45 protein-coding genes and 1 riboswitch are annotated in these 47,106 nt (G+C 57.5%); of the genes, 31 read left to right on the forward strand and 14 right to left on the reverse strand.

The features are described 5' to 3' along the window. Positions 1-70: IS3 family transposase (locus W822_RS46800; protein WP_367379367.1), on the forward strand; the 70-nt coding region annotated here is incomplete at its 5' end. 71 nt (positions 71-141) lie between these two features. Here the strand turns inward: W822_RS46800 and W822_RS39625 are convergent. Then, positions 142-1,278 carry a DUF2817 domain-containing protein gene (locus tag W822_RS39625; RefSeq protein WP_051401823.1) on the reverse strand — a complete coding sequence of 379 codons (1,137 nt, stop codon included), beginning with the start codon at positions 1,276-1,278 and terminating at the stop codon, positions 142-144. A 185-nt stretch (positions 1,279-1,463) separates the two neighbouring features. Here W822_RS39625 and W822_RS39630 point away from each other — a divergent pair, with 185 nt between their 5' ends. The 4 genes from W822_RS39630 (at position 1,464) to W822_RS39645 (ending at position 4,556) form a co-directional block, all read left to right on the forward strand. Next, positions 1,464-2,240 (forward strand): lysine/arginine/ornithine ABC transporter substrate-binding protein, encoded by a 777-nt coding sequence (locus tag W822_RS39630; protein WP_024006282.1) that lies wholly within the window; start codon positions 1,464-1,466, stop codon positions 2,238-2,240. 144 nt (positions 2,241-2,384) lie between these two features. Beyond that, positions 2,385-3,071 (forward strand): ABC transporter permease, encoded by a 687-nt coding sequence (locus W822_RS39635; RefSeq protein ID WP_024006283.1) that lies wholly within the window; start codon positions 2,385-2,387, stop codon positions 3,069-3,071. Then, complete coding sequence (gene hisM / locus W822_RS39640) at positions 3,068-3,778, forward strand: histidine ABC transporter permease HisM (RefSeq protein ID WP_024006284.1); 711 nt, start codon at positions 3,068-3,070, stop codon at positions 3,776-3,778. Before W822_RS39635 ends, hisM begins: the two co-directional genes overlap by 4 nt. Before the next feature lies 1 nt (position 3,779). Then, positions 3,780-4,556, forward strand: coding sequence for an ABC transporter ATP-binding protein (locus W822_RS39645; RefSeq protein ID WP_031243171.1), 777 nt, complete (start codon positions 3,780-3,782; stop codon positions 4,554-4,556). 37 nt (positions 4,557-4,593) lie between these two features. On the opposite strand, the gene W822_RS39650 is transcribed toward W822_RS39645, so the two are convergent. After that, the gene (locus W822_RS39650) at positions 4,594-5,685 is read right to left on the reverse strand and encodes an aromatic ring-hydroxylating dioxygenase subunit alpha (RefSeq protein WP_024006286.1); all 1,092 of its coding nucleotides are present in this window, start codon (positions 5,683-5,685) and stop codon (positions 4,594-4,596) included. A 12-nt stretch (positions 5,686-5,697) separates the two neighbouring features. After that, positions 5,698-7,242: a glutamate--cysteine ligase gene (gene gshA / locus W822_RS39655; RefSeq protein ID WP_031243172.1), complete on the reverse strand. Its 1,545-nt coding sequence runs from the start codon at positions 7,240-7,242 to the stop codon at positions 5,698-5,700. A gap of 117 nt (positions 7,243-7,359) precedes the next feature. Between gshA and W822_RS45940 the strand changes: the two genes are divergently transcribed. The 6 genes from W822_RS45940 (at position 7,360) to W822_RS39675 (ending at position 13,229) form a co-directional block, all read left to right on the forward strand. Then, positions 7,360-7,863 carry a hypothetical protein gene (locus W822_RS45940; RefSeq protein ID WP_155848186.1) on the forward strand — a complete coding sequence of 168 codons (504 nt, stop codon included), beginning with the start codon at positions 7,360-7,362 and terminating at the stop codon, positions 7,861-7,863. 36 nt (positions 7,864-7,899) lie between these two features. Beyond that, positions 7,900-7,978: riboswitch (SAM riboswitch) on the forward strand. Beyond that, complete coding sequence (gene metX, locus W822_RS39660) at positions 7,968-9,164, forward strand: homoserine O-succinyltransferase MetX (RefSeq protein ID WP_024006289.1); 1,197 nt, start codon at positions 7,968-7,970, stop codon at positions 9,162-9,164. (Overlaps the previous riboswitch by 11 nt.) Continuing rightward, positions 9,161-9,781 (forward strand): methionine biosynthesis protein MetW, encoded by a 621-nt coding sequence (gene metW / locus W822_RS39665; protein WP_024006290.1) that lies wholly within the window; start codon positions 9,161-9,163, stop codon positions 9,779-9,781. The genes metX and metW overlap by 4 nt, the downstream gene beginning before the upstream one ends. Continuing rightward, positions 9,778-11,055, forward strand: a complete 1,278-nt coding sequence (locus W822_RS39670) for an AmpG family muropeptide MFS transporter (protein ID WP_024006291.1) — start codon at positions 9,778-9,780, stop codon at positions 11,053-11,055. The genes metW and W822_RS39670 overlap by 4 nt, the downstream gene beginning before the upstream one ends. Before the next feature lie 12 nt (positions 11,056-11,067). Next, positions 11,068-11,958: a c-type cytochrome gene (locus W822_RS0123885; protein ID WP_024006292.1), complete on the forward strand. Its 891-nt coding sequence runs from the start codon at positions 11,068-11,070 to the stop codon at positions 11,956-11,958. After that, positions 11,955-13,229 (forward strand): c-type cytochrome, encoded by a 1,275-nt coding sequence (locus W822_RS39675; RefSeq protein ID WP_024006293.1) that lies wholly within the window; start codon positions 11,955-11,957, stop codon positions 13,227-13,229. Before W822_RS0123885 ends, W822_RS39675 begins: the two co-directional genes overlap by 4 nt. A gap of 8 nt (positions 13,230-13,237) precedes the next feature. Here the strand turns inward: W822_RS39675 and W822_RS39680 are convergent, their stop codons facing one another. The 4 genes from W822_RS39680 to W822_RS39695 form a co-directional block, all read right to left on the reverse strand. Next, on the reverse strand, positions 13,238-14,041 hold the full coding sequence (locus tag W822_RS39680) for an exodeoxyribonuclease III (protein WP_024006294.1): 804 nt from the start codon (positions 14,039-14,041) through the stop codon (positions 13,238-13,240). A 65-nt stretch (positions 14,042-14,106) separates the two neighbouring features. Next, positions 14,107-14,967 (reverse strand): DMT family transporter, encoded by an 861-nt coding sequence (locus W822_RS39685; RefSeq protein WP_024006295.1) that lies wholly within the window; start codon positions 14,965-14,967, stop codon positions 14,107-14,109. A gap of 184 nt (positions 14,968-15,151) precedes the next feature. Beyond that, complete coding sequence (locus W822_RS39690) at positions 15,152-15,958, reverse strand: DODA-type extradiol aromatic ring-opening family dioxygenase (RefSeq protein ID WP_024006296.1); 807 nt, start codon at positions 15,956-15,958, stop codon at positions 15,152-15,154. A 259-nt stretch (positions 15,959-16,217) separates the two neighbouring features. After that, a complete protein-coding gene (locus tag W822_RS39695) occupies positions 16,218-16,613 on the reverse strand; it encodes a DoxX family protein (protein WP_024006297.1) in 396 nt (131 codons plus the stop codon). 276 nt (positions 16,614-16,889) lie between these two features. On the opposite strand from W822_RS39695, the gene W822_RS39700 reads away from it, so the two are divergent. Together W822_RS39700 and pyrE are read left to right on the forward strand one after the other, a co-directional pair. Next, the gene (locus W822_RS39700) at positions 16,890-17,771 is read left to right on the forward strand and encodes a LysR family transcriptional regulator (protein WP_024006298.1); all 882 of its coding nucleotides are present in this window, start codon (positions 16,890-16,892) and stop codon (positions 17,769-17,771) included. Between the two features lie 58 nt (positions 17,772-17,829). After that, complete coding sequence (gene pyrE / locus W822_RS39705; protein WP_024006299.1) at positions 17,830-18,501, forward strand: orotate phosphoribosyltransferase; 672 nt, start codon at positions 17,830-17,832, stop codon at positions 18,499-18,501. Between the two features lie 141 nt (positions 18,502-18,642). Here pyrE and gatB read toward each other — a convergent pair whose 3' ends face one another. From gatB to gatC, 3 genes are read right to left on the reverse strand one after another with little or no spacing between them, the layout of a single operon-like run. Continuing rightward, a complete protein-coding gene (gatB, locus tag W822_RS39710; RefSeq protein ID WP_024006300.1) occupies positions 18,643-20,097 on the reverse strand; it encodes an Asp-tRNA(Asn)/Glu-tRNA(Gln) amidotransferase subunit GatB in 1,455 nt (484 codons plus the stop codon). Then, entirely contained in the window at positions 20,094-21,614 is a 1,521-nt protein-coding gene (gatA, locus tag W822_RS39715; RefSeq protein WP_024006301.1) for an Asp-tRNA(Asn)/Glu-tRNA(Gln) amidotransferase subunit GatA, read from the reverse strand. Before gatA ends, gatB begins: the two co-directional genes overlap by 4 nt. Positions 21,615-21,616: 2 nt before the next feature. Then, a complete protein-coding gene (gatC, locus tag W822_RS39720) occupies positions 21,617-21,925 on the reverse strand; it encodes an Asp-tRNA(Asn)/Glu-tRNA(Gln) amidotransferase subunit GatC (RefSeq protein ID WP_024006302.1) in 309 nt (102 codons plus the stop codon). A 221-nt stretch (positions 21,926-22,146) separates the two neighbouring features. Between gatC and W822_RS39725 the strand changes: the two genes are divergently transcribed. From W822_RS39725 to rodA, 5 genes are all read left to right on the forward strand, one after another. After that, on the forward strand, positions 22,147-23,190 hold the full coding sequence (locus W822_RS39725; RefSeq protein ID WP_031243175.1) for a rod shape-determining protein: 1,044 nt from the start codon (positions 22,147-22,149) through the stop codon (positions 23,188-23,190). A gap of 90 nt (positions 23,191-23,280) precedes the next feature. Further along, positions 23,281-24,192, forward strand: a complete 912-nt coding sequence (gene mreC, locus W822_RS39730) for a rod shape-determining protein MreC (protein ID WP_024006304.1) — start codon at positions 23,281-23,283, stop codon at positions 24,190-24,192. A gap of 1 nt (position 24,193) precedes the next feature. Continuing rightward, positions 24,194-24,730, forward strand: a complete 537-nt coding sequence (mreD, locus tag W822_RS39735; RefSeq protein WP_024006305.1) for a rod shape-determining protein MreD — start codon at positions 24,194-24,196, stop codon at positions 24,728-24,730. Positions 24,731-24,743: 13 nt separating this feature from the next. Next, positions 24,744-26,813 carry a penicillin-binding protein 2 gene (gene mrdA / locus W822_RS39740; RefSeq protein WP_024006306.1) on the forward strand — a complete coding sequence of 690 codons (2,070 nt, stop codon included), beginning with the start codon at positions 24,744-24,746 and terminating at the stop codon, positions 26,811-26,813. Then, positions 26,806-27,960, forward strand: a complete 1,155-nt coding sequence (gene rodA / locus W822_RS39745; RefSeq protein ID WP_024006307.1) for a rod shape-determining protein RodA — start codon at positions 26,806-26,808, stop codon at positions 27,958-27,960. The genes mrdA and rodA overlap by 8 nt, the downstream gene beginning before the upstream one ends. Positions 27,961-27,971: 11 nt before the next feature. On the opposite strand, the gene mutY is transcribed toward rodA, so the two are convergent. Genes mutY through W822_RS39760 form a run of 3 tightly spaced genes read right to left on the reverse strand, consistent with a single transcriptional unit; the run spans position 27,972 to position 30,640 of the window. Continuing rightward, positions 27,972-29,063 (reverse strand): A/G-specific adenine glycosylase, encoded by a 1,092-nt coding sequence (gene mutY, locus W822_RS39750; protein ID WP_024006308.1) that lies wholly within the window; start codon positions 29,061-29,063, stop codon positions 27,972-27,974. 3 nt (positions 29,064-29,066) lie between these two features. Continuing rightward, a complete protein-coding gene (locus W822_RS39755; protein WP_024006309.1) occupies positions 29,067-29,975 on the reverse strand; it encodes a cell division protein FtsX in 909 nt (302 codons plus the stop codon). Beyond that, complete coding sequence (locus tag W822_RS39760) at positions 29,972-30,640, reverse strand: cell division ATP-binding protein FtsE (RefSeq protein ID WP_024006310.1); 669 nt, start codon at positions 30,638-30,640, stop codon at positions 29,972-29,974. Before W822_RS39760 ends, W822_RS39755 begins: the two co-directional genes overlap by 4 nt. 232 nt (positions 30,641-30,872) lie before the next feature. Between W822_RS39760 and W822_RS39765 the strand changes: the two genes are divergently transcribed. The 7 genes from W822_RS39765 (at position 30,873) to W822_RS39795 (ending at position 36,368) form a co-directional block, all read left to right on the forward strand. After that, positions 30,873-32,045 carry an amino acid ABC transporter permease gene (locus tag W822_RS39765; protein WP_024006312.1) on the forward strand — a complete coding sequence of 391 codons (1,173 nt, stop codon included), beginning with the start codon at positions 30,873-30,875 and terminating at the stop codon, positions 32,043-32,045. Then, positions 32,042-33,157: an amino acid ABC transporter permease gene (locus tag W822_RS39770; protein ID WP_031243180.1), complete on the forward strand. Its 1,116-nt coding sequence runs from the start codon at positions 32,042-32,044 to the stop codon at positions 33,155-33,157. Before W822_RS39765 ends, W822_RS39770 begins: the two co-directional genes overlap by 4 nt. A gap of 22 nt (positions 33,158-33,179) precedes the next feature. Next, on the forward strand, positions 33,180-33,920 hold the full coding sequence (locus W822_RS39775; protein WP_024006314.1) for an amino acid ABC transporter ATP-binding protein: 741 nt from the start codon (positions 33,180-33,182) through the stop codon (positions 33,918-33,920). A 164-nt stretch (positions 33,921-34,084) separates the two neighbouring features. Next, positions 34,085-34,276 (forward strand): DUF3460 family protein, encoded by a 192-nt coding sequence (locus tag W822_RS39780; RefSeq protein WP_024006315.1) that lies wholly within the window; start codon positions 34,085-34,087, stop codon positions 34,274-34,276. Positions 34,277-34,284: 8 nt separating this feature from the next. Beyond that, positions 34,285-35,157 (forward strand): segregation and condensation protein A, encoded by an 873-nt coding sequence (locus W822_RS39785; protein ID WP_024006316.1) that lies wholly within the window; start codon positions 34,285-34,287, stop codon positions 35,155-35,157. Between the two features lie 17 nt (positions 35,158-35,174). Further along, positions 35,175-36,029, forward strand: coding sequence for a pantoate--beta-alanine ligase (gene panC / locus W822_RS39790; RefSeq protein WP_024006317.1), 855 nt, complete (start codon positions 35,175-35,177; stop codon positions 36,027-36,029). A gap of 81 nt (positions 36,030-36,110) precedes the next feature. Then, entirely contained in the window at positions 36,111-36,368 is a 258-nt protein-coding gene (locus tag W822_RS39795) for a response regulator transcription factor (protein WP_024006318.1), read from the forward strand. A gap of 104 nt (positions 36,369-36,472) precedes the next feature. Here W822_RS39795 and W822_RS39800 read toward each other — a convergent pair whose 3' ends face one another. Next, complete coding sequence (locus tag W822_RS39800; protein ID WP_024006319.1) at positions 36,473-37,144, reverse strand: hypothetical protein; 672 nt, start codon at positions 37,142-37,144, stop codon at positions 36,473-36,475. A 138-nt stretch (positions 37,145-37,282) separates the two neighbouring features. Between W822_RS39800 and W822_RS45945 the strand changes: the two genes are divergently transcribed. The 6 genes from W822_RS45945 to W822_RS39825 all read left to right on the forward strand — a co-directional run. After that, positions 37,283-37,948: a prepilin peptidase gene (locus W822_RS45945; RefSeq protein WP_024006320.1), complete on the forward strand. Its 666-nt coding sequence runs from the start codon at positions 37,283-37,285 to the stop codon at positions 37,946-37,948. Between the two features lie 69 nt (positions 37,949-38,017). Next, on the forward strand, positions 38,018-38,638 hold the full coding sequence (coaE, locus tag W822_RS39805; RefSeq protein WP_031243184.1) for a dephospho-CoA kinase: 621 nt from the start codon (positions 38,018-38,020) through the stop codon (positions 38,636-38,638). 158 nt (positions 38,639-38,796) lie between these two features. Continuing rightward, positions 38,797-39,552: a cell division protein ZapD gene (gene zapD / locus W822_RS39810; protein WP_031243186.1), complete on the forward strand. Its 756-nt coding sequence runs from the start codon at positions 38,797-38,799 to the stop codon at positions 39,550-39,552. 200 nt (positions 39,553-39,752) lie between these two features. Then, positions 39,753-40,934, forward strand: coding sequence for an MdtA/MuxA family multidrug efflux RND transporter periplasmic adaptor subunit (locus tag W822_RS39815; RefSeq protein ID WP_253272322.1), 1,182 nt, complete (start codon positions 39,753-39,755; stop codon positions 40,932-40,934). Continuing rightward, the gene (locus W822_RS39820) at positions 40,931-44,023 is read left to right on the forward strand and encodes a multidrug efflux RND transporter permease subunit (RefSeq protein ID WP_024006324.1); all 3,093 of its coding nucleotides are present in this window, start codon (positions 40,931-40,933) and stop codon (positions 44,021-44,023) included. Before W822_RS39815 ends, W822_RS39820 begins: the two co-directional genes overlap by 4 nt. Beyond that, the coding region (locus tag W822_RS39825) for an efflux RND transporter permease subunit (protein WP_024006325.1) at positions 44,020-47,106 on the forward strand (3,087 nt) is incomplete at its 3' end. The genes W822_RS39820 and W822_RS39825, both read left to right, overlap by 4 nt.

Consider the following 47,106-nt stretch of genomic DNA (forward strand, 5'->3'; position numbering starts at 1 on the left):
CCAGCGCATCAAAACAAAACTAAATGGCCTGAGCCCGGTGCAATACCGAACCCAGGCCTTCAAAACCTAGCTTTAATCGTCCAACTTTGTGGGGTCACTTCACTGGACGCCCGTTGTCTAATTCAGGTATGGATGAGCTGGTTAGCTGTTACGCAGCGCGCCGAGCGCACGCTCCAGAATCTGGCGGGTCCTGAACTGAACCAGCGCCTGCCAGTCTGGGTCGGCGGGAAAGAAAAAGTCCAGCAGGCGCTGCTTGATTGCCTGCCCCTCGGCGCTGGTCGGATCGCCGTACAGATGCAGAAAATGGTCGGCCAGCAGCGCGGGTTGCCCCACTTGCTGGCTGTTATAGGTGCCACATTCTACGACCAGTTGCGTGAATGTACGATCCTGGAAAAGCTTGACCATGGCGGCCGACGTGTAGCCGGTCGCGGCGGCAGAGATGCCGGTGTCGCTGGCATTGCCGGCGCCGGTGATGACTGTATACAGCCAGGGTCCATAAATGGACTGGGCGCGCGCGATCCCGGGATACATTTCAGGGGCGATAGCCATCAGCATGGGATGCCCGAAATCGCCGGCACCGGTGTGCAGATCGAAACTGATGATCTCGCGAGCATGGGCGGGCAGGTGATCCTGCAGAATGCGGTGCAGTGTCAGATTGGACCAGCTCGGCTTGTCGCCACCATAATACAGCCCATCGCGGTGCAGGTACTGGCCGGCTTCCACCACATTCATGAGTGCCGCATAGCCTTTTTCCTGGACCGCCTGGTGCCAGCGCTGATCCCGTGCCTCGCGGTTTTGCGGGTCACGGATATCGGTGGAAAACAGGTCATGTACCGCTTCATAGCCCGGATTGGCCGGCAAGGGCTGGCTGAAATCCAGGTAGTTGCGATTCAGGTCCATATTGTCTTCGTTGACGCGCCGTTTCCAGGATGTGCCGTAGGGATTGATCAGGTGGATCAGCAGAATACCGACGCCGGCGGCAGGGCTGACGTCCTGTTCCAGCAAGAAGCGCGTCTGGCAAATGGATCCGTAGTAGCCTTCCACGCCGTGCGTGCCCGATACCACGACGAGCCATTTTTCTGCATCGGGGTCGCCGGCGATGGCGACATCGGTACAAAGGTTCTCATTTTCCACGCCCTTCAGCGGATGCGGGTAGGCATGCAGCCGGGCACCCTGATGGTGGGCAGCCTTCAGGAACGACGCCCGCAGCTGAGAGTAGGTCAGCTGGCTTGGGGCCAGACGGAAAATAGGCAAATCGGCGGGATCGAAGGTAGTCATGGCGCAAATATCGGCAGGAAAGGGCAGGAAAAACAAGGGTTTCGGGCAAAATCGGCGAGCGGAAGGCAAATTTGTGTAAAAATCTCGTGTCCGCGCGTTGTAACCTGCTTGCAATCACAGATGTGAAGCAGGAACAAGGCGTTATACTACTTCAATTGTTTACGATATGTTTCCCGGGGTGAGGAATGAAAAAACTTTTTGTTGCGGCCATACTGGCGGCATGGGTGCCGACGATGGCATATGCAGCTCCAGCCAAACTGCGTTTTGGCATTGATCCCACTTTTGCGCCGTTTGAGTCGGTCAACCCGCAGGGTGAACTCGTTGGTATCGATGTTGACATGGGTAAATCCATCTGTAAGCGCATTGAAGCGGACTGTGAATGGATTCGCATGAATTTCGATGGCGTGATTCCTGCCCTGAAGGCAAAGAAAATCGACGCTATTCTCTCGGGCATGACCATTACCAAGGAACGCGAGAAACAGGTGCTGTTTTCAGATGTGATGTACGCCAGTTCCACGCGTCTGATGGTGCCGGCCAACAGCGAAGGGCTGGATACGACGGCCGAGTCCCTGAAAGGCAAAACGATCGGTGTTGTCCAGGGTACTACCCAGGCAGCCTATGCCGACAAGCACTGGAAAGGCAAGGGTATTGATCTGGTGTCCTACCAGAACGATGATCTGGCCAAGCAGGACCTGGCGCTGGGACGCGTTGATGCTACTCTTCAGGACGCTGCGGCAGCAACGATTTTCTTTGAAAGCGCCGATGGCAAAAATTTCAAGCTGGTGGGCACGCCCGTGTCTGACGCCGAGGTGTTTGGAAATGGTAACGGCATTGGACTGCGCAAGGACGATACCGAACTCAAGGGTAAAATCGATAAAGCGCTTGCCGATATGAAGCAGGACGGCGAGTACGCAAAAATTCTCGAAACCTACAAAAAATACGGTATCAAGGAACACGAATAAGCGCTTCCTTACTGTGCTGCGCGGTCCGGCACATTGCCGGTGGCCGCGCAGTTTGCATTTCAGGGTGCATATGACCGCGCACCTGGCCCGACCGGTCGCGTTATAGCCCGACCACTTCATAGATAACGATATTTAAGGAACCCGATGCTGTACGGATATGGATCCCAGATATGGGCCGGTACGCTCGCCACCTGTCTGCTGACTGTCCTGACGCTGCTCTTTTCGATCATCATCGGTATGATTGGGGCCTTGTGCAAGCTGTCGCCCAATCCGCTCTTGCGCTGGCCCTTTACTGCCTACACCACCCTTATCCGCAGTGTTCCTGATCTGGTGATCATGTTGCTGGTTTTCTATAACCTGCAGGAACTTATCAATTTTATCTGTGCCTGGGCGGGCTGGGCGCAATATCAGATGGATGCCTTTTCGGCAGGCGTGACCACGCTTTCATTCATCTACGGCGCCTATATGACGGAAACATTCCGCGGTGCCATTCAATCTGTTCCCAAAGGGCAACTGGAAGCGGGCTATGCGACGGGGATGAGTCCGTTGACGGTGTTCCGCCTGATCCTGCTGCCCCAGCTCATTCGGTTTGCGCTGCCTGGTCTGAACAATAATCTGCAGGTCATCATCAAAGCCACGGCGCTGGTGTCTATTATCGGCTTGCTTGATATCGTGACGGTTACCCAGCAGGCTGGCCGCAGCACCCAGCAACTGTTTTTCTTCAACCTGGTTGCCGCGGGCATTTATCTTTGCATGACGGCGGTCAGCCTGATCGTGTTGTCCTGGCTGGACCGCCGTTACTCTGCCGGGGTGCGGGAGGTTCGTCTGTGAGCGAGATCCTTGAGCGCTACTGGCAGGCTTATCTGGGGTTCGGCATTCCCATCACCGGCCTGGCCATGACCATCTGGATTCTGTTGCTGGCGGTGCTGTTTGGCACCGTGCTGGCCATTCCCATGGCGATCTGGCGCTGTTCGTCGAATCGATGGGTGAGTATGCCGGTGCGGATTTACACTTTTGTGTTTCGCGGAACCCCGCTTTATGTGCAGTTGCTGCTTGTTTACACGGGCCTGTTCAGTCTGAGCATCGTGCGCCAGACACCGTTGCTGGCTACGTTTTTCCGGGATGGTTTCAACTGTGTTATTCTGGCCTTCACCATCAATACCTGTGCTTACATGACCGAAGTGCTGGCGGGAGCGATTCGCGCAATCCCGCATGGTGAGATCGAAGCCGCGCAGGCTTTTGGCTTTTCCCGCTTCAGGCTGTACACAAAGATCATTTTGCCCTCTGCCTTTCGGCGTGCCTTGCCGTTTTACAGTAACGAAGTCATTCTGGTTTTGCATTCCACGTCCCTGGCATTCACGGCAACCGTGCCCGAATTGCTGAAAGTGGCGCGCGATGTCAACAGCGCGACATTCAACTCGCTGCCTGCCTTTGGTATCGCCGCTATTCTGTATGCAGCCCTGGCAATGGTGCTGGTGGCGCTGTTTCGCAAGGCCGAAAAAAAATGGCTGGGTTTTCTGAAACCCGCCGCGCACTGATATGACAATTGCCATGGAAAATTTACGCGTCCAGGATATTCACAAACGTTTCGGCAGCAATGAGGTGCTCAAGGGCGTATCGCTGTTGGCCAACAAGGGTGACGTGATCAGTATCATCGGCTCCAGCGGCTCCGGCAAGAGTACGCTGTTGCGTTGTATCAACTTTCTGGAAACACCTGATTCTGGACGCATTTTCGTACACGGTGAAGAGCTGCGTACAGTGCAACGCAATAACACGCTGGTGGCGGCGGATCGCCGACAACTGCAATATATGCGCACCCGCCTGTCCATGGTGTTCCAGCATTTCAACTTGTGGTCGCATATGACGGTGCTGGAAAATATTACCGCAGCGCCGGTCAATGTGCTGGGTATATCGCGCCCGGAAGCGCTGGCGCGTGCGGAAAGCAATCTGCTCAAGGTTGGCCTGAACCTGGATACGCTCAGGAAATATCCCATGCATTTGTCTGGCGGGCAACAGCAACGCGTGGCTATTGCGCGTGCGCTTGCCCTGGAACCCGAGGTGATGCTGTTTGACGAACCGACTTCTGCACTGGATCCGGAGCTGGTGGGTGAAGTGCTGCGGGTCATGCAGAAACTGGCTGAAGAAGGCCGCACCATGATCATCGTGACGCACGAAATGGCGTTTGCGCGTGAGGTGTCCAGTCAGGTCATGTTTTTGCATCAGGGCGTGGTGGAAGAGGAGGGCCCTCCCGGGGAAATTCTCCTGAAACCCCGAAGCGCCCGCCTGGCAACCTTTCTGGCCGGCAATCTGAAGTAGCATGGCGGCAGGCGCATGAGCGTGCCGCTGCTTGCTATCAGTCCGGCTGGGCGATGGCCGTTTCCTGAATGGGAATAATAGTCTGCCTGTTATTCGCAATGGCTTCAGGTTGTGACTGCTGCTCCAGCTCAATCAGGCGTTGGAGTCCCTTGCGGAACTTGATCGGGCCGCCGTCCAGCTTAAGGTTAATGAACGGCGTGCGGCGATTATCCATGCCTTTTTGAACCGCACCCAGCACGATCCTGTCCTCTTCAAACGCCTTGCGCACGCCTTCGGCGAACTGGGCAGAGATGGCCTGATCATTCGGACTGAAATTCCGTAGCTGGAACCAGAAGTAGCGAGTGGTTTTGTCGTCGACCGGCGTCAGGAAATTATAGGAGTCCATCAGGAACACGTCGGGATGCCGCGGCGCATCGTCACCGCCCGTTCCGGCCGGAGTGAAGACTGCCTTGATAATGGCGTGCGATGGATAGCGTACTTCGTAATGCTGCTTGCGATCGCAATTGCCCGAAAACCTGACAAATTTGGCGTAGAAGGGTGCGACCTCGGTGTCGTGCATCCAGCGTGACACGATGACGCCATTGTCCATGACAGTCGTGGTCAGCGGCTCGTTTTCACAGGCGCTGTTGCCAAAGGAACTGCGATGCACCCACGCGACGTGGGACGGGTCCAGCAGATTGTCGGTCATGTACAGGTAATTGCATTCCACAATCATGGCGTCACCCTGATTGGTGCCCCAGTCGGGGTCGCCGTACTCGGCAATGTGCGGAATGAGAGCAGGATCGGCCTGTTGCGCATCACCCATCCAGACCCAGACCAGCCCGTATTTTTCGGTCACGGCAAAGTGCCTGACCGTGGCGGCGCGTGGGATTTTTGCACCGGGCGCGAAAATACAGGTGCCCTGGCCGTTGAAGGTGAGGCCGTGATAGCCGCACTCGATCGCATCGTCGATCAGCCTTCCCATGGACAACGGCAGCTTGCGGTGCGGACAGGCGTCCTCAAGGGCGACAACCTGGCCATTTTTCTGACGATAGAACACCAGGTGTTCGTTAAGCAATTGCAATGGGAAAAGCTCATGGCTGATGTCTTGGCTCCACGCCGCGACATACCATGCATTCTTCAGAAACATGAAAATCTCCGTTTATTCCGGCCGTTTCAGGGCTGCCATATAGCGTTCGACATATTCGTCAAAGCTTTCGTTGTCGGATGCCTCTATTTTAGCCTGTTCCTCAAGCGATACTCTGACGCTTTGCCGCAATTTCTGCTCTGCTTCGGCAGACAGTTCGCCAAAGCGCAACTCATCGGTCAGGCGCTGACTTTGCACGCGTGTGTAGTCGGCAAAGCTCAGGCCGCTTTCCCGCAGTTCCTGCAGGATACGCGCCGATGGGGTGGCCGATACATCGTCCAGCTTGTGGCGCTGTTCCTGAATGGCGGCACTGTATTGGGTGGTGCTGAATACGATATCCAGTTCCTTGGCATACAGGGCGATCTGATCCAGCAACTGGTTGCCCCAGTCGGGAATCGAAATGTCTTCGCCGTTGCTGCTCAACCTCAATGAGGGATCGCGTCCGCGATTGACCACATCGGTGAAGTTGGCCTGGCTTTCTTCACAGAAACCGTCGTAAGGGAACAGGCGGCTGTCATGCACGGCACAGAACAGCAAAAACGCGTCCATAAAATGACAGGTTGCATTTGAAATGCCGACGGCACTGAAGGGGTCGACATCCAGGCAGCGGATTTCGACGTACTCGATGCCGCGTTCCATCAGAGCGGTGATGGGCCGTTCGCCCCGGCCCGTCGTACGTTTGGGGCGAATGGTCGAATAATATTCGTTTTCGATCTGCAGGACATTGGTGTTCAACTGGATCCACTGGCCATCGCGATGTGTGCCGATCGCCTGATATTCCGGCCAGGGCTGGGTGACGGCGTGGTACATTTTTCTGACGAAGGTGGACAGATCGTTGTAGCACATCTTCAGTCCGGACTGTGCGTCGTTCTGGTACCCCAGATCGCTCATGCGCAGGCTGGTGGCATAGGGAAGATACAGCGTGTCGTGATCCAGCTCGCGCAACGGGTGCGGGCGGTCTCCCAGAAACGAGCGGGGAACCGCGGGCGATGCGCCAAACAGGTACATGAGCAGCCAGTTATAGCGAGTGAAATTGCGGATCAGACCCATGTAGCCGATGGACTGGCGTTCTGTCTCGGTTTCGCCCTCAAGTCCGAGAACCTCCCAGAGTGAACCGGGCAGGGAGAAGTTGTAGTGAAGTCCGGCAATGCATTGCATGGCGCGTCCATAGCGTTCGGCCAGGCCGCGACGGTAGACATTACGCAGCGTGCCGCTGTTGGACGTGCCGTAGGTGGCGATAGGAATTTGCGCATCGGGCGGCAAATGGCCCGGCATGGATTGCATCCAGATGCTTTCTGACGGAAACTGGCGCGTTGCAAAGCGGTGTACATCGGTCAGCTCTTCAAGCAACGCATCTATCGAGGTATGCGTGCCTGTGATGAGTTCGATCAGCGATTCCGAATAATCGGTCGTGATATTCGGGTGGGTCAGCGCCGAGCCCAGAAGGGTGGAGTGCGGCGTCGTGGCCAGCGCGCCGTCGCGGTCAATCCGCAGCCCTTCGCGTTCGATTCCGCGTAGAATATGAGTTAGCGAGTCTCGATGCTGCTGTAGTGTGGTCATGCGCTGCACAAGTCGTCCTGAGGTATCTTGAAATCAATAATTGCTGATTTTAAGGGAGTTCCGCTGCTTTTCAGTTTTAAACGGTTTGTTTCGGATTAATTAATTTAGGTGATGCAGGTGATCAAACGTCTGGCTCTTGTTTTTTTCGTGGTCCTGTTGGCAGGATGTTCGCCAAAATACGATTGGCGTGAAGTGACGACGGCGGGTGGGCACCTGAAAGCCATCTTCCCGGACAAGCCCCGCAGCGAGTCGCGCACCACTGAAATTGAAGGGGTGAATTATCCGTTTACCATGGACATGGCGCTGGTGGACGACCAGGTCTTTGCCGTCGTCTACAGCGTGCTGCCGGAAGGAAAACAGGACGAGGCCAGTTCGCAAAAAGCGGGCGAGGCACTGTTGCGGTCGGTCTATATGAGTATGAATGAACCGGCACCCGAACCGCTGCCGGCGTTTGGCGAGAAGCTGACATTCAGAAAGGCGGTCGGCAACCAGAATGCCAGTGTGTATGTAAAGGTCTTTGCCGGCAAGGGCGTGATCGTGCAGGCCTATGCGGCAGGGCAGGACGACACGCTGAGCGAACCGGTGGCAGACGAGTTTTTGAACGGTATGGCGCTCCAGTAGCCGTCTGCCCGATGTTTTTTTAAATGATACAATGTCGTAAAGGTTGGCGCCGATTTGTCTGATCCGCTTGCGGGCGCCTCAAAAATCCCGCTAAATAGGTCCGTATGGTCTCACAAAATTCTACTTCACAGCAGTCTGTGGGCGTGGTGACGCCCCAGTTTCTTCAGTTCGATGAACCGCTTACGCTCAGCAGCGGCCAGATTCTGCCCTCGTATACCCTTGCCGTGGAAACCTATGGCAGGCTCAATGCGCAACGCAGCAATGCCGTGCTGGTCTGCCATGCCCTGAACGCCTCGCATCACGCCGCCGGCGTGTCAGCCACCGATGAAAAAGATATCGGCTGGTGGGACAATATGGTGGGACCGGGCAAACCGCTAGATACCAATATTTTCTTTGTGATATGCATCAATAACCTGGGTTCGTGCTTTGGTTCGACAGGCCCGGCCTCCATTGATCCTGCTACCGGCAAACCCTGGGGCGCTGCCTTTCCGGTCGTCACTGTTGAAGACTGGGTCAGCGCCCAGACGAGAGTGGCGGATCATTTCGGTATTGCGCGGTTCGCTGCGGTCATGGGCGGGTCGCTGGGCGGTATGCAGGCGCTGAGCTGGGCCATTGATCTGCCTGAACGCATTGCGCACTGCGTGGTCATTGCCAGTACGACGAGCCTGTCGGCACAGAATATCGCGTTTAACGAAGTGGCCCGCCGCGCTATTATCAGTGATCCGGATTTTCACGGCGGAAATTATTACGAATACGATACCGTGCCTGCCCGCGGCCTGTCGGTCGCACGCATGGTCGGGCATATTACCTATCTGTCCGATGATGATATGGCAGAAAAATTTGGCCGCACTCAGCGTAATCCTGCTGAAGATGGCCGCTTCCGGTTTGGCTATGATGTCGAATTCGAAGTGGAATCGTACCTGCGCTACCAGGGCGAGAAGTTTTCCCGTTATTTCGATGCCAATACTTATCTGCTGATTACGCGCGCGCTGGATTATTTTGACCCGGGCGGCCGGCACGGCGGTGATCTGACCGAGGCTTTGCGGCCGGCACAGGCCGAGTTCCTGACGGTATCTTTTACGACCGATTGGCGTTTTCCGCCAGAGCGCTCCCGCGAGCTGGTCAAGGCGCTGCTGAAAAATGGTCAACAGGTCACCTATGCCGAAATCGATGCACCGCATGGGCACGATGCATTCCTGCTGGATGACCCGCGCTATCATGCGGTGGTCAGGGCCTACTATCAACGTATCGCGGCCAGCCTGAACCTGGAATCGGCAGAACTTGTGCAGGACGCAGCATGACGACACACACTGAACAGAAAAAAGTACGGGCAGACCTGTTGCGTATTGCGGGCTGGGTTCGCGATGATTCCCGGGTACTTGACCTGGGTTGCGGCGATGGTGCGTTGCTTGCGCATTTGCAGAACCGGCGCGGCGTGACCGCCGTGGGCGTGGAAAAAGAAGATGCGCTGGTCATCGCCTGCGTCAACAAGGGTGTGCGAGTCATACAGCAAAACCTGGAAGACGGGCTGGCCATGTTCGATGACGGCCAGTTCGATACGGTTGTGCTGTCGCAGACGTTGCAGGCAGTGGTGAACACGGAACATATCCTGAAAGAGATGGGACGCGTTGCGCGCTATGGCGTCGTGTCGTTCCCCAACTTCGGTCACTGGACGCACGGCCTGTCCATTCTGAACGGACGCATGCCCGTTACGGGCCAGATGCCCTACGAATGGTATAACACGCCCAATATTCACTTGTGTACGCTGAAGGATTTCGAGGACCTGGCAACGCGTCTGGGTTTCCGAATTCTTGAACGGGCCACGTTCCGCGACGAGACCGAGATTTCACTGATGCCCAGTCTGCGAAGCACCCTGGCGGTCTATCATTTTGAAACTGACAGAAAGCCGGCATCATGATCAATCTGATCCGCCCTTACCTGAGTCCGCGTGTTTACCCGCTACTGCTGCTGGGTCTGGCCAGCGGATTGCCCCTGGCCCTGACGGGCGGTACGCTGCAGGCCTGGGCCACGGTTGAAGATGTACCGCTCAAGGAAATCGGCTTTCTGACGCTGGTGGGAGCGGCTTATACCTTCAAGTTTCTGTGGGCACCGCTGATTGACCGTTATATGCCGCCCTTTCTGGGACGGCGGCGCGGCTGGATGGCGTTGTCGCAGATTTTCCTGGGGTTGGCGATTTGCGGCATGGGCCTGTTGGACCCGTCCCGGTCTTTGTTCTGGCTCGCGGCGCTGGCGACACTGGTGGCCTTTCTGTCGGCGACACAGGATATTGCCTTTGATGCCTATAGTGCTGATGTGCTGCGTCATGAAGAGCGTGCTGCCGGTGCGGCGATCCGTACCCTGGGCTATCGTGTGGGAATGATTGCGTCGGGCGGCCTGGCGATTTGGCTGGCTGCAGTATGGACGGGCTGGGGCAGCATGTATATTCTCATGGGCCTGCTGATGTTCGGCGCGGCCGTCCTGACCTGGCTGGCGCCCGAGCCGGAGGTGACGGGTGCCAATGACGCACCGCGCACACTTTATGATGCTTTTACCGTGCCCTTTCAGGAGTTTTTTTCACGCAAGGGCGCACTCAGCATTCTGGCGTTGATTGTGCTTTACAAACTGGGTGATGCCTTTGCCGGTGCGCTCTCGACCACATTTCTGATTCGCGGGGCGGGCTTCTCACCCGAAGTGGTCGGCACGGTCAATAAAATACTTGCTGTGATCGCGACCATTGTGGGGGCACTGATCGGCGGTGGAATCATGGGTAAACTGGGGCTGTATCGGTCGCTGATGCTGTTTGGCCTGCTGCAGGCGCTGTCAAATCTGATGTATACGATGATCGCGTTGCACCCCCAGCACTTGCCGCTGATGGCGCTGGGCGTGGGTTTCGAAAACCTGTGCGGTGGTCTGGGCACGGCTGCGTTTGTGGCCTTGCTGATGGCGTTATGTCATGTGCAATTTACCGCCAGTCAGTTTGCGCTGTTGTCCGCCTTGTCTGCAGTGGGACGGGTGTTTGTGGCCGGACCGCTTACGCCGCCGATTGTAGAGGCCTATGGCTGGCCGCTGTTTTTTGTGTTTACTTTTTTTATTGCGCTGCCAGGACTGCTTGTCCTGTGGCTGATGCGCGCCGAAATCAAAGGGCTGGAAAAAGACCCTTCGCCGGCGGTTCGGACATCTGCAGCGGATTGAACGAGGTCAGTAATGAATGTGACGATCAAAAGAGCGGCTCAGGGAATGCTGGCTTTGTCCTGTACGCTGACCCTGTCGGCGATGGCGCAGACCCCCTCGCAGCCGGAACCCGCTGCGGGCGGGCAGCCGACTGAGTCGATCTCGACGACGCCGGCAGGGGCAGCCGATCCGGCCAGGATACCCGGCGCGGACGGCGCCACGGTTGAACCCAAGGTGACGCCTGCCATGCCGGCCAACCCGGATAACGGTGAAAACCGGGTTCCGGTGGGTGTGCCTGGATCCCTGCAGGCACGTGTCGCGGCTTGTACCATGTGCCACGGCGCGACTGGTGTGCAGGGCGCCGACGCCTTTTATCCGCGCATTGCCGGCAAGCCCGCAGAATATTTATATCAACAGTTACTGCGTTTTCGGGAAGGGCGGCGCGAGTATCTGCCCATGCAGCGGCTACTGGTGACCCTGTCCGATGCCTATCTGCATGAAATCGCGGTCTGGTTCAGCCAGCAGAAGCCTGAATATCCACCCTCTGCTCCTTTGAACGTGTCTCCGGACATTCTGAAGCAGGGTGAGCAGTTGGTACGCCATGGCGCTCATGATCGCAATATCCCTGCCTGTGTTGCCTGTCATGGCGAGAACCTGAAAGGCATGCAGCCGGCGATTCCGGGGCTGACCGGCCTGACCAATGAATATATTACGGCACAGATGGGCGCCTGGCAGTATGGTATTCGTCATTCCGTAGACCCCGATTGCATGGGAGAGATTGCCAGGAAAATGACCTCTGCCGAAGTACAGGCGGTGTCGGCCTGGCTGGCTGTGCAGGACCCGGGCACGCCAGACAAGATTAATGCCGCGGCCAGGACGCCGGTCGTCTGTGGTATTCAGAATGAATCGGGAGCACGGCAATGAAATGGTTTATACGCGCAGTGGCCGCGATCGTGGTGATTGGCATTCTGGTAGCCGGCGGCCTGTTCTGGCTGGGCTCGCGTGACGGCGTGCTTGTCGCCTCGACCCTGACCGGTGGCAAAGCCTCTTCCGAAGTGGTTGCACGCGGGAAGTATTTGACCCAGATTGGCAATTGCGTGGGCTGCCATACTGCGGTGAATACCCCCGAATTTTCCGGAGGCAGCGGGCTGAAAACCCAATTCGGCACGTTCTTTGCACCCAATATCACACCTGATCCGGAAAAGGGCATTGGCCGCTGGAGCGCCGATGACTTCTGGCAGGTACTGCATAACGGCAAGGCTCCCGATGGCTCGCTGCTATACCCGGCTTTTCCGTACCAGAGCTACTCGCATTTGAGTCGTGCCGATTCGGATGCGATTTTCAGCTATCTGAAAACGCTGCCTGCAAGTGATCGCCAGGCGCCGGCGCACGATCTGCGCACACCGTTCAATATGCGTTTTCTGCTGGCGTTCTGGCGTGCGCTGTATTTCCGGCCTGCCGATGCCGTGGCGCAAACACCGGCCTCCGACGACGCGCCCTTGCGGGGGCGCCACCTCGTGGACGGCATTGCCCATTGCGCAGAGTGTCACACTCCTCGTAATCGTCTGGGGGGAATGGATGTAAGCCGGTCGCTGCAGGGTGGAAAAATGTCCGACGGCATTTGGTATGCCCCTGCGCTGACAGGCGATACCGATGGTGGCCTGGGCCACTGGAGCGAGCAGGATATTGCGGATCTGTTGTTGACGGGCTTATCGGCGCATGGCGCCGTTGTGGGGCCCATGAGTGAGGCCTTGCGTGGGGTGCAGTATCTGAACGGGCAGGACGTGAGCGATATTGCTGTCTACCTGAAGTCGCTGCCGGCCGCGGGCTTGAAGAGCGGCTCGACGGGAGAAGTCAACGATACCCTGTATTCAATGGGTAAGAAAATCTACGGGCAATACTGCGCTGCCTGTCATCAGGCCGATGGCACCGGGCTGGATAACGCCTGGCCCTCGCTGGATGGCAACAGCCTGGTGCGCGGCCAGGATGTGACCGGCCTGCTGCGCGTCATTATGGATGGCGGCTTTACGCCGACCACCGAAAAAACGCCGCAGCCTTACGGTATGCCGCCCTTCAGGCACTTTCTGAACGATCTGGAAATTGCGGCGGCGGCTACATATATTCGCAATACCTGGAGCAACCAGTCAGGCGGCGTCAATCAGCGCAGCGTCAACCGCGTGCGCAATATCGATTGACGTTCGGGCTATTTGGCGACGAAGGGCGCCAACTTCCAGTCGTAATCGATGGTCAGCGGCGCGTGGTCCGAGAAGCGCTCATCTTTGTAGATGGACGTTGCCATGGCTTTGTCGGCGATGCCCGGCGTGGCGATCTGGTAATCAATACGCCAGCCTACGTTCTTTGCCCAGGCCTGTCCGCGGTTGCTCCACCAGGTGTACTGGTCGGGCTCGGCGTTCACCTTGCGAAATACGTCCACAAAGCCGCGCCGGTCAAACACATCTGAAATCCAGGCACGCTCTTCTGGCGTAAAGCCGGAGTTTTTCAGATTGCCTTTCCAGTTTTTCAGATCGATTTCCTTGTGCGCAATATTCCAGTCGCCACAAATAATATAGTTGTGGCCCGTTTTTTTGTAGTCTTCCATCATGGCGTCGACCCAGGGACCGAAGTGATCCAGGAAACGGAATTTGGCTGCCTGCCGTTCTTCTCCGCTGGACCCTGAAGGCAGGTAGGCGCTGATAATGGTCAGGTCCTTGAAGTCGGCGCGCAGGATCCGGCCTTCGCGGTCGAATTCCTCGCAGGCCATGCCGGCGTTGACCTGGGCATCGTGCCTGAGATACAGGCCCACGCCGCTATAGCCTTTTTTCTCGGCATGGCAGAAGTAGCCGGTGTAGTTCAGCGGATGGCGCAGTTCGTCAATCAGGTCGGCATCCTGGATTTTGATTTCCTGCAGGCAGACGACATCTGCATTATGTTTTTCAAGCCAGGGCGCCAGGCCCTTGCGAAATGCAGAACGCAAACCGTTAACGTTGAGTGAAGTGACACGAAGCACGGGGAATCCTTTTAATAGAGTCGGCGTATGGGCTATTGTACGCGCCTGGCGCCCGCGGCTTGCGGTCAGGCGGCATGTCCGGGCTGTTTTCTTGGGCACACGGCGGCGGCAATAATCAGTATCGCGCCCAGCGCCATGCGCAGTGTGGGCTGTTCGTTGAACAGGATCATGGCAAATGCAATGGCATACACCGGTTCGAGGGCAATGATCAGCCCGGCACTGCGGGCGGTGATGCTGCGCAGGCTATGGACGAACAGAAAATGCGATAGCGCAGTACACATGACGCCAAGTACGATCAGCCAGAGCAGGCTGTCACCGGACAGGACGAACATACCGCTCAGGCCCAGGGGCAGGCACAGCAGCATCACGACCAGATTCTGCCAGAAGGCGACCTGGATGGCGTTCAGCCCGCCAAGCGTACGATTGATCAGGGCCAGCGTTGCGAACGTGATAGCAGACAGAATGCCCCAGAACAGGCCGATCGTGCCTGCATTGTTCAGGTCAATCGCCGGGGTTACCAGGATCAGGCCGCTGATGACCAAGATTACCAGAAGCCAGTCGATGAGATTGACCTGGTCTTTGAGAACCAGTCTTTCAAGCAGTGTGATAAATGCGGGGAAGCTGGCAAACCCGAGGGTGGCAATCGCAATGCCGCCGGTTTTGACGGCAATGAAAAAAGTGACCCAGTGGATGGCAAGGGCGATCCCCGAACACAACAGCGAGACAATGCTGCGTCTTTGCAACCCCTTGATGAGAGGCGTCTTCAGGTAGAAGGCAACTGCCCACAGAGCGATAATGGCAAACAGTGCCCGTCCGAAGGTGATGGTCATGGCCGGGGCGACAATGATATGCCCCAGTACGCCGGTAAGTCCAAAAAAGACGGCGGCGATATGCGCGCTCGCCAGCCCATGCTGCCGCGGTGTCATGATGTTTCGTTCAAATAGGAAAAAACCGTATTGTGGAGGTCAGGCCTGTATTTGGCAAGCGAACCGGGGCGGGTGCTGTCACAATCCAGGTGAGCACTGTCATCAGGCGACCGTCAAATGCCGACGATCACGCTGGTGTCGCGATCGGAACGATACAGCCCGACACGGAGTGACCTGGCCTGTCTTATGCGTCTGGCTGAGCGAAGCGGAAGCTGGATGCGGTAATGGATCCAAAAGCGTGACGTTCATGGTAAGACAGCGCTGCGGGGTCGCCACCTGCGGCGCCGACCGCGACCATCAGGGGAATCAAATGGTCTTCGCGTGCATGGGCGAGTCGGGCCGATGGCGCCTGCTCCCAGTCTGCGAGGCCCTGCACACGCTCCTGGGGAGTGCTCTGGACAACGATGCGTTGCAGCCAGGCGTCAAATTGCGCCGAGGGCTGCGCGCCGCGTTCATCCAGCAGCCGCAAATTGTGATAGCTCAGGCCGCTGCCGATGATGAGCACGCCTTCGTCTCTGAGTGGTGCCAGCAGTGCGCCCAGTTGCAGATGAAACTGCGGGTCAAAGTCTGCGCGAATCGAAAGCTGCACCATGGGAATCGTAGCCTGGGGGAAGGCCACTGCCATGGGCACAAATGCACCATGATCGAAACCGCGCTGCGCGTCCTGCCTGACAGATACATTGCCCGCCTGCAGCAGCGCTTCTACGCGTGCTGCCAGGGCCGGATCGCCGGGTGCCGGATATTGTACCGAGTAGGTATGTTCCGGAAAGCCGTAATAGTCGTAAAGCATTCCGGGCTGCGCGCCCGTGCCGACGGTTATTTCGTCTGTGATCCAATGGGCGGAAACCATCAGCACGGCTTTGGGGGTGGCTGGCAGTTCTGACGGTAAGTGCTGGAGCGATTGGTTCAGCGCGGCATACATGGACTGCCACTCCTCGACCCAGGGCCAGGGACCGCCGCCGTGCGAAATAAAATAAACTGGCATTGTCATGATGACCTCCGTAACTTAAAAATGGGCAGACCGGCAATCGACCTGCTGTGACGGATTCTCCGTCAGTGAAAAGGCCGCTGGTGGGGCCGCAGGCCGTCGCACCCGCAAGGGGCGTAACACGTTAAAAAAGGGAGAGCATGTTGCTGCGCTATTTGCCGGCAGACAGCCGGGACAGGTATCGCCAGACTGATTTGTGCAGGAAGGGCGCACGCAACAGGCTGTTGCCTGCGCCCGATTGTTCGTTTACAACAATGGCCGATTACAGCTTGCGACGATTATTGTCGATGCTGAAGGCGCCAGAACCGGCTGCGGCAATGAACAGGAAAATGAAGGAGTACAGCACGACTGTTTCACCACCATTCATGAGCGGGAACAGGCCGTTGCCCTGCGGGGCATGGGCATAGAAATAAGCCACGGCAGTCATGCCGGAAGCAATAAAGGCAGCGGAGCGGGTAAACAGACCGAGAATGAGCAAAATGCCGGCAACCAGTTCGATCATGCCTGCAATGCCGGGCATGGAGAGCGCCTGCAGGTTGTCGAACATCTCAATATGGGGTACGTGGAAATATTTGGCCGTACCATGCAGCATGAGGGTGTAGCCTGAGACGATACGAAGAAGGGCAAGGGCGTAGGGAACGAGATGGTCTGTTTTCATGAGTAATCCTTTAGTGATCTGATAAGTACCGATACGGCGGACGCCTCATGTGACTGTATATGTAATTGCAGAAAATCACAATTGAACGATCAATTTGCAGCATTGGGCGGCATCGGATAATGTGTAAAACAGTTTAATCGTATTCGATAGGGAAATAAATACTGATATTATTGATGATATGTTTCCTGTAAGGAAATGATCGTTGCTGCTCATTTGCGACGTAAGCGCTGCCTGTCGGGCGCATGGGATGGTCTTTTTCTATTTCAGGAGTGATACGTGGATACTTTGCTAAGCATCAGAGTGTTTTGTGAGGTGGTCCGTGCAGGCAGTTTTGTGGCCGCGGCGCGAAGCCTGGGCCTGTCCAGCCCAATGGCCAGCAAGCATGTGATGCATCTGGAACAACGGCTGGGTGCGCGGTTGCTGCATCGAACCAGCCGCAAGCTGAGTCTGACCGAGGCCGGACAGCAATATTATGACAAGTGTATTTATGCCCTGGATATGCTGGATCAGGCCGAAGCGACCGTGGGTGATGGCGCAGATGAGCCCAAAGGGGTGTTGCGGGTGACGGCACCGGTCTGGTTTGCTAGTGATCGCATCGCAAATATGCTGATGGCGTACCAGAACCTGTATCCCGGCGTGGTGCCGGACCTGTATTTGACCAACAGCAAGGTAGAGCTGGCTGAAACCGGCATGGATCTGGCTATCCGGGTCACGCACGAACCCGAACCGCAATTGATTGTGCGTAAAATCGGGACAGTTCGCCTGGTGCTGGTATCAAGTCCGGCTTACGTTCGCCGGATGGGCTTGCCGCAGACAGTGGACGATCTGGACCGGTTTGGTGCGATCACGCCTAATTATCGCGACCGCAATGATTATGTTCTGCACGGACCGCAGGGCGAGGTGAAGTTCCTGCCGCATAGCCTGATGAAGCTGAGCGATACCACGCTCAGCCACAAATTGGTCTGCGCCGGGCTGGGCCTGGCCATGCTGCCCGAATGGCTGGTCGAGGAGGATCTCGTCCAGGGCCGCCTGGTGCGCCTGTTACCAGACTATGAAAGCCCGCCGCTGGATATCTACGCCAGTTATATCAGTCGCCAATACCAAACCGGCAAGGTGCGCAGCTTTATTGATTTTTTTTCGGCCGCCATGGCGTCATAGGCGATGCTTGCTTTATCATTGCGGGGTCAACCCAATACCGATATTCAGCAGGAACATTATGTCTTCTCAGAACCGTCTTGATTTTGTCCGTTTCGCCTCTCAGGAAGGGGTGCTGCGTTTTGGTGAGTTCAAGGTAAAGTCGGGCCGCATCAGCCCCTATTTCTTCAACGCAGGTCTTTTCAACTCAGGCAGGTCAGTTGGTACGCTGGGGCAGTTTTACGCCCAGGCTCTGCTCGATTCCAGCCATGACTTTGACATGCTTTTCGGGCCGGCCTACAAGGGCATTCCCCTGGCGGCGGCCACCACCATTGCCCTGGCAAACCACGATGCCGATGCCAGGGATGTTCCCTTTGCCTTCAATCGCAAGGAAGCCAAGGCGCACGGCGAAGGCGGCACGCTGGTCGGCGCGCCGCTGCAGGGGCGGGTGGTCATTATCGATGATGTAATTACTGCGGGGACGTCGGTGCGCGAGTCGGTGGAAATTATCCGGGCGGCGGGGGCCACACCTGCGGCCGTGCTGATCGCGCTGGACCGGATGGAACGCGCGGGTGCGGATGACGCCCTGTCGGCCCATTCAGCCGTGCAGGATGTACAGCAAAAATACGGCATGCCCGTCATCAGTATTGCGTCGCTTGACGACATTATGCAATTGCTGGATGAGGATGCAACCTTTGCGCAGTATCAGTCTGCGGTATCCGCGTACCGGGATCGCTACGGAATCAAAGGGTAACGCCTGCAAGTTATATGTGGGCGAGGGCGGGGTGTGCACGCACCCTCAATCTGCACCTCCTCCCTGTTGTCTTGCGGCCCCCGGATATGCAACAGCCGCCTTTCATGGCGGCTGTTGCATATGGCGGATTAACGCAGTAGGTCAGCCCAGCTTTTCCTTGAGCAACTGGTTGACCTGGGCAGGATTGACCTTGCCCTTGCCGGCTTTCATGACCTGACCGACAAGCGAGTTGAATGCTTTCTGCTTGCCCGCGCGATACTCTTCAATAATGGCCGGATGCGCAGCCAGCACTTCGTCGATCAGGGCGCCGATGGCGCCGGCGTCGCTGACCTGCTTCAGGCCGCGCGCTTCAATGATGGCATCGACATTCCCGTCGTTTTCACCGGCCCATAAGGCCGCAAATACGTCGCGACCGGTTTTGTTGGACAGGGTGCCATCGGCAATGCGCTGCACCAGCCGGGCCAGGATTTCGGGGCTGACGGGGCTGTCGACAATGTCGCGTTCCTCACGGTTGAGCGAGGCCGCCAGTTCGCCGGTGATCCAGTTTGAGGCCAGCTTGGCCTGCTCTGCAGGCAGATGGGCCATCGTAGCTTCGAAGAAATCCGAAATATCGCGCGTGACCGTCAGTTGGGCCGCATCGTAGGCGGACAGGCTCAATTGCGTTTCATAACGTTCGCGGCGCACGGCGGGCAGTTCGGGCATGTCGGCCTTGACCTGTTCGATCCACGTGGGGCTGATGATAAGCGGAGGCAGGTCGGGGTCCGGGAAGTACCGGTAATCGTGCGCGTCTTCTTTGGTGCGCATGCTGCGGGTTTCATCGTTCACGTCATCATACAGGCGGGTTTCCTGAATAATGGTGCCTCCGTCTTCCAGAACGTCGATCTGGCGGCGAGCCTCGAACAGGATGGCGCGCTCCAGAAAGCGGAAGGAGTTGACGTTCTTGATTTCGGTCCGTGTTCCAAATTCCTTTTGACCGACAGGACGCACCGAGACGTTGGCATCGCAGCGAAAAGACCCTTCCTGCATATTGCCATCGCAAATGCCGAGCCAGACAACCAGGCCGTGCAGTGCGCGGGCGTACTCGACGGCTTCGGCCGCAGAGCGCATTTCCGGTTCTGAGACGATTTCAAGCAAGGGGGTACCGGTCCGGTTCAGGTCGATACCGGTGGCCGGCTCGCCCTGGGGGCCCTTGAAGCTGTCGTGCAGCGATTTACCCGCGTCTTCTTCCAGATGCGCGCGGGTCAGGTTCACGGTTTTTTCCTGGTCGCCCACGAAGAAGCGGATTTTGCCGCCGACGACAACCGGGATTTCGAACTGCGTGATCTGGTAGTTCTTGGGCAGATCGGGGTAGAAATAGTTCTTGCGCGCGAAGATGGAGCGGGGCGATACCGTGCCGCCTACGGCCAGACCGAAGCGGATGGCGCGATCGACCGCGCCGCGGTTCATGACCGGCAGGCTGCCCGGCAGCGCCAGATCAACGCAGTTGGCCTGTGTGTTGGGCTCGGCGCCGAAGGCGGTGCTGCTGCCAGAAAAGATTTTGGATTGGGTGGACAACTGGGTATGGGTTTCCAGTCCGATAACAATTTCCCACTTCATGATTGGATATCCGGTGTGCGTGTGTGCCAGTCGGTGTGCTGCTGGAAGCAGTCGGCCACAGCCAGCAGACGACCTTCGTCAAAATAGTTGCCAATGATTTGCAGGCCGATGGGGCGGGTGCCGTTTCTGCCGAAGCCGCAAGGCACCGACATGGCGGGCAGACCGGCCAGGCTCACGCCCAGCGTATAGATGTCGGCCAGCCAGTCGGAGGTCGGGTCTTCGTTGTTGTCGCCGATATTTTTGGCAACATCCGGTGTGACCGGCCCCATGATGACATCGCACTGGGTGCTGAGCGCCTTGTGGAAATCGTCGACGATGAGGCGGCGGATTCGCTGGGCCTGCAGATAGTAGGCGTCGTAGTAGCCGTGGGACAGAACATATGATCCGATCAGGATGCGGCGCTGCACCTCGGGGCCGAACCCTTCGGCGCGCGAACGACTGATCATGTCGTCGATGTTGCGGTAGGCGGCAGCCCGGTGGCCGTAGCGAACGCCGTCGTAGCGCGACAGGTTGCTGGAGGCTTCGGCCGGGGCGATGACATAGTAGGCCGGGATTGCCAGTTCGGTATTGGGCAGGGAAATGTCGACCCGTACGGCGCCGAGTTTTTCCAGTTCGGCCAGTGCGGCCTCGACCGCGGCGGCCACTTCGCTATTGAGGCCGGCGCCGACGTATTCACGCGGCACGCCGATACGCAGTCCCTGCAGCGGTTTGTCGCCGCCTTCACGGTACCCGGCGCTGGCCTTGTCGAAAGCCTGTTGTACGCGACCCACTTTGTTGGGGGTGCCCAGGCAGTCCTGCAGACTGGTCGAGTCCATGGGATCAAAACCGCTGATGGTGTCCAGAACCGTGACCAGATCTCTGGCGTGGCGGGCCAGCGGACCGGCCTGGTCCAGGCTGGAGCCGAAAGCCACCATGCCGAAGCGCGAGACCGTACCATAAGTGGGCTTGATGCCGCTGACGCCGCAAAGTGCAGCGGGCTGACGTACCGAGCCGCCGGTGTCGGTGCCGGTGGTGATCGGGACAATACCGGCCGCAACGGCAACAGCCGAACCGCCAGAGGAGCCGCCTGGCACCGCCTGGGTGTCCCAGGGGTTGCGGCAGACGCCGAAAGCGGAGTTCTCGTTGCCTGAGCCCATGGCAAATTCGTCACAGTTCAGTTTGCCGATGTTGACGGCGCCGGCGTTGGCCAGGTGGCTGACAACCGTGGCGTCAAACGGACTGACATAGTCTTTGAGCATCAGGCTGCCGGCCGTGGTGCGCCAGTCGCGCGTCACGAAGACATCTTTGTGGGCGATCGGGATGCCGGTCAGGGCATGGACGTCGCCCCGCGCGATGCGTTCGTCGGCCGCGCGGGCCTGCGCACGGGTCATTTCGGGATCGATATGCAAAAACGCATTGAGGCTGGTGTACTGGCCGGCGCGATTGAGCGCGGCTTCGGCAAGTTCGACCGCACTGACTTCTTTGCTGTCCAGCGCCTTGCGCAGCCCGGACAGACAGAAACTGGAGATGTCGCTCATGGTTACTCGATTACTTTTGGAACTAGAAACAGGCCGTTTTCCTGTGCGGGGGCGTTGGCCATCAGGCGCGAACGGGTCGTTTCGGATGGGGTTTCGGTGACGATGTCTTCACGCAGACGCAGTTCAATATCCTGAATGGCCGACAGTGGGTGGGCCAGGGGTTCGATCCCCTTCGTGTCGACGGCCTGGAGTTTTTCAATCAGGCCAAGAATGCTGTTCAGATCGGTCAGTGCCTGCGCCTTTTCTGCCGGATCCAGTTCGAGCCGGGAGAGACGGGCAATGCGGGTCACGTCGTTTTCGGTAAGGGCCATAAACGCTTGTTTTCTGGAAATTAAATGGGATCGCCGAAGCGCTCGCGCGACGGTGTTTGAAATTGGTCGGGAGTTTGCAAAAAACAGTCTGCAAATTCGATAAATCACGCGATCAAAGAGTGATTATACGTTATGATTACGTGTTCACGCGTTCAAACCCCGTGTTGAGCCCTTATGCGCTCCGCGAAACCTCCCTCTGACCCTATTTCAACTGAGCGATTATGTTCGGATTTCTAAGAAGCTTTTTATCTACCGATATGGCCATCGACCTGGGTACGGCCAACACCCTGATTTACGTGCGCGGCAAGGGCATTGTGCTCGACGAACCTTCGGTCGTGGCCATTCGTACGGAAGGCGGTTCCAACGGCCGTCAGATCATCCAGGCCGTAGGCCATGCAGCCAAGCAGATGCTGGGACGTGTGCCCGGCAATATCGAGGCCATCCGTCCCATGAAAGACGGCGTGATCGCCGATTATTCCGTGACCGAACAAATGTTGCGCCAGTTCATTCGCATTGTGCATCCGCGCAGCCTGCTGACCATGAGCCCGCGCATTATCGTGTGTGTGCCTTGCGGCTCAACCCAGGTCGAACGCCGGGTTATCCGCGAATCAGCCCAGGGCGCCGGTGCGCGTCAGGTGTTCCTGGTCGAAGAACCCATGGCCGCGGCCATTGGCGCCGGCCTGAATGTGTCCGATGCCAGCGGCTCCATGGTCGTGGATATTGGCGGTGGAACGACCGAAGTGGCGGTTATTTCCCTGGGCGGCATGGTCTACAAGGGGTCGGTTCGGGTGGGGGGTGACAAGTTTGACGAAGCCATCATGAACTATATCCGGCGCAATTACGGCATGCTGATCGGCGAGCCGACCGCCGAGGCCATCAAGAAAAACATCGGTTCCGCTTTCCCTGGCACCGAAGTGCGTGAAATGGAAGTCAAGGGCCGCAACCTGTCGGAAGGGGTTCCGCGCAGCTTTACCGTGTCTTCCAATGAAATTCTGGAAGCGCTCACCGATCCGCTCAACCAGATCGTGTCTGCTGTCAAAATCGCACTGGAACAGACGCCGCCCGAACTGGGCGCCGATATTACCGACAAGGGTATTGCCCTGACCGGTGGCGGTGCGCTGCTTAAGGATCTGGATCGCCTGCTTCAGGAAGAAACCGGTATTCCGGTGGTGGTGGCCGACGATCCGCTCACGTGTGTGGTGCGCGGGTGTGGCGAAGCGCTGGAACACATTGACAAACTAGGCCAGATTTTCATCGACGATTAGAGACGTCGGGTGGATGCGGCCTGTTGAACGTCGCATCTCTCTCTTCTGCTGTTATTTCCAGATTCTTCCGTTCCAGTTTACGGTTGCCCTATGCAGCAAAACAGTTCATTACGTTTTTTCACTCACGGGCCGGCTGCAGAGGTCAGACTTTTTTTTCTGGCCATTTTTTGCGTGGGCCTGATGATTGCCGATTCGCAAACCCGCTATATCGAGCCGGTGCGAAAAGTCGTGTCCGTCATGCTTTATCCCTTCCAGCGAACCGCCATGTGGCCGCGCGATGCGGTCACGCAGGTGTACGACTGGTCTAATGCGGTGACCATCGCCAAGCAGGAAAGCGCTGCGGTGCAGCGCCAGCGTATCGAGCTGGCGCAGCTGTCTACGCATGCTGCCCAGATGGCGGCAGAAAATGCCCAGTTGCGCCGCCTGCTGGCGGTCAAAACCACGGTGCAAACGCCTTCTGTGGCGGTTGAAATCCTGTACACCTCGGTCGATCCCCTGAACCAGACGCTGGTATTGACCAAAGGCAGCAATGACGGTATTCGTCCGGGCATGCCGGTCATCGACGAGGGCGGGGTGGTCGGACAGATTCGTCGCGTCACGCCCATGACCTCGGAAGCGACCCTGATCACAGACAACAAGATTTCAGTGCCAGTCATGGTCCTGCGCAATGGTCTGCGGGTGATTGCTTTCGGTTCGGGACAGACCGGCAAACTGGATGTGCGGTATCTGGGGATGGGCGCGGATATTCAGGCCGGCGACGAGCTGGTGACCAGTGGCATTGGCGGCATTTACCCGCAAGGCCTGTCGGTCGGCAAAATTGCGACGGTCGAACGCAATTCGGCAGAGGGCTTTATGCGCGCCCACGCTTTGCCCTCGGCGCACCCGGAACGCTATCGCCACTTTCTGGTCCTGCTGGTTCCCACTGACACGTTGCCGGAAATTCCGGCCTCGCTGTCCGATGCGCGCAGCCAGGGCAGCGGCACGTCGCGGCGGGTGAATTGAAATGATCAAACGCAACCTGACCGCGCTTGAGCCTTTGCAGCGCACCGATTATTTCTACGGTTCCAGTCCGGTCTACGCCTGGATCACCATTGTGTTCACCTGGCTGGCGTCGTTGCTGCCGTGGCGTGACTGGGAAGGTTCACCCGATATTCTGATTCTGGTCCTGGCATTCTGGTGCGTTCAGCAGGTGCGTGGCGTCGGGCTGATCACGGCCGTGGTATTTGGTTTGTTAATGGATGTGCATGACGCCAATGTACTGGGCGCGCACGGGCTGGCGTATGTGCTGGTCATCTATGGGGCCAAGGTATTTCGTCGTCGCATGATGCAGTTTGGCGGCTTCAGCCAGATGTTGCAGATGTTGCCGGTATTTTTCCTGGCGCCGTTTCCCGGTCATTTGCTCAACGCCTGGTTGCAGGGTGCCTGGGGCGGCTGGACCTGGGTGCTGTCCGGATTGATCACCGGTGTCATGTGGGTCGTGGCCGATCTGATTCTGAAACTGCCGTTGCGACCGGTAGACGATAACGAAACACTGAACTGACGGGACGCGGGCTATGTTCGAATTCCGTAAGCGTTCTGCCATTCAGAGAAAAAAAATCCGCCTGCGCGTGGTCGTGGCCATCGTGTTCGTGCTGGGTTGTTTCGGGCTGCTGATTGACCGTTTATGGGTGCTTCAGGTCGAGCGCTATCAGGGCCTGGCCGAGCGCGCTGATCGCAACCGCATTGCCCTGGTGCCCATTTCGCCCCGGCGCGGCGACATTGTCGATCGCAACGGTACGGTGCTGGCGCGCAGCTATCGGGACTACACACTTGAAATTGTGCCGGCCCAGGTTAAAAACCTGGATGAACTCATCAACCAGATCAGCACGGTGATTACGCTGACGCCACTGGATGTGCGCCGCTTCAAGCGACGCATGGGACAGAATACGCGCTATGCATCGGTCATGTTGCGCGGCAATCTGACTGACGATGAAGCGGCCGTTTTCGCCGCCCATTCCTTTCGTTTTCCCGATGTCAATTTGCGTGCGCGCTGGGTGCGCGAGTATCCTCAGGGCGAATCGGCTGCCCATGTCGTGGGCTATGTCGGGCGCATTTCAGAGAGAGATCAGGAACGCCTGGAGCAGGAAGGGACCGAAGGCAATTATCGTGGCACGGATGTGATCGGCAAAAAAGGGATCGAAGCGAGCTACGAGACAGTGCTGCACGGCAAGACCGGATGGGAAGAGGTCGAAGTGGCCGCCTCGGGCAAACCGGTGCAGGTGCTCAAGCGCATCGACCCGGTACCCGGCGACACCTTGCATTTGTCCATTGATATGGGCCTGCAGAAGATGGTAGAGGACTTGTACAGCAAGGGGTTTGTCAAAGAGGGCGTTCCAGAAAAAGGCGCGCTGGTGGCGATCGATCCGCGCAACGGGCAGGTGCTCGCTTATGTCTCTGCGCCGTCTTATGATCCGAATTTGTTCATCGACGGCATTGATGTCGAAAACTGGCGTCGCCTGGCCGATTCTCCTGAGCATCCGCTGATTGACCGTCCTGTATCGGGCACGTTTCCGATCGGCTCGACGTATAAGCCGTTCGTGGCGCTGGCTGCCTTGAAGACCGGAGTGCGTGATCCCAATGCGCGTATTCCCGATCCCGGCTATTTCGAGTACGGCAATCAGCGTTTTCGCAATGCTGGGGGCGCAGCGTACGGCCCGACGAATATGCACCGGGCACTGGTGGTGTCTTCCGATACCTATTTTTTCAGCCTGGGTCCGCTGATCGGCGTGGACGCGTTGCATGACTTTTCCAAGATGTTCGGATTCGGCCGCAAGACGGGCATTGATCTGGAATATGAAAAAATCGGAATTCTGCCGTCACGCGAATGGAAGAAAAAAGCCTTCAAGGATCCGCGCCAGCAGCGCTGGATTCCCGGCGAGACGATTTCGGTTGCCGTCGGCCAGGGCTACAACTCGTTTACGATCATGCAACTGGCACAGGCTACATCTACGCTGGCGGCTGACGGCAAGTACATACGGCCCCACCTGGTGAGTGAAATGGAAAGCCCGATCAGCAAAGCGGTGACGCCGACGGTGAAGCAGCCGGATTATCAGATTCCGGTGAGTGAAACGTCGATCCGACTGGTCAAGGATGCGCTGGTCGATGTGACCAAGCGCGGAACGGCGAGGCGCAGCTTTGTGGGTGCTGCCTATGACTCGGCAGGCAAAACCGGTACGGCGCAGGTCTTCAGCCTGAAAGGATCAAAATATAACTCGCGCACACTTAAACGCAGCTTGTGGGACCACGCCTTATATATGGGCTTTGCGCCAGCGGAAGAGCCGAAAATTGCCGTCGCACTGATTGTGGAAAACGGCGGCTGGGGTGCCAGTATTGCGGCACCTATTGCCCGCAAGGTATTCGATTACTGGCTCTCGCCGACCCGTTCAGCGCAGGTCAATTCCGCTCCCGTGCTGGAGATCGGTAATGACGAGCCGGCAGAAGACACCTCGCCCGATGTCATGGTGCCGCAGAACGTGCCCGACAATCCGGAAGACCGGGCGCCGGAACATTTGCCGGATATTCTTGCCCCGGTAGGCAATGGCAATGGCCGCAATGGCGATGAGCGGAGGCAGGATAATGAATAAACTGATGGACTGGATCCTGCGCGCCTTCCGTGCCTTTGACTGGCCGCTGTTGCTGATTCTGGTTATTTTCTGCATTCTTGGCATGACGGTCATGCATTCCGCGGTCGGAGACACCGACTGGCGCTTTGCCAGCCAGGCTCGCAATTTTCTGCTGGCTTTTTTTGTGATGTGGGCGGTGGCCATGATTCCACCGTCTCGCATCATGAAGTTCGCCATTCCTTTTTATGTGATCGGTGTTGCCATGCTGGTCGCCGTGCTGCTGGTTGGCATTACCAACAAGGGTGCGACGCGCTGGCTCAATATCGGGATCACGGTGATTCAGCCGTCCGAGATGATGAAGATCATCGTTCCGCTGATGCTGGCCTGGTATTTCGACAAGCATCGCTCCGAATTGCGGATCCTGGATTTTCTGATCGCGGCAGTGCTGCTGCTGGTGCCCTTTTCGCTGATTATTCGTCAGCCCGATCTGGGTACGGGTCTGCTTGTGCTGAGCACCGGCTTTTTCATTATTTATTTTGCGGGTCTGTCATTCAAGCTGATTGCACCGGTGTTTGTGCTGGGCGTTGCGGCCATCCTGCTGATTCTGCATTATGAGCCGGTGCTGTGCAGCCCCGACTTCGATTGGGTGGTGCTGCACGAGTACCAGAAACACCGGGTATGTACTCTGCTCGATCCGGGCAGCGACCCGCTGGGCAAGGGGTTTCATACCATTCAGGGGATGATCGCCATCGGATCTGGCGGGTTGTACGGTAAAGGCTATATGCTGGGCACCCAGACGCATCTGGATTTCATTCCCGAGCGCACGACGGACTTTATCTTTGCGGTGTTCGCCGAGGAATTCGGGCTGTATGGCGGTGTGATGCTGTTACTGCTGTATACGCTGCTTCTGGCCCGCGGTTTTCTGATCACGGTACGTGCCCGCACCCAGTTCGGCCGCTTGCTGGCAGGGGCAATGACAATGATGCTGTTCATGTATGTTTTCGTGAATATGGGCATGGTCATGGGTATTCTGCCCGTTGTGGGGGTGCCACTGCCGTTTATGAGTTACGGCGGTACCGCTCTGGTTACATTGGGGTTCGCCTGCGGGCTGCTGATGAGCATTTCCAATTACGTTCCCACCCGAAAGTCGTCCGAGTCGGGTGAATAACGTGTCGATGATCAGAGCAGGCGGGGGTTTTGCGCGTCTGTTTCAAAATAGCCACTGAGCAGGGTGCGCAACGGCGCGGGCAGTGCGGCCTCAGCAAGCGAATTGATGTCGATCCACTGCCAGCGTTCCAGGTGGTCGGCATCGCCGCCTGGTGGCAAGAGGGTAGGTGCTGCATTGATATGTGCCAGCATCGGCTCGATATGCAGACGGAAATGCGTAAAGACATGCTCGAATGCGGCCAGGGGCAAGGGCTGGACGTCATTTCCCAGTGACTGCTGCAACCAGTCGGTACAGGCGCGCCGATCGGCAAACTCGGGCAGGGTGAGCAGGCCACCCCAAATGCCCTTGTCCGCCCGGCGGTACATCAACACTTTTTCATCATGCTCCAGCACCAGCATGCATACCTGGCGTTGCGGCACCACCTTGCGCGCGCGCGGCGTCGGCAACTGGAATTGACGGCCTTCGCGTCGCGCGACGCAGCCGTCGGCCAGCGGACAGGTCTCGCATGCCGGTTTGCTGCGCGTGCATACCGTGGCGCCCAGATCCATCAGGCCCTGCGTGTAGGCGCCCATATCGACCTGGGCAGGCGCATCTTCAAGATGCTGCCAGGCCAGGTCCCACAGGCGCTGTTCGGTCGCTTTTTTCTGCGGGTCCCCGTCAACGCCGTAATAGCGGCAAAAAACACGTTTGACATTGCCATCCAGAATGGGCTGACGGGCGTTGTAGCAAAACGCCGCGATGGCGTTGGCGGTAGACGGGCCGATGCCGGGCAGGCTGGCAATATCGGCCGCTTTTTCAGGAAAACGGCCCTGCCAGTCGCGCGCGACGGTCTGTGCGCAACGGTGCAGATTGCGTGCCCTTGCGTAATAGCCCAGGCCTGCCCAGTAGGGCATGACCTCTTCCTGGCTGGCGTCGGCCAATGAGGCCAATGTGGGGAAGCGGGACAGAAAACGCAGGTAGTACGGGATGACCGTGGCCACTTGGGTTTGCTGCAGCATGATTTCAGACAGCCATACCCGATAGGGGTCACGGCTGTTCTGCCATGGCAGGTCGTGCCGGCCACGTTCGCGTTGCCAGTCAATGACGGAAGTGACAAATGACATGGGTCAGAAGCGCGAGTTTCGGGTCATGGACCATTGGGCCGCCAGGGCGGCAACGATCATCACCAGCACAATTGCCGTGCCCAGCCAGATGGGATCGGGCAGGCGAATGACAAAATCGGTGCCATAACTTTCCGACAGCCGGGCGATGGCGCCATTGAGCGAGCCCAGTCCGAACGTGGTCAGTAAAATAGAGAGCACACCTGCCACCAGTCCGGTCAGCGCGCCCAGATACAGGAAGGGGCGCCGCACAAAGGATTCGGTGGCACCCACCAGTCGGGCAACGGCAATTTCTTCACGCTGCACGAGGGCCTGCATGCGCACGGTGTTAAAGACGGTCCCGATTACCACCACAGCCACGCCGATGGCCAGCAACAGCAGCACGCCGCGGGTGAAAGACAGGATGGCTTCCAGTTTCTGCACCCAGGCGCTGTCAAATTGGACAGTATCGACATTCTCAAGGTTGCTCCATTCCTGGGCCAGTTCCTGGGCCTTGTTGGCCCGGTTTTCGGTTTCCTTGATGGTCACAATAATGGAGTTGGGCAAGGGGTTGCGTGGCAGTACCTTGAGCGCATTGGACCAGGACTCGGACGCCCGCAGGCCGGCCAGCGCTTCCGTTTTGTCAATCACTTCCAGTTTGTCGATGATGGCGGTGTTCTCCTGCTGCAGTCGCTCACCCAGCTCACGGGTCTCTGCAAGCGGAACATCCCCTTTCATGAAGAGGGTGATCGCCGGATTGACAGAGACCGTGCGCGCTACCGGTTCCATGGACACCAGGATGGAGCTTGCCAAAAGCGGCAGGGCCAGGACCAGGGCAATAACCACGATATTGGTCAAAGAGGAAAAGGGCGTCGAAAGCAGTCGCCGGATGGCGATATGCATGGCGTAAAAATGGTGGCGTATCCAGGTTTTCATGTGTTTTTTCCCAGGTCTCTGAAGCGGCCCGGTTCGATCAGCAGGGTGCGGTTGGCATGACGACGCAGCAGTTCCAGGTCATGCGAGGCGATCAGTGTCGTGACGCCGACGCGGTTGAAATCGCGGAAAACCTCAAGAATCTTTTGTGCGCTGGCCTGGTCGAGGTTGGCTGTGGGCTCGTCGGCGATCAGGATAGACGGCTTGTTGACGATGGCGCGGGCGATGGCCAGGCGCTGTTGTTCGCCACCGGACAAGGCGATCGGGTTTAGTCTTTCCTTGCCGGACAGACCCACTTTTTCAATGGCGGCGCGGGCACGGGCGGCGGCCTTGTCTGAGCTCAGGCCGATGACGGCCAGCGGCAGCATGACATTTTCGAAGGCACTGCGATCATACAGCAGATGCATATTCTGCAAAATGACGCCGACGGCGCGACGCAGATAGGGGCGCGCGCGCTGGCTGATCTGGTCCATACGCTGGCCCTTGACGATCACCGAGCCACGCGTAGGGGCTTCCAGCCCACCGATCAATTTGAGCAGGGTGGATTTACCCGCGCCGGACGGCCCGGAGACGAAAACGAATTCGCCGGGCGTGATATCGAAGTTGATATCCGCCAGGATATTTGCGCCCTGTCCGTAGGATTTGAAGACATGCTGAAATTGAATCATGTGGATCCGGTTGTTCAAAATTCGGTTCTGTTAAACCGCATTTTAGAGTAATTGCAATCGTATTAGGGTGTTTGCGATTGTGTGAGTCCGAATGGATGTGGCGGGCCGGCCCCGATAGCGCATCTGTTTCAAAACAGGTACGATGGCGTATTTGCACGCGAATCCATATTGGCGGGCACTGCGACGGCGTTTTGCCGCCCTTTGATTTTGCCGCCATTTGATACAGTCACGCATGAAGAAATACAAATCCAAAGGCCTGGCCTTTTCCTGGAATGATCCGACCTTTCGCGCCATTGTCTATCAGATTGTGGTGCTGGGTCTGCTTGCGGGTGCGGTCTGGTATCTGGTATCCAACACCATGCACAATCTGGAGGTGCGCAATATCCGCAGCGGTTTCGGCTTTCTTGATCGTGAGGCCGGGTTTGCCATCGGCGAGTCGCTGATCGAATATTCCCCCACTGATACTTACCGTCGGGCCATTCTGGTGGGCTTGCTCAACACCCTGTCTGTGTCGGCGGCCGGCATTGTGCTGGCGACGCTGCTGGGGGTTGTGATCGGGATTGCCCGGTTATCCGGCAACTGGCTGATTTCCAGACTCGCGGCTGTATATGTCGAACTGCTGCGCAATGTGCCGTTGCTGATCCAGCTGTTTTTCTGGTATGCACTCATCGTAGAGATGTTGCCGGGTCCGCGCCAGGCTGCGCATCCCTTGCCCGGCGTTTTCCTGTCCAACCGGGGGTTGCGATTTCCTGTAATCGAAGGCGGCAGTGCGTTATGGCTGATGGTCGGCGTATTCGTGGCGCTCGCGCTGACCCTGATCGCGCACCGTCGCATGCAGACCAGACAGCGCAATACCGGTGTGCACAACGCCACCTGGCCGCTGGGGGTGGTGCTGTTTGTGGTGTTGCCGCTGGCAGGGTACTTTCTGGGCAGCGGACAGCCGGTGCTGAGCGTGCCCGAGCTGCGCGGGTTCAATTTTGCCGGTGGGGCCAATGTATCCCCTGAACTCACTGCGTTGCTTTGCGGTTTGGTCATTTACACCTCGGCGTTTGTGGCCGAAATTGTGCGCTCCGGGATTGCGGCGGTGCCCAAGGGCCAGTGGGAGGCTGCCGGTTCTATCGGGCTGGGTCGCAGCCGGGCGCTGCGGCTGGTGGTTCTGCCTCAGGCGCTGCGGATTATGATTCCGCCGCTCACCAGCACCTATCTGAACCTGATGAAAAATAGCTCGCTGGCTGTTGCCATTGGCTACCCGGATATCGTATCGATCATCAATACGACCCTGAATCAGACGGGGCAGGCGATCGAAGGTGTTTTGATCGTCATGGCCGCGTACCTGACGGTCAGCCTGTCCATTTCGCTTTTCATGAATTGGTATAACCGTCGGATTGCACTGGTGGAGCGATGAGCATGAATACACCGTCCCCGGATACCGGGTTGATCGCAGCGCAACCGGCTCCCGTGGGGAAAGCCGGCGTGATCGGCTGGGTGCGTACGCGTCTGTTTGCCTCGCCGCTCAATATTCTGATGACCGTGCTGGTTGTCTGGCTGCTGATGATGGGACTGCCGCCGCTGCTGGAGTGGGCGCTTCTGAAGGCCAACTTCACCGCCGGCAATGCCCAGGAGTGCCGCGCCGGTCCCGGCGGCGCCTGCTGGGCATTTATCCGTGAAAAATACCGGCTTATTCTGTTCGGCACCTATCCCTATGACGAGCAGTGGCGGCCGCTGCTGGCCACCCTCGTATTGCTTGCCGTGATCGTTTGCAGCGCGATTCGCCGTTTCTGGAACCTGTGGCTTGTGGCTATATGGGTGGTCGGGCTGGCCTGCGTGGCCTGTCTGATGTGGGGCGGACTTGCGGGCCTGACCTATGTTGAAAATACTCGCTGGGGTGGCTTGCCCCTGACCCTGATTTTGTCGACCTTCGGGATTGCATTTGCCTTTCCGGTCGGTGTGATTCTGGCGCTGGGGCGTCGCTCAAACATGCCGGTTATCAAGGCGCTGTGCGTGGTCTATATTGAAATCATCCGTGGCGTGCCGCTGATCAGTCTGTTGTTCATGTCGTCGGTCATGCTCCCCTTGTTTTTGCCCGAAGGGATGTCCATCGACAAACTGCTGCGCGCGCAGATCGCCATTATTATGTTCGCGGCTGCCTATGTCGCAGAGACCGTGCGCGGCGGCCTGCAGGCGATTGACCGGGGGCAGATCGAAGGCGCTCAGTCTATCGGCCTGACCTATTGGCAGACCATGCGCAAGATTGTCCTGCCCCAGGCGCTGCGTATCGTCATCCCGCCGCTGGTGAGCATTTTCATTGCACTGTTTAAAGATACCTCCCTGGTAGTGGTCATCGGTATTTACGATTTGACGCTGTCAGCCAAGGCTTCGCTGTCCGATCCGCTATGGCGCGGTTTCAGTATCGAGGCATATCTCTTTATTTCCCTGATTTATTTTATATTCTGCTTTGCGATGTCCCGTTATTCCAAACAGCTGGAGTCCCGGCTGGATACGGGATATTCGCATTAGCCGCCAGAGCCCGGAGCAATCTGTGACAGAACCCATTATCCGTATGGAAAACGTAAACAAATGGTATGGCCAGTTCCATGTCTTGCGCGACATCAATCTGGAAGTGGCGGCAGGAGAGCGGATTGTGATCTGCGGCCCCTCCGGTTCGGGTAAGTCCACCCTGATTCGCTGTATCAATGCACTGGAGTCTCATCAGGAAGGCACGATTATTGTTGACGGCACGCAGCTGACCGACAATCTGAAGAAGGTCGAGCAGGTACGCAAAAATGTCGGCATGGTGTTTCAGCACTTTAATTTATTCCCTCATCTGACCGTGCTTGAAAACCTGACGCTGGGGCCTGTCTGGGTCCTGAAGCAGTCGCAGGCCGAGGCGCAGGCCAGGGCCATGCAGACTCTGGAGCGGGTGCGCATACCGGATCAGGCCAATAAATTTCCCGGACAGATCTCGGGCGGGCAGCAGCAGCGCGTCGCCATCGCCCGCTCGCTATGCATGAATCCCAAAGTGCTGCTGTTCGATGAACCGACCTCGGCTCTGGACCCAGAGATGGTCAAGGAAGTGCTGGATGTCATGGTCAACCTTGCCAGCGAATCGGGCGTCACCATGCTGTGCGTGACCCATGAAATGGGTTTTGCCCGCAAGGTGGCCGATCGGGTTGTGTTCATGGATCAGGGCAGCATTGTCGAGCAAAATACGCCCGACGCGTTTTTTGACCATCCGCAGCATGAACGCACCCGTCATTTTCTGGATCAGATTCTGCACTAAGCGCACTCGTCACATTTGAAGCTGATTTTGCATTAAGTGTGTCCGTCACTGCACGGGTCAGATTCTGCACTAAGCCTGCCGCCGGTCTGCCCCGGGAAATTCCAGTGTAAAATGGCGGCAGCAAGCAGCCATTTACGGCCATTTACACCAACGGTTACAAGATCATGGCAGAAAATTTCGAATCCGATATCACCAAGTTTATTAAACAGTACAAAGACCAGCATCCGGGTACGGAAGAGCGCCAGCGGCAGGGCCGCGGGCTCCTGTGGGACAAAACACTGGACACCGACCTGCTTGAGGGGTTCAAAAAGGCCAAAGTGCCCCAGAAGCCCTACGTGTATTCAAACAATAGCTGACCGCACGCATGACGGTTCCTGCCGATCAGCTTACAGCGCTGGTCTCACCTGAAGTGGATTCCACACCCGACACCATCGACTCGGTCGCACTGGCGCGCCTGTATGGTGAGCCGTTGTTCGATATCCCGCAGGATTTGTACATTCCGCCAGACGCGCTTGAAGTGTTTCTGGAAGCCTTCGAAGGCCCCCTGGATCTGTTGCTCTACCTGATTCGCAAGCAGAACTTCAATGTGCTGGACATTCCCATGGCGGAAGTCACGCGTCAGTATTTGAACTATGTCGAGCAAATCCGCCAGCACAATCTGGAGCTGGCCGGCGAGTATTTGCTTATGGCGGCGCTCTTGATTGAAATCAAATCGCGCATGCTATTGCCGGTGAAGAAATCCGATACGGGTGAAGAGGTGGAAGATCCGCGTGCAGAATTGGTCCGTCGTCTGCTGGAGTACGAGCAGATGAAGCTGGCGGCCCAGAAGCTCAATACAATGCCCCAATTGGGGCGCGATTTCGAGCGTGCGCGTGCTTTCATGGACCTGAACACGGAAAGGGCGCTGCCCGACGTCAACGCCGAGGATCTGCGTCAGGCGTGGCTGGACATCATGAAGCGGGCCAAACTGAATGCGCATCATCACATCACACGCGAGCAGCTGTCGGTACGTGATCATATGACGCATATTCTGCGTCGCCTGTCGGATGTGCGGTTTATGGAATTTCGCGATCTGTTCATGGAACGGGTCGAAGACGGTGATCCTGCCGCAGTGGTTGTCGTGCATTTTCTTGCCATGCTGGAGCTGGCGCGCGAAACACTGCTGGAAATTACGCAGGCCGAGCCTTACGCTCCCATTTATATTCGTCTCTCATACAGTAGTCAGGCAGTGGCCTGACCGTCAAAGGAACAAGATTGAAAGTCGTCCATACCATTGAAGAACTCCGTGACCAGATGCGTGGCCAGTTGCGCGCTTCTTTTGTGCCAACCATGGGCAATCTTCATGAAGGACATCTGGCGTTGATGAAAATGGCCCGTCAGCATGGGGATCCGGTTGTTGCCAGTATTTTTGTCAATCCGTTGCAGTTCGGGCCGAATGAAGATTTCGACAAGTATCCGCGCACCCTTGAAGAGGATATTCGCAAGCTTGAAGAGCGGCGCGATGTCTATGTCTTGTTTGCGCCGGCGGTCAAGGAAATGTATCCCGAGCCGCAAAGTTTCAAGATCCAGCCCCCCGATGATCTGGGCAATATCCTGGAAGGCGAGTTTCGCCCCGGTTTTTTCACCGGCGTGTCAACAGTGGTGCTCAAACTGTTTTCCTGTGTGCAGCCCAAAGTGGCTGTATTCGGGAAAAAGGATTATCAGCAGTTGATGATCGTGCGCAAAATGTGCCGTCAATTCCAGTTGCCGGTCACCATTTATGCCCATGAAACCGTACGCGAAGACAGCGGCCTGGCTCTGTCATCCCGCAATCGTTTTCTTTCCGATAGCGAGCGCAAGGAAGCGCCTGTACTGTTTCAGACACTGCAGGCCGTTCGTGAGCGGCTGCAGGCGGGTGATGCGTCGGTCGAATCCCTGGAGGCTTTCGGCCATCAGTGCCTGGCTGACCGGGGCTGGCAGGTTGACTATGTCTCGGTGCGCCGACAGCACGATCTGAATCCGCCTACGCAGCAGGAGATGCTTGCCAACGAGCCCCTCATTGTTCTGGCCGCTGCGAAACTGGGCGCGACCCGTCTGATCGACAATCTCGAATTCGCATATAAACCATAAACTATTACCGCTAATAGTTTTTGGGTGTTGGCAGGATTACTATAATCAGTTCCCTCTCTTTAGAACATGTGAGGTATTGAGATGGGAACAGGAGAAAACATCCCGGGACTGGAGCCACTGATCCAGTGCCTGACGCCGCGCGAAAAAGAAGTCTTCTTTTTTGTCTCTCGCGGGCTGCCGAACAAGGTAGCGGCCGCGGAACTTGGCGTGTCGCAACGTACGATCGAAGCGCATCGGGCGCGGATTTTTCGCAAGATGAATGTACGCAATGCCACCGAACTGGCGCGACAGGTCTTTACCCAATTAAATGCCCATATTCCCGACCGTCCTCAGCCCTGAATGCACAACAGCGGGCAAACCGCCACAGTGGCCGATGGCAGCCATCGCAGGGGCGTTAAGGTGGTTCGGTGACCGCGCTTCCTCGTACAGGCGCACTTGCGTGCTCAGCCCTGCGCGGGGCAGAAAAACGAGGTGTCGTTTTGCAGGGCGCGGATTGATTCCGTATCGGCCTGTATGTTCAGGGTATAGCGATGCGCCAGTTTCTGGGTGCCGAGTGTCTGCACACTGAGAACGGCAGGACTTTGCATGCGCAGCGTGGCTAAATCGCTTTGACCTGAACGAGCGCTTTGACCAGAACGGTCACTGGCCTGGGCAGTCGGTTGCAGATGGATATAGGGTGGCGTGCCGGCCTCTGCGGTCCAGCAGCCCGACTCTGTACGGATGGCACCTGCTGGCGACAAGGGCTGTGAAACCTTGCGCCAGCGGCCGTCTGGCAACAGCGTGAGCGTGACGCGCTGGACCGAGCATGCTGCTGTTTCGCACGGGATGGAACCCAGATAAGCCCGACCTTCGGGTACGAGGCCCTGTGTGGTGGACTGGCGCTGGCGTTCCGCACGACGCTGTGCTTCTGTGGGCTCATTGCTGCCAATAGGAATAAGCAGTTGCCCCCGACCGTCGCGGTTAAGGATCGAAGTCGTGTTGCGTTCTGTTGTGGCCGTGTCGCTGGCCGCGCCGGCGGACACCGAGGATGACGTCGGGCTGCTGCAGCCGGCCAGGAAGGCCAGGAAAAGCGCGGACAGCAGGGCGGTTGCGGAACGACATTGAGCAAGACGCATGACAGGGTTTTCCATGTTTGGCAGAATTCAGGGGTGGGACAGGGATCGGATTAGCGGCATCTTACCATGCCTGTGCGTCGGTTCGTACCCTCGGTTTGCTTCACGAGGGTCTTCGGATTTCCGAGGGGCTGAACCAGCATGATGTCCGGTATTGTAGTCAGTTTCGTACTGGCGCTGAGTCTGTGGCCTGCGTATTTTCTGCTGGTCAGGGTCTTGTGCTGGCGCTACGGCAGCACCCGGATCGTGGCCTGTATCGTCATGGCGCCGGGCTCCTTTTACCGTGCCCGCCTGCAGCTGACCGCCGTGGCGCTGCCGGTTTTTCTTCTGGTATGGCTGCGTGGCGAAGCGCCGCACTGGCTGATATTTTGTTATGGGCTGGCATTGCTGACGCTGGCCGATATGCAGATGCGATTGTTGCCGGACTATCTTCTGGTCATTCTGCTTTGGGTGGGGCTGATTGCGCTGGCGTTGCGCCTGCCGGGCATGCCGTCTTCCGGTCCGGCGCTGCTGCTGTTTGTTCTGATCTGTTTCGGTGCCATCCTCTTCATGAAGGCGCAGCTTGCGTTCTGTGGCCGCGTCGGCCTGGCCTGGGGCGACCTCAAACTGATCGCGGTACTGACTGTGTGGCTTCCTTACGAACAGTTACCCTTGGCGTTATTAGTGGCGAGTTTAACGGGACTGGTGTACATTCTAGTCAAACGATGGGTGGTGGGCGCTGACCTGCGCGCAATTGCGTTCGGTCCCTGTCTGGCATTCGGTGCGCTGACGGTTCATCTGTCTGCGCTCGGCCCCACGTCCATTTAAGAACAAGTTGTTCAGAAAGGTCCAGGCCTGGCGTGGCGCGCCCGGCCTTGTTTTTCACAGGAGCCGGGGTTGTTCAGGATAGGATTGACAGGTGGCATTGGCTCGGGCAAATCAACCGTTGCTCAGTTTCTGGCTGCGCGAGGTGCGAGCGTGATAGATGCCGACGCATTGTCGCGGGCTCTGACTCAACCGGGTGGCCAGGCCATGCCGGCCATTGCCGCCGAATTCGGACAACGGGCAGTGCAGGCGGATGGCGCCATGGATCGTAGCTATATGCGTCAGCGGGTATTTGACGATGTGAAGGTACGCCATCGTCTGGAGCAGATCCTGCATCCGCTCATCGGCGCGGCGATGCAGGCGGCAACGCAGGCAGCCACGGGCCTTTATCTGGTCTACGACATTCCGTTGCTGGTCGAGTCGCTCGCCCGATACCGGCCGTTAATGGACCGGATCTGTGTGGTAGACTGTGAAGAAACCGAGCAGATTGCGCGGGTCCAGGCGCGCAGTGGTCTTTCCGCGCAAGCCGTCACAGACATTATGAACACCCAGGCGTCGCGCGGTCAGCGACTGGCGGCGGCGGACGATGTAATTTTCAACGGCATCGGCATTTCGACAGCCATGCTTGAAGAACGAGTGCAGCAAGTGCATGACAGCTGGCTGCAGTTGATGGCGCAACGCAAGGCATCGTGAAGGGTGGCCGCACGCAGTGCGCCCAGGATCAATAGCAGCAGCGCAGCGGGGATGGCGACGACGCCACATACCGGACGCAGGCAACGGGGCCAGCCGGTCGACAGCCGGTGATGTCGCTTCTGCCAGATGTGATAGCAAAAAACAAAAGGGTCAGTCAATTGGTTTTATACGAATATCCCATTAACGAACGTATACGCTCCCTGATGCGGCTTGAATATCTTTTCAAGCGCCTGTTTGCATTTATCAGTGGCACCAGTCCCATGCACCAGCATGTGGCGTTGTCGCTGCTGTTCGAAATCATGGATACTTGCGATCGTGCTGAAGTGCGCTCCGGTATTCTGCAGGATATCGACAAGCAGAAGGTTAATCTGGAAAGTTATCGGCATCATCCCAATATTGATTTGAATGCGCTTGATGCCGCCGTTGCCGATCTGAGCCGGGTGTCCGCCGCGCTGATGGGCAAAGGCAGGATCGGCCAGGCGGCCCGCGAAAATGAATGGCTGATGAGTCTGAAAAACCGTTTTGCCGTGCCGGGCGGGACTTCGCAGATTGATATTCCGTCCTACCATGCCTGGCAATTGTCGGCCGACGAGAACCGGCAGCGTGCGATCAAAGAGTGGGTGGAACCCTTCATGCCCCTCTTTGACGGTGTCAGTGTGGTGTTGAAAATGCTGCGTGAATCGGGAAGCCCTATTGATGCGAGCACGCAGGAAGGCGGCGTGTTCCAGGAAATGCTCGGCGGCAAAATCTACCAGATGGTACGCGTCTGGGTGTCGGACGAACGCCTGATCTACCCCGAAATCAGCGCCAACAAATATGTGGTCTGGGTGCGGTTCTCCGAATTGGACGCCCAGTATAAAACGCAGCTCATCACGACACCGACCGTTTTCAAAATGTCTTTTTGCAACGTGTAAGCCGTCATGCATTGCGGCTGTCATGCGGATGCGGACCGGCTTTCTGTTACAACTGGCTGGTTGCGATTTATTACAATCATCAGCAAAAGGATGCCAGCCCTGTGTAAATAGGTAAAAATAGGGGCTTCTCGATAAGAAGCGAATTCTAACCTATGCCGGATCCCGCAAGTTCAAACAAAAAGTCCCGTAAGTTCCTGTTCTTGCTTTTGATTCTGCTGCTGATCGGCGGCGGGTATTATTTTTGGCATCAGCGCGGCGACAGCGCCGGGACGGATCAGAAAACCAGCGCGCAACAGCAGGCGAAGCCGGCCGCAGGGCAGGCAGAGCGCGGCGCCGGACGTTCCCGGGGCGGGCGCGGTGGCCAGGCCACCGCAGCAGCCACACCGGTCAGTGTCGTGCCGGTCATGAAAAAATCGCTGACCGTCAGTGTCACGGGGTTAGGTACGGTGACGGCGTTCAATACCGTGACCGTGCGCAGCCGGGTTGATGGCCCGATACAGAAAATTCTTTTTACCGAAGGCCAGAAGGTCAATGAAGGCGATGTGCTGGTCGAGATCGACCCACGCTCCTTCGAAGTCGCTTTGCAGCAGGCAAAGGGCACGCAGGCACAGAATGCCGCGTTGCTGGCCAACGCCAAGCGCGATCTTCAGCGCTACCAGACGCTGTTCAAACAGGATTCGATTGCCCGTCAGCAAGTCGATACCCAGCAGTCATTGGTGCGTCAGTATGAAGGTCAGGCCCAGACCAATCAGGCTGCCGTGGACGATGCCAGACTCTCGCTGACCTACACCAAGGTGCGTGCCCCCATTAGCGGTCGTCTGGGCCTGCGCACGGTTGACGTAGGTAATTTGATTACGGCGAACGCCACAGAGGGCATTGTCACGATTACTCAGGTGCAGCCGATTGCCGTGGTCTTTTCCATGCCCGAGTCCTGGTTGCCTGATGTTGCCGGTCCGTTATATCAGGGAAAGAAGCTCAAAGTCATCCTGCGGGACCGGGATAACAAGGTGCAACTGGCCGAAGGCGAGTTGTCGTCCATGGACAACGCGGTGGATACCACGACGGGCACGGTCAAGCTGAAGGCCACATTCGCCAATGAGGACGAGACCCTGTTTCCGAATCAGTTTGTGAATACAGAACTGAAAGTCCGCGAGATTCCGGACGCGCTGGTGGTCATGTCCGACGCGATTCAGAACAGTTCACGCGGCGCCTATGTTTACGTGGCCAAAAAAGACAACACCGTCGAGACCCGCCAGATTGAACTGGGCGTGGTCGACAGTGGCTATACCCAGATCACCAAGGGTCTGGCCGAAGGCGAACAGGTTGTGTCCGAGGGCGTAGATCGTCTGCGCAACGGCGCCAAAGTCGAGATCGTCAAGTGAGTATTTCCCGGACTTTCATCCTGAAGCCGGTGGCCACGACGCTGGCCATGATTGCAATCCTGCTGGGCGGGCTGGTGGCCTACCGCCTGTTGCCGGTCTCGGCGCTGCCGGAAGTGGATTATCCGACCATTCAGGTCGTCTCGTTATACCCGGGTGCGGGGCCCGATACCATGGCCTCGCTGGTGACCTCGCCGCTGGAGCGGCAGTTCGGGCAGATGCCGGGGCTGTTGCAGATGACCTCGTCGAGTTCCGGCGGCGCATCAGTCGTGACGCTGCAGTTCGGTCTGGACGTGGAGATGAGCGTGGCCGAGCAGGAGGTGCAGGCGGCCATCAACGCCGCTTCGAACCTGCTGCCCTCGGATATGCCGATGCCCCCGGTGTATAACAAGGTCAATCCGGCAGACCGGCCCGTGGTGACCCTGGCCATCACCTCTGAAAATATGCCGCTGCATGAGGCGCGTGATCTGGTCGAAACCCGGATGGCGCAGAAACTGTCGCAGATTTCCGGTGTCGGGCTGGTCAGCATTGCCGGCGGGCAGCGACCTGCCGTGCGGGTTCAGGTCAATCCCACGGCCCTGGCTGCCAATGGCCTGACGCTGAGCGATGTGCGCACTGCCATTACCGCGGCCAATGTCAACCAGCCTACAGGCAATATCGACGGTCCGCGGCGCGGCACGACCATTTACGCCAACAGCCAGGTTAAAACCCCCGAAGAATACAATGACCTGATCCTGGCATACAACAACGGTGCGCCCCTGCGGCTGAAGGATGTGGCCAATACCATCCAGGGTGCAGAAGATGTACGCCAGGCGGCGTGGATCAACGATCAGCCGGCCATTTTGCTGAATATCCAGCGTCAGCCCGGCGCCAATGTAATCGATGTGGTCGACAATGTAAAAAAATTGCTGCCGCAGCTGCGCCAGGCACTGCCGGCCTCACTGGATATCAATACTGTCGCGGACAGGACTGAAACCATTCGTGAATCCATCAATCACGTGCAGAACGAAATGCTGATGGCGATTCTGCTGGTGATCGTCGTGACCTATGCATTCCTGCGCAGCTTCAGCGCGACGGTCATTCCGTCCATTGTCGTGCCGCTTTCCATTGTCGGCACCTTCGGCGTGATGTATCTGCTGGGATTCAGTCTGAATAATCTGACCCTGATGGCGCTGACCATCGCTACCGGCTTTGTGGTCGATGATGCCATCGTCATGATCGAAAATATTGCCCGTCATATCGAGAATGGAGAAACACCGTTGCAGGCGGCATTGAAGGGCTCGGCGGAAATCGGTTTTACCCTGATCTCGCTGACCGTCTCGCTCATCGCCGTGCTGATCCCGCTGTTGTTCATGGGTGACGTGATTGGTCGATTGTTCAGCGAATTTGCCATCACGCTGGCGACGGCCATCATTATTTCACTTGTGATTTCGCTGACGCTCACGCCCATGATGTGCGCGCGCATGCTCAAGCCCGAATCGGCCTACGAAGGCAATCGTCTGCACCGAAAAATGGGCGAGGCGATCGATCGTGTAATTCACGGCTATGACAGGATGCTGACCGTAGTGCTGCGTCATCAGCCGCTGACACTGCTGGTGGCGCTGCTGACTTTTGTGCTGACGGTCCTGCTGTATATGTGGATACCCAAGGGCTTCTTCCCGCAGCAGGATACCGGTATGATCCAGATCATTACCGAAGCGCCCCAGTCATCGTCATTCAAAATGATGTCCGAGCGTCAGGTGGAGATTGCCCGGGCCATCAAGGATGATCCGGCCGTGGCATCCGTTTCGTCCTTCATTGGGGTGGATGGTTCCAATGCGACGCTCAACACAGGCAGAATGCAGGTTGAACTCAAGCCCGCCGCAGACCGTGATGCCATTACCGATGTGATGCAGCGACTGGAAGACAAGGCGGCGCAGGTCAGTGGCATGAAAGTCTATCTGCAGGCGTCGCAGGACCTGACCATTGATGCCCGGGTATCGCGCACGCAGTATCAGCTCAGCCTGTCCAGTCTGGATACCGACCAGTTACGCAAATGGGTGCCGATATTTGTCGAGCGTCTGGCTGCCGATAAGGCACTGGCCGGGGTGACCGACAACTTCCAGTTCAACGGGTTGCAAACACTGGTCAAGGTCGATCGCGACGCCGCCGCACGCTACGGCATTACCATGACGCAGATTGACGAAGCCTTGTATAACGCCTTTGGACAGCGGCTGGTGTCGACGATTTTTACCCAGTCGGCGCAATACCGCGTGGTCATGGAAGTGGCGGAGCATTTTCGGGATAATCCGGCAGACCTGGATCATGTGTATATCAAAACCACAGAAGGAACGCCGATCGCCCTGACGCAACTGGCGCAGATCGTGCCGGGGCAGGAACTGCTGGAAGTCATGCGCGTCGATCAATTTCCGTCTGCGCTGGTCTCCTTTAACCTGGCTCCGGGTACTTCGCTGTCCGAGGCCGTGCAGCGCGTCAATGACATTCGCACCGAGATCGGGCTGCCGTCCATTGTGGATATGCGCTTCCAGGGTGCCGCGCAGGCATTCGAATCCTCGCTGTCGAGCACCTTGTGGCTGCTGCTGGCCGCTGTATTTACGATGTACATCGTGCTGGGCGTGCTGTATGAAAGCTATATCCATCCGGTAACGATTCTGTCGACTCTGCCGTCGGCGGCCGTGGGCGCGCTGCTGGCGCTGATGCTGTCAGGCAATGAGCTGGATATGATCGGCATTATCGGGATTATCCTGCTGATCGGTATCGTCAAGAAAAACGCGATCATGATGATTGATTTTGCGCTGGATGCCGAACGCCACCAGGGACTGCCGCCGGTCAAGGCGATCCACCAGGCCGCGCTGTTGCGCTTTCGTCCCATTCTGATGACGACGCTGGCCGCGTTGTTCGGCGCGATTCCGCTGATGCTCTCGACCGGTACGGGCGCCGAGCTGCGTCAGCCTTTGGGTCTGACCATGGTGGGCGGGCTGATCTGCAGTCAGTTGCTGACCCTGTTTACCACGCCTGTGATTTACCTGATGTTTGACCGCCTGGTCAAAAAACGCAAGCCGTCCGATGTGGCGGCGCAGGCTGAGATATGAGTCTGTCCCGTCCCTTTATCCTCAGGCCGGTCGCCACTTCGCTGCTGGCGCTGGCGGTGGCGGTCATGGGCATGGTGGCTTTTTTTCTGCTGCCGGTCGCGCCGCTGCCCACGCTGGACTCTCCGGTCATTGTGGTGCGGGCTTCGCTGTCCGGCGCCAGCCCCGAGACCATGGCCTCCAGTGTGGCAACGCCGCTGGAGCGCTCGCTCGGTAATATTGCCGGTATCGATTTGATGTCCTCCAGCAGTTCCGAGGGGTCCACATCGATTTTCATGATTTTCGATCTGAACAAGGATGTGCATACTGCCGCGCGTGAGGTCCAGGCGGCCATCAATGCCGCGCGCCCCCTGCTGCCCAGCAGCATGAAGCAACCGCCCACTTATCGCAATGTGAACCCGTCTTCGACCCCCATCATGGTCCTGGCCCTGACCTCGGATCTGCTGGGGCAGGGCGAGCTTTATGATCTTGCCTCCACCATCCTGGCGCAGAAACTGGCGCAGGTGCGCGGCGTGGGGGAAGTGACGGTCGGCGGCAGCTCGCTGCCGGCGGTACGGGTCGATCTGAACCCCAATATGCTCAACAATATGGGCATTTCTCTCGATACGGTGCGCACTGCGCTGGCGGCGACCAATTCGGTCAATCCAAAAGGGTTTCTGGAAAACGATCAGTATCAGTGGCAAGTGGCCACCAATGGACAATTGCGCTACGCAAAAGATTTCGAAAACCTGATCGTCGCCTGGAAAGACAATACGGCCGTGCGTCTGCGTGACGTGGCCCATGTGTACGATTCAACCGAAAGCCTGTATAACAAAGGGTTCTATAACACCAAGCAGGCCGTGGTGCTGCTGGTGCGCCGCCAAGCCGATGCCAATATTATCAAGACCGTCGATTCGGTCAATGACATGCTGCCGGAGCTGACGCAACTGCTGCCACCGCAGGTGAATCTGGATGTGGCCCAGGATCGTACGCCCAGTATTCGCGCCACGCTGCATGAAGCTGAGCTGACCCTGATTATCGCGGTGTTGCTGGTTATCGTCGTGGTGATGCTGTTTTTGCAGCGTCTGCGCGCCACGCTGATTCCGGCCATCTCGGTACCCGTGTCTCTGATGGGCACGTTTATCTTCATGTATTTTCTGGGCTATTCGCTCAACACGATTTCGCTGATGGCGCTGATCGTGGCAACCGGCTTCGTTGTGGACGACTCCATCGTGGTGCTGGAAAATGTCATGCGCTACATTGAGCGTGGCATGCATCCCATGCGCGCGGCCCTGGTCGGTGCACGCGAAGTGGGGTTTACCGTGGTCAGTATGAGCCTGTCTCTGATTGCCGTCTTTATCCCGCTGCTATTTATGGGCGGTCTGATCGGCAGGCTGTTTCTTGAGTTTGCCATGACCTTATCGATTGCGATTGTCATGTCGCTCATCGTCTCGCTGACGCTGACACCCATGATGTGCGCGCAGTGGCTGCGTCATGAGCCGAATCTGAAGAAGAATCGCCTGCAGCGCGCCTGGGATTCGTTCTTCGACAAACTGGTCGGCGCCTACGGCCGCCTGTTGCGCTTTGCAATCCGTTTTCGATTCCTGACCCTGCTGACCTTGCTGGCGACCGTGGTGCTCAATGTCTATTTGTACATTGCCGTGCCCAAAGGTTTTTTTCCCGAGCAGGACACCGGCATGATCCAGGGTTTTTTCCGTGCCGACCAGGGGACCTCGTTTGCGGCCTCGGTGCCCAAGCTGGAAGCCTTTCGCAAGGCCATCGTGCAGAATCCCAATGTGGATACCGTCTCGGGTTATTCGGGCGGCCGCGGCGGCAGCAATAGCAGTTTCTTTCTGATCCAGCTCAAGCCGTTTGCCGAAAGAGAACAGTCGGTCACCGAGATCATCAATGATATGCGCAAGTCCCTGCCGACCATCGCAGGTGCGAGGCTGTCGCTGGTGCCGCAGCAGGATATCCGGGCCGGGCGGGGCGGTGATTCTGCCGGGTCCTATCAATACGACCTGCAGTCGGGCGATCTGGATACTTTGCGTAAATGGGTACCCCAGGTCAGACAGGCGATGGCGGCGTTGCCGGAACTGGTGGATGTGCAATCAGAGGCCGAGGAGAAAGGGCGGCGTATCGAACTTGTGATCAACCGGGAAAGTGCAACCCGCCTGAATGTGAATATGTCGACCATTGCGGGCGTACTGAATAATCTGTTCAGCCAGCGGCAAGTGTCCACGATTTACAGTGCCCTGAACCAATATCAGGTGGTCATGGGCATTGATATCAAGTATGCCCAGGATCCCGAGGTGCTCAAAACGGTGCAGATTATCGCCTCGGATGGCAAGCTCGTGCCTTTGTCGGCGTTTGCCTCTTTTCAGGTGGGGACCTCGCCGCTGTCGGTGTCACATCAGGGGCTGATGGCATCCGACTCGGTCTCGTTTTCGCTTGCTGACGGTGTTTCCCTGGAAGAGGCCAGTCAGGCGATCGATAACGCGGTGGCCCGCATCGGCTTGCCGGCCAATGAGGTTCAGGCGGGGTTTGGCGGCAACGCGCAGCTTTTCCAGCAATCATCTTCACAGCAACCACTGCTTATTCTGGGGGCGCTCGTGGTGATGTATCTGGTGCTGGGCATGCTGTATGAAAGCTATATGCATCCGCTGACGATTTTGTCGACGCTGCCGTCGGCGGGGGTCGGTGCGTTGCTGGCGTTGCTGATGTTCAATATGGAATTTACGATCATTGCGCTGATCGGCGTTTTTCTGCTGATCGGTATCGTCAAGAAAAATGCCATTATCATGGTGGACTTTGCCCTGGCGCTGGAGCGGGAAAAAGACGTACCTCCCGAGGAGGCGATTTATGAAGCCTGCATTGTGCGTTTTCGCCCCATCATGATGACGACGATGGCCGCCATGTTCGGCGCGCTGCCGCTGATCCTGGCCACCGGCGCCGGGGTGGAAATGCGCCAGCCGCTGGGTATTGCGATTGTCGGTGGTCTGTTCCTGAGCCAGATTCTGACCCTGTTTACCACGCCGGTCGTGTATATTTATCTGGACAGGCTGCGCTTTACGTTCGAGCGCCGCCGTCAGAAGAAAAACCGAGAG

Origin of the sequence: Advenella kashmirensis W13003 (assembly GCF_000506985.1) — a bacterium.
In the GTDB taxonomy this organism is placed as follows: domain Bacteria; phylum Pseudomonadota; class Gammaproteobacteria; order Burkholderiales; family Burkholderiaceae_B; genus Advenella; species Advenella kashmirensis_A.

Excerpts from the sequence above, each read along its gene's own strand:
- W822_RS39625 (WP_051401823.1), bottom strand. The coding sequence starts at position 1,278 with ATGACTACCTTCGATCCCGCCGATTTGCCTATTTTCCGTCTGGCCCCA.
- W822_RS39630 (WP_024006282.1), top strand. The coding sequence starts at position 1,464 with ATGAAAAAACTTTTTGTTGCGGCCATACTGGCGGCATGGGTGCCGACG.
- W822_RS39635 (WP_024006283.1), top strand. The coding sequence starts at position 2,385 with ATGCTGTACGGATATGGATCCCAGATATGGGCCGGTACGCTCGCCACC.
- W822_RS39645 (WP_031243171.1), top strand. The coding sequence starts at position 3,780 with ATGACAATTGCCATGGAAAATTTACGCGTCCAGGATATTCACAAACGT.
- W822_RS39650 (WP_024006286.1), bottom strand. The coding sequence starts at position 5,685 with ATGTTTCTGAAGAATGCATGGTATGTCGCGGCGTGGAGCCAAGACATC.
- gshA (WP_031243172.1), bottom strand. The coding sequence starts at position 7,242 with ATGACCACACTACAGCAGCATCGAGACTCGCTAACTCATATTCTACGC.
- metX (WP_024006289.1), top strand. The coding sequence starts at position 7,968 with ATGGTCTCACAAAATTCTACTTCACAGCAGTCTGTGGGCGTGGTGACG.
- metW (WP_024006290.1), top strand. The coding sequence starts at position 9,161 with ATGACGACACACACTGAACAGAAAAAAGTACGGGCAGACCTGTTGCGT.
- W822_RS39670 (WP_024006291.1), top strand. The coding sequence starts at position 9,778 with ATGATCAATCTGATCCGCCCTTACCTGAGTCCGCGTGTTTACCCGCTA.
- W822_RS0123885 (WP_024006292.1), top strand. The coding sequence starts at position 11,068 with ATGAATGTGACGATCAAAAGAGCGGCTCAGGGAATGCTGGCTTTGTCC.
- W822_RS39675 (WP_024006293.1), top strand. The coding sequence starts at position 11,955 with ATGAAATGGTTTATACGCGCAGTGGCCGCGATCGTGGTGATTGGCATT.
- W822_RS39685 (WP_024006295.1), bottom strand. The coding sequence starts at position 14,967 with ATGACACCGCGGCAGCATGGGCTGGCGAGCGCGCATATCGCCGCCGTC.
- W822_RS39690 (WP_024006296.1), bottom strand. The coding sequence starts at position 15,958 with ATGACAATGCCAGTTTATTTTATTTCGCACGGCGGCGGTCCCTGGCCC.
- W822_RS39695 (WP_024006297.1), bottom strand. The coding sequence starts at position 16,613 with ATGAAAACAGACCATCTCGTTCCCTACGCCCTTGCCCTTCTTCGTATC.
- pyrE (WP_024006299.1), top strand. The coding sequence starts at position 17,830 with ATGTCTTCTCAGAACCGTCTTGATTTTGTCCGTTTCGCCTCTCAGGAA.
- gatB (WP_024006300.1), bottom strand. The coding sequence starts at position 20,097 with ATGAAGTGGGAAATTGTTATCGGACTGGAAACCCATACCCAGTTGTCC.
- gatA (WP_024006301.1), bottom strand. The coding sequence starts at position 21,614 with ATGAGCGACATCTCCAGTTTCTGTCTGTCCGGGCTGCGCAAGGCGCTG.
- gatC (WP_024006302.1), bottom strand. The coding sequence starts at position 21,925 with ATGGCCCTTACCGAAAACGACGTGACCCGCATTGCCCGTCTCTCCCGG.
- W822_RS39725 (WP_031243175.1), top strand. The coding sequence starts at position 22,147 with ATGTTCGGATTTCTAAGAAGCTTTTTATCTACCGATATGGCCATCGAC.
- mreC (WP_024006304.1), top strand. The coding sequence starts at position 23,281 with ATGCAGCAAAACAGTTCATTACGTTTTTTCACTCACGGGCCGGCTGCA.
- mreD (WP_024006305.1), top strand. The coding sequence starts at position 24,194 with ATGATCAAACGCAACCTGACCGCGCTTGAGCCTTTGCAGCGCACCGAT.
- mrdA (WP_024006306.1), top strand. The coding sequence starts at position 24,744 with ATGTTCGAATTCCGTAAGCGTTCTGCCATTCAGAGAAAAAAAATCCGC.
- rodA (WP_024006307.1), top strand. The coding sequence starts at position 26,806 with ATGAATAAACTGATGGACTGGATCCTGCGCGCCTTCCGTGCCTTTGAC.
- mutY (WP_024006308.1), bottom strand. The coding sequence starts at position 29,063 with ATGTCATTTGTCACTTCCGTCATTGACTGGCAACGCGAACGTGGCCGG.
- W822_RS39755 (WP_024006309.1), bottom strand. The coding sequence starts at position 29,975 with ATGAAAACCTGGATACGCCACCATTTTTACGCCATGCATATCGCCATC.
- W822_RS39760 (WP_024006310.1), bottom strand. The coding sequence starts at position 30,640 with ATGATTCAATTTCAGCATGTCTTCAAATCCTACGGACAGGGCGCAAAT.
- W822_RS39765 (WP_024006312.1), top strand. The coding sequence starts at position 30,873 with ATGAAGAAATACAAATCCAAAGGCCTGGCCTTTTCCTGGAATGATCCG.
- W822_RS39770 (WP_031243180.1), top strand. The coding sequence starts at position 32,042 with ATGAGCATGAATACACCGTCCCCGGATACCGGGTTGATCGCAGCGCAA.
- W822_RS39780 (WP_024006315.1), top strand. The coding sequence starts at position 34,085 with ATGGCAGAAAATTTCGAATCCGATATCACCAAGTTTATTAAACAGTAC.
- W822_RS39785 (WP_024006316.1), top strand. The coding sequence starts at position 34,285 with ATGACGGTTCCTGCCGATCAGCTTACAGCGCTGGTCTCACCTGAAGTG.
- W822_RS39795 (WP_024006318.1), top strand. The coding sequence starts at position 36,111 with ATGGGAACAGGAGAAAACATCCCGGGACTGGAGCCACTGATCCAGTGC.
- W822_RS39800 (WP_024006319.1), bottom strand. The coding sequence starts at position 37,144 with ATGCGTCTTGCTCAATGTCGTTCCGCAACCGCCCTGCTGTCCGCGCTT.
- W822_RS45945 (WP_024006320.1), top strand. The coding sequence starts at position 37,283 with ATGATGTCCGGTATTGTAGTCAGTTTCGTACTGGCGCTGAGTCTGTGG.